At 44.5% G+C, this 57,671-nt stretch carries 48 protein-coding genes (2 of these 48 only partly in view); 26 read left to right on the top strand and 22 right to left on the bottom strand.

The genetic code is table 11. The features are described 5' to 3' along the window. Positions 1 to 517 carry the 5' portion of a 4-hydroxy-tetrahydrodipicolinate reductase gene (gene dapB, locus PCAR9_RS06750; RefSeq protein ID WP_179982940.1) on the bottom strand. It extends 287 nt beyond the left edge of the window, so 517 of the gene's 804 nt are visible here — the first part of the coding sequence; it begins with the start codon at positions 515 to 517; its stop codon lies beyond the left edge, outside the window. Between the two features lie 392 nt (positions 518 to 909). Here dapB and PCAR9_RS06745 point away from each other — a divergent pair, with 392 nt between their 5' ends. Further along, positions 910 to 1,605: a cytochrome b/b6 domain-containing protein gene (locus tag PCAR9_RS06745; RefSeq protein WP_179985169.1), complete on the top strand. Its 696-nt coding sequence runs from the start codon at positions 910 to 912 to the stop codon at positions 1,603 to 1,605. Positions 1,606 to 1,776: 171 nt separating this feature from the next. On the opposite strand, the gene PCAR9_RS06740 is transcribed toward PCAR9_RS06745, so the two are convergent. From PCAR9_RS06740 to grpE, 6 genes are all read right to left on the bottom strand, one after another. Further along, positions 1,777 to 3,681: a propionyl-CoA synthetase gene (locus PCAR9_RS06740; protein ID WP_179982939.1), complete on the bottom strand. Its 1,905-nt coding sequence runs from the start codon at positions 3,679 to 3,681 to the stop codon at positions 1,777 to 1,779. Between the two features lie 213 nt (positions 3,682 to 3,894). Next, positions 3,895 to 6,465 (bottom strand): bifunctional diguanylate cyclase/phosphodiesterase, encoded by a 2,571-nt coding sequence (locus tag PCAR9_RS06735; protein ID WP_179982938.1) that lies wholly within the window; start codon positions 6,463 to 6,465, stop codon positions 3,895 to 3,897. A 454-nt stretch (positions 6,466 to 6,919) separates the two neighbouring features. After that, positions 6,920 to 7,402 (bottom strand): c-type cytochrome, encoded by a 483-nt coding sequence (locus tag PCAR9_RS06730; protein ID WP_179982937.1) that lies wholly within the window; start codon positions 7,400 to 7,402, stop codon positions 6,920 to 6,922. Between the two features lie 500 nt (positions 7,403 to 7,902). Next, positions 7,903 to 9,036, bottom strand: coding sequence for a molecular chaperone DnaJ (gene dnaJ, locus PCAR9_RS06725; RefSeq protein ID WP_015066791.1), 1,134 nt, complete (start codon positions 9,034 to 9,036; stop codon positions 7,903 to 7,905). Positions 9,037 to 9,266: 230 nt separating this feature from the next. After that, the gene (gene dnaK, locus PCAR9_RS06720) at positions 9,267 to 11,195 is read right to left on the bottom strand and encodes a molecular chaperone DnaK (RefSeq protein WP_179982936.1); all 1,929 of its coding nucleotides are present in this window, start codon (positions 11,193 to 11,195) and stop codon (positions 9,267 to 9,269) included. Positions 11,196 to 11,312: 117 nt separating this feature from the next. Further along, on the bottom strand, positions 11,313 to 11,936 hold the full coding sequence (gene grpE, locus PCAR9_RS06715; protein WP_179982935.1) for a nucleotide exchange factor GrpE: 624 nt from the start codon (positions 11,934 to 11,936) through the stop codon (positions 11,313 to 11,315). A 259-nt stretch (positions 11,937 to 12,195) separates the two neighbouring features. Here grpE and PCAR9_RS06710 point away from each other — a divergent pair, with 259 nt between their 5' ends. After that, the gene (locus PCAR9_RS06710) at positions 12,196 to 15,606 is read left to right on the top strand and encodes a hybrid sensor histidine kinase/response regulator (RefSeq protein ID WP_179982934.1); all 3,411 of its coding nucleotides are present in this window, start codon (positions 12,196 to 12,198) and stop codon (positions 15,604 to 15,606) included. A 92-nt stretch (positions 15,607 to 15,698) separates the two neighbouring features. Here the strand turns inward: PCAR9_RS06710 and PCAR9_RS06705 are convergent, their stop codons facing one another. The 3 genes from PCAR9_RS06705 to PCAR9_RS06695 form a co-directional block, all read right to left on the bottom strand. Next, positions 15,699 to 16,592, bottom strand: coding sequence for an aspartyl protease family protein (locus tag PCAR9_RS06705; protein ID WP_179982933.1), 894 nt, complete (start codon positions 16,590 to 16,592; stop codon positions 15,699 to 15,701). A 113-nt stretch (positions 16,593 to 16,705) separates the two neighbouring features. Beyond that, complete coding sequence (locus PCAR9_RS06700) at positions 16,706 to 17,374, bottom strand: response regulator transcription factor (RefSeq protein ID WP_179982932.1); 669 nt, start codon at positions 17,372 to 17,374, stop codon at positions 16,706 to 16,708. A 201-nt stretch (positions 17,375 to 17,575) separates the two neighbouring features. Next, complete coding sequence (locus tag PCAR9_RS06695; RefSeq protein WP_179982931.1) at positions 17,576 to 19,954, bottom strand: TonB-dependent receptor; 2,379 nt, start codon at positions 19,952 to 19,954, stop codon at positions 17,576 to 17,578. Positions 19,955 to 20,270: 316 nt separating this feature from the next. Here PCAR9_RS06695 and PCAR9_RS06690 point away from each other — a divergent pair, with 316 nt between their 5' ends. The 4 genes from PCAR9_RS06690 to PCAR9_RS06675 all read left to right on the top strand — a co-directional run bounded on the left by PCAR9_RS06690 (position 20,271) and on the right by PCAR9_RS06675 (position 24,909). Beyond that, positions 20,271 to 21,566: a GntP family permease gene (locus tag PCAR9_RS06690; protein WP_179982930.1), complete on the top strand. Its 1,296-nt coding sequence runs from the start codon at positions 20,271 to 20,273 to the stop codon at positions 21,564 to 21,566. A 148-nt stretch (positions 21,567 to 21,714) separates the two neighbouring features. Next, positions 21,715 to 23,073, top strand: a complete 1,359-nt coding sequence (locus PCAR9_RS06685) for an E22 family MetX-like putative esterase (RefSeq protein ID WP_420000781.1) — start codon at positions 21,715 to 21,717, stop codon at positions 23,071 to 23,073. Beyond that, on the top strand, positions 23,073 to 24,149 hold the full coding sequence (locus PCAR9_RS06680; RefSeq protein WP_179982929.1) for an extracellular catalytic domain type 2 short-chain-length polyhydroxyalkanoate depolymerase: 1,077 nt from the start codon (positions 23,073 to 23,075) through the stop codon (positions 24,147 to 24,149). The genes PCAR9_RS06685 and PCAR9_RS06680 overlap by 1 nt, the downstream gene beginning before the upstream one ends. Beyond that, entirely contained in the window at positions 24,142 to 24,909 is a 768-nt protein-coding gene (locus PCAR9_RS06675; protein WP_179982928.1) for a 3-hydroxybutyrate dehydrogenase, read from the top strand. Before PCAR9_RS06680 ends, PCAR9_RS06675 begins: the two co-directional genes overlap by 8 nt. A gap of 108 nt (positions 24,910 to 25,017) precedes the next feature. Here PCAR9_RS06675 and PCAR9_RS06670 read toward each other — a convergent pair whose 3' ends face one another. Next, a complete protein-coding gene (locus tag PCAR9_RS06670) occupies positions 25,018 to 26,178 on the bottom strand; it encodes an iron-containing alcohol dehydrogenase (protein WP_179982927.1) in 1,161 nt (386 codons plus the stop codon). Positions 26,179 to 26,458: 280 nt separating this feature from the next. On the opposite strand from PCAR9_RS06670, the gene PCAR9_RS06665 reads away from it, so the two are divergent. From PCAR9_RS06665 to tmpT, 6 genes are all read left to right on the top strand, one after another. After that, a complete protein-coding gene (locus tag PCAR9_RS06665) occupies positions 26,459 to 28,816 on the top strand; it encodes a fatty acid cis/trans isomerase (RefSeq protein ID WP_179982926.1) in 2,358 nt (785 codons plus the stop codon). Positions 28,817 to 28,906: 90 nt separating this feature from the next. Continuing rightward, positions 28,907 to 29,782, top strand: a complete 876-nt coding sequence (nadK, locus tag PCAR9_RS06660; protein ID WP_014948959.1) for an NAD(+) kinase — start codon at positions 28,907 to 28,909, stop codon at positions 29,780 to 29,782. A 259-nt stretch (positions 29,783 to 30,041) separates the two neighbouring features. Continuing rightward, on the top strand, positions 30,042 to 30,551 hold the full coding sequence (gene dps / locus PCAR9_RS06655) for a DNA starvation/stationary phase protection protein Dps (RefSeq protein WP_110287868.1): 510 nt from the start codon (positions 30,042 to 30,044) through the stop codon (positions 30,549 to 30,551). 415 nt (positions 30,552 to 30,966) lie between these two features. Continuing rightward, positions 30,967 to 32,652: a DNA repair protein RecN gene (gene recN, locus PCAR9_RS06650; RefSeq protein ID WP_179982925.1), complete on the top strand. Its 1,686-nt coding sequence runs from the start codon at positions 30,967 to 30,969 to the stop codon at positions 32,650 to 32,652. 124 nt (positions 32,653 to 32,776) lie between these two features. Beyond that, entirely contained in the window at positions 32,777 to 33,133 is a 357-nt protein-coding gene (locus PCAR9_RS06645) for an outer membrane protein assembly factor BamE (protein ID WP_179982924.1), read from the top strand. Positions 33,134 to 33,237: 104 nt separating this feature from the next. Further along, positions 33,238 to 33,891 carry a thiopurine S-methyltransferase gene (tmpT, locus tag PCAR9_RS06640; protein WP_179982923.1) on the top strand — a complete coding sequence of 218 codons (654 nt, stop codon included), beginning with the start codon at positions 33,238 to 33,240 and terminating at the stop codon, positions 33,889 to 33,891. Positions 33,892 to 34,016: 125 nt separating this feature from the next. Here tmpT and PCAR9_RS06635 read toward each other — a convergent pair whose 3' ends face one another. After that, positions 34,017 to 35,303, bottom strand: a complete 1,287-nt coding sequence (locus PCAR9_RS06635; protein ID WP_179982922.1) for a DUF445 domain-containing protein — start codon at positions 35,301 to 35,303, stop codon at positions 34,017 to 34,019. Positions 35,304 to 35,315: 12 nt separating this feature from the next. Beyond that, entirely contained in the window at positions 35,316 to 35,810 is a 495-nt protein-coding gene (locus tag PCAR9_RS06630) for an arsenate reductase family protein (protein WP_179982921.1), read from the bottom strand. 615 nt (positions 35,811 to 36,425) lie between these two features. On the opposite strand from PCAR9_RS06630, the gene PCAR9_RS06625 reads away from it, so the two are divergent. Both PCAR9_RS06625 and PCAR9_RS06620 read left to right on the top strand, forming a co-directional pair. Next, positions 36,426 to 37,097 carry a hypothetical protein gene (locus tag PCAR9_RS06625; protein ID WP_179982920.1) on the top strand — a complete coding sequence of 224 codons (672 nt, stop codon included), beginning with the start codon at positions 36,426 to 36,428 and terminating at the stop codon, positions 37,095 to 37,097. 41 nt (positions 37,098 to 37,138) lie between these two features. Beyond that, on the top strand, positions 37,139 to 37,711 hold the full coding sequence (locus PCAR9_RS06620) for a sugar O-acetyltransferase (RefSeq protein WP_179982919.1): 573 nt from the start codon (positions 37,139 to 37,141) through the stop codon (positions 37,709 to 37,711). Between the two features lie 282 nt (positions 37,712 to 37,993). Here PCAR9_RS06620 and dkgB read toward each other — a convergent pair whose 3' ends face one another. The 6 genes from dkgB to PCAR9_RS06590 all read right to left on the bottom strand — a co-directional run bounded on the left by dkgB (position 37,994) and on the right by PCAR9_RS06590 (position 43,322). Continuing rightward, complete coding sequence (gene dkgB, locus PCAR9_RS06615; RefSeq protein WP_179982918.1) at positions 37,994 to 38,797, bottom strand: 2,5-didehydrogluconate reductase DkgB; 804 nt, start codon at positions 38,795 to 38,797, stop codon at positions 37,994 to 37,996. A 216-nt stretch (positions 38,798 to 39,013) separates the two neighbouring features. Next, positions 39,014 to 39,910, bottom strand: coding sequence for a 23S rRNA pseudouridine(2605) synthase RluB (rluB, locus tag PCAR9_RS06610; RefSeq protein WP_136781075.1), 897 nt, complete (start codon positions 39,908 to 39,910; stop codon positions 39,014 to 39,016). 40 nt (positions 39,911 to 39,950) lie between these two features. Beyond that, positions 39,951 to 40,544: an SMC-Scp complex subunit ScpB gene (gene scpB, locus PCAR9_RS06605; RefSeq protein WP_179982917.1), complete on the bottom strand. Its 594-nt coding sequence runs from the start codon at positions 40,542 to 40,544 to the stop codon at positions 39,951 to 39,953. Beyond that, positions 40,531 to 41,394: a segregation and condensation protein A gene (locus PCAR9_RS06600; RefSeq protein WP_179982916.1), complete on the bottom strand. Its 864-nt coding sequence runs from the start codon at positions 41,392 to 41,394 to the stop codon at positions 40,531 to 40,533. The genes scpB and PCAR9_RS06600 overlap by 14 nt, the downstream gene beginning before the upstream one ends. Before the next feature lie 210 nt (positions 41,395 to 41,604). Next, positions 41,605 to 42,225 carry an L-threonylcarbamoyladenylate synthase gene (locus PCAR9_RS06595; protein ID WP_014948946.1) on the bottom strand — a complete coding sequence of 207 codons (621 nt, stop codon included), beginning with the start codon at positions 42,223 to 42,225 and terminating at the stop codon, positions 41,605 to 41,607. Between the two features lie 239 nt (positions 42,226 to 42,464). Then, positions 42,465 to 43,322, bottom strand: a complete 858-nt coding sequence (locus tag PCAR9_RS06590; protein ID WP_179982915.1) for a PHP domain-containing protein — start codon at positions 43,320 to 43,322, stop codon at positions 42,465 to 42,467. Positions 43,323 to 43,600: 278 nt separating this feature from the next. On the opposite strand from PCAR9_RS06590, the gene PCAR9_RS06585 reads away from it, so the two are divergent. Genes PCAR9_RS06585 through PCAR9_RS06555 form a run of 7 tightly spaced genes read left to right on the top strand, consistent with a single transcriptional unit; the run spans position 43,601 to position 50,695 of the window. Continuing rightward, positions 43,601 to 45,325, top strand: coding sequence for an anthranilate synthase component 1 (locus tag PCAR9_RS06585; protein WP_179982914.1), 1,725 nt, complete (start codon positions 43,601 to 43,603; stop codon positions 45,323 to 45,325). Further along, complete coding sequence (locus PCAR9_RS06580; RefSeq protein ID WP_101563971.1) at positions 45,322 to 45,954, top strand: aminodeoxychorismate/anthranilate synthase component II; 633 nt, start codon at positions 45,322 to 45,324, stop codon at positions 45,952 to 45,954. The genes PCAR9_RS06585 and PCAR9_RS06580 overlap by 4 nt, the downstream gene beginning before the upstream one ends. After that, on the top strand, positions 45,947 to 46,978 hold the full coding sequence (trpD, locus tag PCAR9_RS06575; protein ID WP_179982913.1) for an anthranilate phosphoribosyltransferase: 1,032 nt from the start codon (positions 45,947 to 45,949) through the stop codon (positions 46,976 to 46,978). The genes PCAR9_RS06580 and trpD overlap by 8 nt, the downstream gene beginning before the upstream one ends. Further along, positions 46,971 to 48,380 (top strand): bifunctional indole-3-glycerol-phosphate synthase TrpC/phosphoribosylanthranilate isomerase TrpF, encoded by a 1,410-nt coding sequence (gene trpCF, locus PCAR9_RS06570; protein WP_179982912.1) that lies wholly within the window; start codon positions 46,971 to 46,973, stop codon positions 48,378 to 48,380. Before trpD ends, trpCF begins: the two co-directional genes overlap by 8 nt. Before the next feature lie 20 nt (positions 48,381 to 48,400). Then, positions 48,401 to 49,582: a tryptophan synthase subunit beta gene (trpB, locus tag PCAR9_RS06565; protein ID WP_014976090.1), complete on the top strand. Its 1,182-nt coding sequence runs from the start codon at positions 48,401 to 48,403 to the stop codon at positions 49,580 to 49,582. Next, positions 49,582 to 50,391 carry a tryptophan synthase subunit alpha gene (gene trpA / locus PCAR9_RS06560; RefSeq protein ID WP_179982911.1) on the top strand — a complete coding sequence of 270 codons (810 nt, stop codon included), beginning with the start codon at positions 49,582 to 49,584 and terminating at the stop codon, positions 50,389 to 50,391. The genes trpB and trpA overlap by 1 nt, the downstream gene beginning before the upstream one ends. A 4-nt stretch (positions 50,392 to 50,395) precedes the next feature. Continuing rightward, complete coding sequence (locus PCAR9_RS06555; protein ID WP_179982910.1) at positions 50,396 to 50,695, top strand: YciI family protein; 300 nt, start codon at positions 50,396 to 50,398, stop codon at positions 50,693 to 50,695. Between the two features lie 318 nt (positions 50,696 to 51,013). Here the strand turns inward: PCAR9_RS06555 and PCAR9_RS06550 are convergent, their stop codons facing one another. Further along, positions 51,014 to 51,478, bottom strand: coding sequence for a pyridoxamine 5'-phosphate oxidase family protein (locus PCAR9_RS06550; protein WP_179982909.1), 465 nt, complete (start codon positions 51,476 to 51,478; stop codon positions 51,014 to 51,016). Positions 51,479 to 52,106: 628 nt separating this feature from the next. On the opposite strand from PCAR9_RS06550, the gene PCAR9_RS06545 reads away from it, so the two are divergent. Genes PCAR9_RS06545 through PCAR9_RS06535 form a run of 3 tightly spaced genes read left to right on the top strand, consistent with a single transcriptional unit; the run spans position 52,107 to position 54,380 of the window. Continuing rightward, positions 52,107 to 52,376, top strand: coding sequence for a PepSY domain-containing protein (locus PCAR9_RS06545; RefSeq protein ID WP_179982908.1), 270 nt, complete (start codon positions 52,107 to 52,109; stop codon positions 52,374 to 52,376). Between the two features lies 1 nt (position 52,377). Next, the gene (locus tag PCAR9_RS06540) at positions 52,378 to 53,052 is read left to right on the top strand and encodes a response regulator transcription factor (protein WP_179982907.1); all 675 of its coding nucleotides are present in this window, start codon (positions 52,378 to 52,380) and stop codon (positions 53,050 to 53,052) included. Then, complete coding sequence (locus PCAR9_RS06535) at positions 53,049 to 54,380, top strand: ATP-binding protein (RefSeq protein WP_179982906.1); 1,332 nt, start codon at positions 53,049 to 53,051, stop codon at positions 54,378 to 54,380. The genes PCAR9_RS06540 and PCAR9_RS06535 overlap by 4 nt, the downstream gene beginning before the upstream one ends. 369 nt (positions 54,381 to 54,749) lie before the next feature. On the opposite strand, the gene PCAR9_RS06530 is transcribed toward PCAR9_RS06535, so the two are convergent. Beyond that, entirely contained in the window at positions 54,750 to 55,790 is a 1,041-nt protein-coding gene (locus tag PCAR9_RS06530; RefSeq protein WP_179982905.1) for an AI-2E family transporter, read from the bottom strand. Between the two features lie 73 nt (positions 55,791 to 55,863). Here PCAR9_RS06530 and folX point away from each other — a divergent pair, with 73 nt between their 5' ends. Together folX and PCAR9_RS06520 are read left to right on the top strand one after the other, a co-directional pair. Then, positions 55,864 to 56,232: a dihydroneopterin triphosphate 2'-epimerase gene (folX, locus tag PCAR9_RS06525; protein ID WP_118489729.1), complete on the top strand. Its 369-nt coding sequence runs from the start codon at positions 55,864 to 55,866 to the stop codon at positions 56,230 to 56,232. A gap of 22 nt (positions 56,233 to 56,254) precedes the next feature. Beyond that, positions 56,255 to 57,151, top strand: a complete 897-nt coding sequence (locus PCAR9_RS06520) for a TIGR01777 family oxidoreductase (protein ID WP_179982904.1) — start codon at positions 56,255 to 56,257, stop codon at positions 57,149 to 57,151. 284 nt (positions 57,152 to 57,435) lie between these two features. On the opposite strand, the gene PCAR9_RS06515 is transcribed toward PCAR9_RS06520, so the two are convergent. After that, positions 57,436 to 57,671 carry the final stretch of an ABC transporter permease gene (locus tag PCAR9_RS06515; protein ID WP_179982903.1) on the bottom strand. 2,287 nt of this gene lie beyond the right edge of the window, so the window shows 236 of its 2,523 coding nt (coding positions 2,288-2,523); its start codon lies off the right edge, out of view; its stop codon occupies positions 57,436 to 57,438.

Here is a 57,671-nt window from a genome sequence, read left to right as displayed (position 1 = left end):
TAGCCTCACCGATAGCCATGGCGGTGCCTGAAGGCGCATCTTGTTTAAATCTGTGGTGTGCTTCGGTAATTTCGATATCTGCCGTTTCTCCTAATACGCTGGCCGCTTGACGAACTAGCGAAAGCATTAAGTTCACGCCCACGCTGTAATTAGCAGCGAAAACAATAGGAATGTGCTTTGCCGCTTCATCTAACGCTGCTAACTGTGCATCGTTCAAACCGGTAGTACCGATTACGACAGGCATATTGTTTTCTACACACCACGCCAGGTTACTTTCAATCACCGACGGCAAAGTAAAGTCGATCATCACATCGGCGTCGTTGCCGCTCAAATTCGAAAGCGCAGTGCAGTCGACGTCTTTTTTACCAATACCGGCCAGCTCACCTACGTTTAGGCCAACCCAAGGCGAATCATCGCGTACTGTAGCAACGCTAAGTTCGGCATCTTCACTTAAATCCAACGCTTCGACTAATACGCGCCCCATACGCCCATTGGCGCCAAATAATCCTACTTTCATTTTATAACTTTACACTTTTATTAACCTTCAACTATCAAGCATTTTGCCAAATGCAGGTACTATTGCAATGTGAGATTCATATTAAATACGCATAATTAGAAACCAATCGCCCCCGCTCCCCTTTCGCTTAACTAATTTACTCGAAATACAATGTACAAAGATATTGGTTCAAACTTCATCTGGTCAGCAATAGGCTAATTAGTTGCGAGACATTGCTCGATAGCTTTTAAGATAAAACCTAATATTATGTAGTTGGGCTTTCTTGTGTTAACCGGCAAATTGGGCGACGCTATGGCTTAGATTTAATGACCTAGGTCTATTCAACTTTCTAAACACTTTTCGACGTGTACTTAAGCTAACCAGACCTACACAAAGCGTGAAATAAAATGAAGATGCAGAAAACCCTTGTTTGGGACCTACCCACCCGCCTTTTTCATTGGCTGATTGTCGCGAGCCTATTAGCCCAATATGCCACGGTTGAATGGCTAGAAAACAAAGTCCAGTGGCACTTCTATATAGGGTATTTCACCTTATTTCTTATCGTTTTCCGCCTAATTTGGGGAGTAGTTGGTACCCGACACGCTAGATTCAGTAACTTTGTTACTGGCCCTAAAAAGGTTTTTAGCTATGTAAAAACGCTTTTTAACAGACAGTCAGAGCCCGCTATTGGACATAACCCGCTAGGCGGCTGGTTTGTTATTGTTATGCTGGCGCTGTTGGCCATACAAGCCATCTCTGGGCTATTCATGACAGACGATATTTTCTTAGACGGCCCCTATCGACAGTTAGCCAGTGAAGAAACATTAGATTTGATGAACACTCTGCACCATCTTGCATTTGATGCGTTACTTTATGTCATCGCATTGCACATAGGCGCAGTTATTTTTTACAGCGTATATAAAAAACAAAAATTGGTTCCCGCTATGGTGCACGGTAGTAAAGATTCGCTGAAAGAGCCCAAAACCGCAGGTATCGCGGACTCTCGTCTGTTACGCGCACTTATTGTGGCGCTTATCGCTGCGGCGTTCGTTTATGTGGCAATTGAAGTGTATCCACCAGAACCACAAGTAAACGAATTTTACTATTGAGCTGCACGACAACCTTTTGTCACGCACTAACAGCTTAACGAATGGTAGCGCTATAACAGGCGCATTATTTCAATAATAAAGGGGCGAGAAGCCCCTTTATTGTCTAAAGAAAAAATCGTTAGAAAGTACGCTTAGCGTTGTCGCTTTTACCTATTTCCCGCTTAGTTTTCATCATATGGCAGCTGGTTCACGAACTAATCCTTTATCTCGCATTATCGATTCTATTTCTTCTACGCTTGACGGATCATCAATAGTTGAAGGGACGGCGACAGTTTCGTTGGCGGCGATCTGACGCAGTAGTTTTCGAAGTATTTTACCAGACCGGGTTTTCGGTAAACGATTCACGACTATTGCTCGCTTAAAACAGGCTACTGGGCCAATTTTATCGCGAACTCGCTGAATTAAGTCCTGCTCTAACGCTTTTTCATCCACACTCACACCATCTTTTAGAAGGACAAGCCCAACCGGTAGTTGTCCTTTCAACGCATCATTAATTCCTATCACACTGCACTCGGCAATATCTGGGTGCGCCGCAAGCACTTCTTCCATTTCACCGGTAGACAAACGGTGACCGGCAACATTAATAACATCATCGGTGCGCCCCATAATGAATACGTACCCGTCTTCATCCACATAACCGTTGTCACCAGTACTATAATACCCCTCAAATTCGCGTAAGTAGCCATCGACAAACCGTTGATGATCTTGCCATATCGTAGTTAAGCAGCCTGGGGGAAGTGGTAATTGAATGGCAATAGCGCCCTTTTCGCCTATTGCTTGAGGTGCATCGGGCCCTTTTAACACCTTAACGTTAAAGCCTGGTGTTGGCACACTGGACGAACCCGGTTTTGTCTTCATTGGTTCAAGCCCCATTGGATTCGAGCAAATAGGCCAGCCAGTCTCGGTTTGCCACCAATGATCGATAACGGGTACGCCCACCTTCTCACTTGTCCAATAGTACGTGGGCGGGTCGAGCCGTTCACCCGCCATAAACAAAGTACGTAAACTCGATGTGTCGTACTTTGATAAAAACGTCCCTTCGGGGTCGGCTTTCCTAATTGCTCGAAACGCGGTGGGTGCAGCAAAAAGTACATTTACCTTGTGAGTTTCTATCATCCGCCAAAACGCGCCAGCATCTGGCGTACCAACGGGCTTACCTTCGTATAATACAGTGGTTGCACCTTTTATAAGCGGTGCATAGACAATATAAGAGTGACCGACTACCCAGCCGACATCCGATGCAGCCCAGAATACGTCGTCTTCACTGGTATCGTATACGGCGCCCATTGAGTAGTGTAATGCGACTGCATGACCGCCGTTATCTCGAACAACGCCTTTGGGCTTTCCCGTTGTACCTGAAGTATAAAGAATATAAAGAGGGTCAGTTGCATCGACGGCGACGGGAGAGGCAGGCTCGCTATTTTCAGCTAAAGTATGCCAGTCGTAATCAGTATCTTTATTTAATTCAGCAGTTAATTGTTCTCGTTGAAACAATATGCATGCCTTAGGCTTGTGCTCTGATATATTTAGCGCCTCATCTACAAGGGGCTTATAGGGCAAAACTTTACTGCCCTCTATGCCGCAGGACGCTGTAACAATAGCCACTGGCTTCGCATCATCTATTCTTACAGCAAGCTCATTCGCTGCAAAACCGCCAAATACCACCGAGTGCACCGCTCCTAATCGAGCACATGCAAGCATTGCGATTGCCGCCTGAGGGATCATTGGCATATAGATAATAACGCGATCGCCTTTCTCAACACCTAGGCGAGACAAGCCTCCAGCAAACTGTGCCACATCAGTAAGTAGTTCGTTGTAGGTAAAATGCTGGGTAGTTTGCGTAACAGGTGAGTCGTAGATAAGTGCGGTTTTTTCACCACGGCCATTGTTAACGTGATGGTCCAGCGCTAGGTAACTGGTGTTGAGCTGCCCTCCTCTAAACCAGTCATAGTAGCCACTATCTGTTTTTTGGCATCCCTTCTCTGGGCTCTGAAACCACGCTATATTGCGAGCTTGTTCCAACCAAAAATCATCTGGATGTTGAGTAGAGGCAATGTATTCATTTTTATAAGTCATATCCATGTCCTGATTAGGGTTTAACTCTACCCTACTTCAGTTCAATCAGACCTGCTTATAAGACTTATGGCGTAGACCAGTTAACAATTTGATTTACATTAATTTAAAATTATAATTACACTTTTAAGTGCAGTATAATATTTTGAGTGAGCAACCAAATACGTATCGAGTTGAAAGTATTTGCTGTTTAATATCCCTCACTGATAACTAGTTCTAAGCGTGGCCAACCTTATTGCGCCAATCAGTTACGCTCATTGGCTTATCTAAATAATAGCCTTGGAATGCGCTACATCCACAAGCCTTTGCTTCGTTTAATTGCCCTGTGGTTTCTATGCCTTCTGCCACGGTATCGAGCTTCAACGCCCTTGCCATGTTGCAAATATTTGTAACAAACACGTTTTTTTCTTTTGAATCTTCTATTGCTTCAATAAAAACTTTATCGACTTTGAGCTCATTGATTGGAAGCGCTTGCAAAGAGTTAAGGTTTGAATCACCAATACCAAAATCATCAATAGATAAACTAAAACCTTGCTGCGCTAAATCCTTAACTCTACGCTGTATTATGTTGACGCCTTTTATCAATGCGCCTTCTGTCAATTCAAGCTTTAGACACGTGTGTGCCACCCTCCACCGATTCACTATTGCTACAAATTTGCTGACAAAGTCAGCGCGCGCTAAATGCTTCGCACTAATATTAATTGATAGCTTAGTGTCTATACTCTTCGCGCGGCATTCGCTTAATAATTTACAGGCTTCATTACAAACCCATAACCCAATATCCGCAATGAAATCGTTCTGCTCGGCAATAGGAATGAACTCTGCTGGCGTAACGACGCCAAGGTGAGGATGGTTCCATCTAAGCAACACTTCAGAGCTTACTAGATTTCCTCTACTACAATATTGAGGCTGAAGCTCTACGAATAACTCATTGTTACCAATAGCTCTATTTAAAGAATGTTTTATATAGTTATAGCGGTCTATATCGCTGCTATTAATATGTGAATAGACGTGCTCTTTCTCATCGTTTAAATAAACAATATCGTCATTTATTGCCTTTCTAGACATTAGCTCTTTTATTTTTTTATATGAAAAGTGCTTTGGTGGGATAGCACAGCTAACTGTCTTGGTTTCGATAACCAGTGAACTATTGTGTAAAGTGATAGGAACCAACACGTTATCTCTGAGATAGTGAACACATTGCTGGGCAGCATTTTTCGCCGAATGGTCATCCTTAAAGAAATCGTTTAAGTGAAGAATAAAATTGCCGCGGTCGTATTTAAATACCCTCACGTCAAGTTGCCTATTAACCTCAAAAGTACGAACAAAGCGACTAGCTAATATACGAAGGATATAGTCAACCGTGGGTTCTCCAAATGCGTCTTCATACTCTTTAACATTGACTATGCTAACTCGGAGAAAAACAGAAAGCGTCTCCTCAGACGATGCCAATGCAGCTTTATCTAAAAGGTATTGCTCGAAATGATAAAGGTTCGATAGACCAGTCAAAGCGTCAGTTAGCGCTAACTGTTTAAAGCGGTCTACTTCAAAATGCAAGTTTGAAACGCTTCGTATGCTTATAATGACCAAGTCTTGGTTATGTACCTTGGATGCTTTTAAGCTTACATCGCACGCTATTCTCTTGCCATTTTTATGACGTATGCATTCGTTTATGGTCTCGACCTCAGAGCAACGTGCAACTCCTTCGTCTAAATTTAACAAGTAGGATGGCACATCACTATTTTGAACCTTTGTCGCTAGAAGTTTAATATCTTGCCCTATTAACTCTTCCGGCTGAAACCCCAATACAGAAACAACTTGTTCGTTTGCCGACAGTATGGTGCCATTCTTATCAATGCTGAGAACCACGCTATCAACACCGTTTAAAATACTTGCTAGATAGTCTGTATAATTGTGTTGCGAATCAGATAGTCTCTGAGTTTCCGTTTCGTCCTGCACAACACCATATAAGCGAGTGAGTTTTAAACCCAAATTAGCTTGATGCTCAACTTGTAAAAATACGGTTAGCTTTATATTTTTAGTTCGCCCTTGTTTATCGGTAATAGTAAGATGCTTTGCAAAATGTCTTTGTTTTTTAATCGCTTTGAGAATTCGTTGCTTAAGGTTATCTCTGTCTTCAAATGAAATAACTTCGAGCACATCTTGTAGGTTAACGCTTTTGGAATGTAGCAGTCCCAGCAGGCTTTTCATGACTTGAGTTGAAGAAAACGCGCCGGTGAACCTGTCTATTTGCCACGCCCCCACTTTTGAAATAGCACTCACCTCTTCAAGGAGTGACAACTGCTCTGATAACTTATCTGAATAGGGATGCCGGGCAAGCTCATACAGGTAGTTTAATTCCACCTTCTGGCGCAGAATATCCACGTAGGTATGTTGATGTCCCATTAAGTTGCTATTTCTCACGAACGTAAGCACAACCCCCAACACGTTATTTTGCATGTCTTTCACCGATGCCACAACGACATACTGTTCACGAAAATGCTGAAGTGATTGGGGTAAGGTAAATTCTCTTACAGGTAATGGCGCGCTCATCGGTGTTAAAGGCAGCATGAGTAGCGTATGGGGCGGGAAAACGATGTGATGTGACTCGATTTCTGAGTGTTCACTATCGCTTGCAATAACGGTGGCGCGACCACTATTCGGGTTTACTGAAACCAACAATATACACGGTGAATCTATTTTACTCCTGCTTTCAGTCAATAACGCAGAAATACTATTTTGCGTTGTGCGCATTGTGGAAAGCATACGCTCACTGCGTAAATCCATCTAATCAGTTCCTCGAAAACAATAAAACTCGCATACAAAAGCGCCTCCTCCATTGCTTTAAACGGGTAGGTGGAGTGTTGTCTTACGCTTTAACGCTGCGTTATTTTCCAACAGTGACACGTTACCTTTTTTCAAAAATGCTTTTTTAAGTGCATTCGTAGGTAAGATACTTATTGTGAATATAGGTTATTATTACGTCCATATTTTATTTACATAACATAGACAAAATCTGTTCAAATTTCCAGCAAATTATAAATAGTGCATATGTAAATTCGATTAAACTGATGAGATGGAAGGGAATAGTGTGATAACTGGCGTCTGCTACTTGTCGCAGTTTTATAAAACAATAATTAGAATATTAGCAAGTATGAGCACGACTATTAAAAGATTGGGGGCTGGAAGAGGCAGTGCTGTTGAGTAGAGGTGGAACACTGACCTCAACAGCACCTAAAATTTAGTCTTTTTTATAGTCATCGTGGCAAGACTTACAGCTTGCACCGATTTTACCGATAGCTCCGCGATACGCGCTCTCATCACCTGCATCTACTGCAGCCTGTAGACCTTGTGCGGCCGTTTTAAGTGCCATCACTTTCTTTTCTACATCTGAGAAGTTTTCCCAAATTTCATCTTTCGCACCAGTCTCTACGTCAAATTTACGCGTATCGACAGCTAAATAGTCGCCCATCATGTCAGCAAGTTGCTCAAGACGTACAGCGTTGGTTTGCATTACGCTTTCATCGAATGGAAGCGCGCCTTTTGCCATACCACCCAACGGGCCCATGTTACTGCGAACTAATTGAAAAACCGCTTGGCGGTACTGAGTTGCTGCTTTAGCGTGTTTTTCAGAAGAAGCTTCCGTTACCTCAGCTAACGCTGAACCTGAAATCACTGCGCCAACGGTAGCTGCTACGATCATCGCTTTATTGAATAGTTTCATGCCTGTTCCCTTTTTTTAATTACCGGTTATCTACTTTTGCGTATGCAGATATTTTACCTTTTACTTATAAGCCTATCGTGACGAATAGTTCGTTTTAGCGCAAGAAATTTAACGGTGAACAAACGCTTTCAAGGGATTAGCCGCGCGTAACCTTGGTTTTAACAAATATTCGCCTAACAGAGGGACGAATGATAAAGGGGCACCCACTTACTTCACCTTTACAAAGTACAGGTTTGGACAGTCACTCGCCCTACTCTTATAAAGTACAGTTTCGGACAGACACTCATAACAGTTTCGGACAGTCACTCACCCTACTCTCATAAAGTACAGTTTCGGACAGTCACTCACCCTACTCTCATAAAGTACAGTTTCGGACAGTCACTCAAAGTTATTTCGTTTACAAGTGAAACTGTCGTAACAAGTTGCAGAGGTAGTAAATATATACTCAGATACAAAAAAGCCCTCTCAAGGAGGGCTTTGATACTTAAATAAGTGACGAACTAGTTAGTTAAGTCGTCAAAGAATTTCTTCACGCCATCGAAGAAACCTTGCGCCTTTGGACTGTGCTTGCTTGACGCCTTGCCCATCGACTCTTCTAGCTCTTGCAGTAGCTCTTTTTGACGTGATGATAGGTTAACTGGTGTTTCAACCACAACCTTACACATCAGATCACCCATAGCACCACTGCGTACAGATTTAACGCCTTTGCCGCGTAAACGGAACATACGGCCAGTCTGCGTTTCAGCACTAATTTTCAGCTTAACCTTACCGTCCAAGGTAGGGACTTCAAGTTCGCCACCAAGGGCTGCTGTTGTAAAGCTTAGCGGTACTTCGCAGTACAGGTTGTTGCCGTCGCGCTGGAAGATATCGTGTTCACGAACGTGTACTTGAACGTACAAGTCACCTGCTGGTGCACCATTCTCGCCCGCTTCACCTTCACCAGAAAGACGAATACGGTCTCCTGTGTCTACGCCTGCAGGAATCTTAACGTTAAGGGTCTTGGTCTTCTCTTTACGACCATGGCCATGACAGCTGTTACAAGGATCTTCAATAATCTTGCCCTTGCCTGAACATGTCGGACACGTTTGTTGTACAGCGAAGAAACCTTGGCGCATTTGAACCTGACCGTTGCCGTGACAGGTTGGACAGGTTTTAGGTGAAGAACCTTTTTTCGCACCTGAACCGTCGCACACGTCACACTCGACCAGCGTAGGTACGCGAATATCAACGCTCTTGCCACGAACCGCTTCTTCAAGGCTTAGCTCTAAGTTATAGCGAAGGTCTGAACCTTGGCGCGCGCGAGACTGACGTCCACCGCGACCACCGCCGCCAAAGATATCACCAAAAACATCGCCAAAGATATCGCCGAAGTCGGCACCACCACCGAAGCCGCCGCCACCACGGTTTGGATCAACACCTGCGTGGCCGTATTGGTCGTATGCTGCACGCTTCTGCGAATCTGACAGAATTTCATAGGCTTCCTGGATTTCTTTAAACTTATCTTCCAGGCCTTTATCGCCTTGCGTACGGTCAGGGTGATACTTCATCGCAAGCTTTTTGTACGCTTTTTTAATTTCACGTTCGCCCGCGCTTTTATCTACCCCGAGTACTTCGTAGTAGTCTCGTTTCGACATATCGTTTACATATCCTACTTTTTTTTTGTCGACAAGCTTGTAATGCTCGTCGAATATACAACTGACTGTTGTGAAAATAACCTGTTTAGGTTTTTAAGAACGCTAGGTCATTTAAACCAAGCTATTTACACCAAGTTATTTACACAACAAAGGCGCAACAAGAAATTCCTGATGCGCCTGAACTGCTTAAACGGCCCGTTACTTTGAACTAACGGGCCTGACACAACAGTTTACTTCTTGTCGTCGTCTTTCACTTCTTCAAATTCTGCGTCAACAACGTCGTCGTTTGCTTGACCAGAAGAAGCTTGCTGCTCAGCGCCTTCTGCGCCACCAGCAGCTGCTTGTTGAGCTTGCGCCGCTTCCATCAGCTTGCTAGACGCTTGAATAAGTTCTTGCGTTTTCGCTTCGATTTCTGCTTTGTCTTCGCCTTTAGACGCTGTCTCAAGAGCAGTAAGGGCTTCTTCAATTGGCGCTTTGTCTTCTGCACTTAGTGCATCGCCAACTTCTTCAAGCTGCTTACGTGTAGCGTGGATCATGCCATCAGCTTGGTTACGCGCTTGAATTAGCTCTTCAAACTTCGCATCGGCTTCTTTGTTCGCTTCTGCGTCTGCTACCATTTTTTCTACTTCTTCATCGCTTAGACCTGAAGAAGCTTTGATAGTGATCTTCTGCTCTTTACCAGTGTCTTTATCTTTCGCAGACACGTGTAGGATACCGTCGGCATCTAGGTCGAAGGTAACTTCGATTTGCGGTACACCGCGCGCTGCTGGGCGAATACCTTCAAGGTTGAACTGACCAAGAGACTTGTTGCCGCTTGATTGCTTACGCTCACCCTGTAGTACGTGTACTGTTACCGCAGACTGATTGTCTTCCGCTGTTGAGAAGGTTTGTGACTTCTTAGTTGGGATAGTCGTGTTCTTCTCGATAAGCGCAGTCATTACACCACCCATTGTCTCAATACCTAGAGACAGAGGCGTAACGTCAAGAAGTAGTACGTCTTTAACGTCACCAGAAAGTACACCACCTTGAATTGCTGCACCTACTGCAACTGCTTCATCAGGGTTAACGTCTTTACGTGGCTCTTTGCCAAAGAACTCACTTACATACTTCTGTACTAGCGGCATACGCGTTTGACCACCAACAAGGATGATGTCGTTGATGTCGCCTACCGATAGGTCTGAATCAGCTAGTGCTTGCTTAAGTGGATTAAGCGAGTTTTTCACTAGGTCTTCAACCAAAGACTCAAGTTTTGCACGAGTAAGCTTAATGGCTAAGTGCTTAGGACCTGTCGCATCAGCCGTGATGTAAGGCAGGTTAACTTCAGTCTGTTGTGAAGAAGAAAGTTCAATTTTCGCTTTTTCGCCTGCTTCTTTAAGACGCTGCATAGCTAGCGGGTCTTTACGAAGGTCGATGCCTTGATCTTTCTTGAACTCTTCAACTAAGTAGTTGATAACACGGTTATCGAAGTCTTCACCACCAAGGTGTGTGTCACCGTTAGTTGCTAGTACTTCAAACGTGTGCTCGCCATCTACTTCGTCAATTTCGATGATAGAGATATCGAAGGTACCACCACCTAAGTCGTATACCGCAACAACGTTATCGCCCTGCTTCTTGTCCATGCCGTAAGCAAGAGCAGCAGCAGTTGGCTCGTTGATAATACGCTTAACTTCAAGACCCGCGATACGACCGGCATCTTTAGTTGCTTGACGCTGAGAATCGTTAAAGTAAGCAGGAACAGTAATTACTGCACCAGTTACTTCTTCGCCAAGATAGTCTTCAGCGGTCTTCTTCATTTTCTTCAGTACTTCAGCAGAAACCTGAGGAGGCGCCATTTTTTCGCCTTTAGCTTCTACCCATGCGTCACCGTTATCAGCACCTACAATTTTGAAAGGCATGATGTCGATATCGCGCTGAACTTCTTTATCTTGGAAGCGACGACCAATTAGACGCTTAATAGCGAATAAAGTGTTTTCAGGGTTCGTTACCGCCTGACGCTTCGCTGATTGACCTACAAGCGTTTCACCATCGTTTGTGTAAGCGATGATTGAAGGGGTTGTACGATCGCCTTCCGCGTTTTCAATTACGCGAGGTTTGTCGCCGTCTAGAACTGCGACACATGAATTCGTTGTACCTAAGTCGATACCAATGATTCTACCCATTTCGTGTCTCCGAATAAGTTTCTTAATGCTGTACTTTTAGTGGGGTTATTCCCCGGCTTTTCAATAGATGCCAGTAAAAAAACTGACATTTTCGTGTGTTTGTCGCAAAAAAGCGTATTAGGCTTGCGTATCCACACCGTCGCTTGGCGCGCGCGATACCATTACCATGGCAGGGCGTAACAAACGGCCGTTAATTTGATAACCTTTTTGCATCACTGCCATTACTGTATTTGGCTCGTGGTCTGCACTTTCTTGCATCGACATCGCCTGATGCAAATCTGGGTTGAAGGTTTCACCCTGCGGATCAATAAGGCTTAATCCGAATTTCTCAATAGTGCTTAAGAAAGTTTTGTGGGTCATCTCCACACCTTCAAGAAGCGGCTTAACAGCTTCATTGTCGCCATCGGTCATTTCGATTGCGCGTTCTAGGTTGTCGATAACCGGAAGCAATTCACCCGCGAAGCGCTCAAGGGCAAATTTACGTGCCTTTTCTACTTCACCTTCAGCACGGCGACGCGCGTTGTCAGCATCTGCACGCGCGCGAAGCACACCATCTTGCTGGTCTTTGATCGTTGCTTGAGCTTCAGAAAGTGCGGTTTCTAGTTCATAAATGCGCTGTGCATTTTCATCTAGCTCTACGCCTTCTGCTTCTGGCGTTTCTACCTGCGCTTCTTCTGCGCCTAGTACAGTTTCATCAACTGAATTTTCTTGTTCTGCCTGCACGTCGCGATTATCGCTCATGCCTACCTCCAAACGTTTTTCTAAATTAGGCATCACCCAACCAAATTAATTTAGTGGGAATGAGTCTGTTGCGCTTAGTTATGGGGCTAGATTTAGGGTGATCAAGGGTATCCACAATATTTTTGTGGACGATTTTTAAAAAATCCTTGGAGATGCGCCATATGTAAATAACATGTTATTGTAAGTTCGTATAAACTGCACAGTTGCGAGTTTTAAAAATGCGTGGAATTACACGGACGAACTATCACACAGGCTACCAATGTTAAGTATCTGGACGGTTGGCACTATTGTTGGTATTTACCTTATCGCACTTTTCGCTTTGGCGTTTTGGGGCGATAAGCGTTTACGCGATAACCGACAGCACCCTGTACTGTACAGTCTTGGACTGGGCGTGCACTGTACATCTTGGGCATTTTTCGGTACCACCTCTCAGGCTGCACAATACGGCTGGGCAATCATCCCTACTTACTTAGGGATCATGCTGACTATGGCATTTGCGTTTCCTGTGGTGCTTCGTATAAGTAGAGTGTGCCAGCAGCATAATATCAGCTCCTTAGCTGACCTCATCTCGCTCAAATACCAGCACTCTCATTTAATTGCCGCACTTATCACTTTACTGTGTTTTTTTGGTGTTGTGCCCTATATAGCCCTTCAATTAGACGCTATTACAAAGTCTATTAACCTACTCACTGGCGAACCCCAAACCACCACGCCTTGGTTAAGCATTTACGTGGCCGGACTGCTTGCCATATTTGCTATAACCTTCGGCACGCGCACGCTAAATTTAACTGATAAGCACCCTGGCTTGCTGCTTACCATAGCATTTGAATCAATTATCAAGCTGGTTGCGCTGTGGGCTGTGGGTATTTTTGTTTGCTTCTTTCTATTCGATGGCGCGTTAGATTTAATATCTAATGCCGCATCAAATGACAGCGCCAGAAACGTTATTTATGCCGATAGCGCGCCTTGGGTTTATTTGTCACACGTAGCCCTTGGCGTTTGCTCTATGTTTGTATTGCCACGCCAATTTCACATGAACTTTGTTGAACAAAATGGTGAGGGTGAACTCAAAACCGCAAGGTGGCTATTTCCACTTTATTTATTTGGTATGACTATTTTTCTAATACCAATTGCACTTGCAGGAAAAATATTGTTGCCAGAGGCCACAAGCTCAGATGCTTATGTGCTAGCACTACCTCTACATGCTGAAAATATTGCCCTGTCATCCTTTGCTTTTATAGGCGGTCTTTCAGCCACCACAAGTATGGTAATTGTTGCAACGCTAGCCTTGGGCATAATGATATCAAACAATGTTGTAACACCGCTGTGGCTTAAAGCGCAGCTTAAGACTTCGCCCAATCGTTCAATGCAGTCAAACAAAATACTGTCTATACGCCGTATTACTGTAGTAGTCGTTTTAAGCATTGCACTCTGGTACCACCTTAATATAAGTCAGGCCGCGCCCTTAGTTAAAAGTGGCGTAATTGCCATTGCGCTGTTAGCACAGTGCATGCCCGTGTTGATGTTCGGAATCTATTGGCGGCGTAGCAGTAAAGCCGCCGCTATATCCGCTTTGCTAGTGGGCTCTACGTGCTGGGCGATATTTCTACTCTACCCTAGCCTGCTTTCTAGCTACTATTTTAATCCTGCTCCAACCGACCAAGTGCTAGGGCTGGGGTTTGCTTTTTCGTTATTGGCTAACTGCATGACATTTGTTGTTGTCGCGTTCATTTCTTCGCAGCACGAGTCAAACCAAACCGATGCCACACTGCAAAATAATTCGGCGCCCAATTTACTCGTCAAGGTGCGTGACTTAATAGCGCTTACCGAACGGGTACTCGAGAGCTCCACTCATTCCCAGCTTGTAACGCAACTCACGATTGATGTTGAGCGTGCTTCCAGCAGTGGTTATGCCAGCCAAGCACTTATCAACAGAGTCAATAAATTGCTCGCAGCTCAGGTGGGAGCACCGAGCGCTCGAATATTATTAGGCGCGATAGCAGATACAGGCAGTGATACCCTACCGGAATTAGTCGACTGGGTAGAAGAAGCCTCTCAGTCTTTTCAGTTCAATCACGAGGTACTTCAATCTTCGGTACAAAATATCGAACAGGGCATTAGTGTTCTTGATGACAAATTGCAGTTACTGGCATGGAATGACAGATACGTAGAGCTTTTTGCTTACCCAAAAGGCTTTTTGAAAGCAGGTATGCCAATTACCGACATACTGAGTTACAACGCAAAGCGAGGTTTGTTTAGCCCCTCCTCAATTGATAAACGAGTGAGCTACATGCTTGAAGGTACGCGCCATAAGCATATTCGCAAACAGCCTGATGGAAAAGTTATAGAGCTTAACGGTGCGCCCCTTCCTGGCGGCGGCTATGTAACGACTTATAGCGACATTACACAATACATAGCAATTCAAAAAGAGTTAGAAAGTGCAAAGGAGGATTTAGAGGCAAGGGTTGTTCAACGCACCGCAGAATTAGAAGAAGCAAAACTTCAGGCTGATAAGGCCAATGAAAGCAAGACTAAGTTTTTGGCAGCCGCAGGTCATGATCTGATGCAGCCTTTTAACGCCGCCACATTATTTGCCAGTATGCTAAGTAAAAGAACACAAGGCAGCGAACTGGCCGCACTGTCTGAGGGTGTGGTTAACTCACTAGATAACGCTCAGAGCCTACTTTCTATGTTGCTGGATATGACAAGATTAGATGCTGGCGTACTTACACCTCAAAACGCTGTATTTCCGATTGATGAAATTCTGTCGTCGCTGGTACAAGAGTTCAGTGTTATCGCAAAGCAAAAAGGGGTTACGCTGAGGTATGTAAAAACAAGTGTCATGGTGTATTCAGATAAAAACTTGCTGCGTCGTGTGCTGCAAAACTTATTGTCCAACGCGGTTCGTTACACACCTAAGGGCAGTATTTTAGTGGGCGTTAGGCGCATACAAACAGCAAATTCCGAAAAGGCAATAAGGCTTTGTGTTTACGATACCGGTTTAGGTATTGCCGCACACCAACAGCATGAAATTTTTAGTGAGTTCCACCAGCTGGACAACAACAAAAATGAAGGGATTGGATTAGGCTTAACTATTGTAGAGAAGATTTGCCGATTACTCGGCCATCAAGTAGGGCTAACCTCATTGCCCGGCAAAGGTAGCTGTTTTAGTGTTACAGTAACCCGCACAGCTCACGCTAGTGGTAATTCAAAACAAGCGCTGGAAACAAAGCGCTATAGCAAAGAATTGTTTTTGGAAAACACGCATTTTCTACTTGTCGAGAACGATGAGCAAGTGGCGGATGCAATGTGTGCACTCCTTGCCGATTGGGGTGCAAATACAACCCTAATAACCAGTGGCGCCGAAGCCTCTAATGTTTCTCACCAGCACTTTGACGTACTAATTGCTGACTACCATTTAAACTATGGAGAAAGCGGTTTTGATGTAGCGGCGATATTATCTGAAGAAAACGTGAGTTTCGCGCTGAAAGTATTGGTCACCGCTAATAGAAGCAACGAAATAAGAGAAGAAGCGGCAGCATTACAATTTAGCTACCTACCTAAGCCCTTAAAGCCAGCGGCGCTAAAGCGACTGCTTAAACAGTCACTCTCTCACCGACATGAAGACTCCGATAGTCCGAGAAATTACAATGCAAAGCGCTTAGGCTAATTTTGACTTCTTCAATAACTACTTCAAAAAAATAAGTTGATAAATGACTTATTGATTTTGCTTTTATTGCGTAGCCAAATGCGTAAACCTCGCTATTGAGGTACATTAATATGGAGCCGACCGTAGCGATAATCCAACGTAACAACAAAGTCTTTAAGCAAGTCGTAACCAATAAGTCCTACCACGCGTTTCCCACCTATACGGCTGCCGGTTCTTTTGTACTGACTTTCTAAGTTAGTGGTTTGCCCTTCTGCAGGGAAGCTTACTTTAACGTTGCTAATTTCAAACGGTCCAAACTTTACCATGTCTGAAGTGGCGAACTCGTTTACGCCTGAACTATTGGCCCCAAATGAGGTACTTGTGCCCTCCACTTTCTCTAGCAAGTCTGCTTTAGATGCAGCGCGGCGGTTAATTAATATTGTGCCAGCATTACCAGTATCTATACGAAGCCATAGCGGTACGCCGTTAATTTCAACTTGTGCAATGGGCATACCCGTGCCTTGCTGAGTAGTAGCCGGTACGTTAGCCACCTCCTTCATATTGACCGAGTCTCGCGTTACAAGGCGAATTTTTCTGTGCGGGTAGTCTAATTGAACAACAAAACTGTTGAAAAAACCTGCTCCTAGTAACATACCGTTAGAATGATGACCAAGGTTGGTTTCAACCAGCGAATCTAACTTAAATGTGGTTCCAAAAATTTTAACGTCCACATTGTTATAGGCTTTTCTTTTTTCAACGCCATAAACCCCCTTCACGTTTACTGGTCTGCCTTTATCGAACGCTAAATCATGCTTTCTTACAAAGGCGCGGTTGATACTATTTATCTGGGCGCCTGAATCCAGCATTACCCGCGATTCAATGCCGTCAATTGTAACGGGAAGAAATACATGACCGTTATCTAATGTGAAATCAACCCACTGTGTGGCTGCTCCAAAAACCTGGCAAGAAGAAAGTAGAAGAAAAATAAAAAGTGAAAAGCGCTTCATCAATATTCCTTTTGTTTTAGCATTGTTACTCCTAGTCCTTTACGCTAGCACAATTTTAGATGCAGTTCGATGCTAGGGGGCCAAAAGCAGCCCAAACAACATATAAGCTTTTACTAGCTCAAGTGCATTGCATTTTTAAACGCTATGCCAGCCTTGGTTCTATTGATAACGCCAAGTTTTCTTAACACCGCCGAGACATGTTGTTTAACGGTAGATTCTGAAATAGCGAGTTCGTAAGCAATCTGCTTATTAAGCAAGCCATCTGATACCATTCGTAGCACTTTTAGTTGGTGGGGGGTAAGTTGTTTTAATCTAACCGTAAAGTCATTGGGGTCTGATACGCTATCTGTGTTAGAGGCAGCTGAATTTTGTGACGGCACTGTGGGCATTTGAACTGAAGGCGGTATCCAAGTTTCCCCATCAAGTACCGTATATACCGCATCAATAATACATTCAACCGAGGCCGATTTGGGTATGAAGCCACTAGCACCTAGTGCAAACGATTTTGCCATGACGTCTGCTTCTTCTTGTGCGGTAATGACGACTACAAGTACATCAGGGTATAACGCATGCACTTCAGCCAAGCCATTTAATCCTTCATTACCTGGCATGGTGAGATCTAAAAAAAGCAGGTCTATGTCGTCATTTGATTTGAGACAAGCAAGGGTATCGGGGAAGGTCGAGGTTTCTACAAGCTCAATGTGCTCTACACTTTTTAGCGCGTGACACATAGCGGCCCTAAAAAGCGGATGATCATCAGCAATCAAAATTTTCACGGACATAATGCTATCAACTTGTAACTGCCTTGTTAATAATAATCATATCACGTCGGCTAATAAAGGTTAATGTTGTTAATGGAACTATTCACAAAACACACGTACTGGCCAACGTTCTCTTTGAAAAGACTAGATCAAAATTGAGTACGCCTAAGCATAAAAGCTTAGGCGTGATGAACAGCGTTTATTTTATCTAAGCTATACTGTTTAGAATCGATAACCCACCGTAAGGTGAACAGTACGCGGGTCACCGTAATAACCGATAAGTGTTGTATCGCCACCAAGACCTGGCCCAAAGTTACCCTCACTGTCTTGTGTGACAAAGTCATATCCGCCAACCAGATATTCTTCATCGGTTAAGTTTTTCACGTGTAACCCGGCATACCAGTCGCCTTCAACGCTTTCCCAGCGCGCGCTTAAATTCACCATACCATAAGCATCTTGTTTAATAAGATCGCTGGTTTCAAAAATAAGGTAATCATCACGATAGTAGTAGTTGGCATTGAAGGTAATATCCCCAAAGCTCGTCTCTAGCAAGTAGTTAGCATTAAAATTAAAGGTATTCTCAGGTGTACTCGCTAAGCCAATCAATGGAGGAATAGCATTGTTTTTCTTAATTTCAAAGTCAATAAAGCCATAAGCAACATCAAATTGCAGGTTATCGGTTGCTACCCACGTCATTTCTAACTCTGCACCTTTTGCGGCAGTTTCTGCTGCGTTGCGCAGACGCTGATCAAGTGCGGTAGGGTCAGATAAATCACCCTCTACACCAATGTATTGACGATCTTTGTGATCATATGAAAACAAAGTGACATTCATACGAAGCGCGTCGCTTAAATCGCTTTTTACACCCACTTCGAAGCTATCTACAACTTCAGGCTCAACACCAGGCTCATTAGTTTGAGCTCGAGGGTTAAAGGTGCCTGATTTGAAGCCTTGTGAATAGCTAGCGAAGAACATGGTATCGCGGTTCATTTGATATTCCACACCCACTCGCGGGGTAAAGCGAGACCAACTTTCTACCGCTGGGGCATCTAACACATCATCACCATCAGTGTCTGTCCCAAGTACTTGAGGCACTAACTGTCCGTCAGGGCGCACATAGCCGTCTATCCAGTCGGTGTAAGGATAAACATTAGCGAAGACCAAACCGTTGTTTACATAAGCCGTCTTCTCTTCGTCGGTGTAACGGGCACCAAGGGAAAGCGATAGTTTATCGGTAACGTCGTAGTTCATTTGCGCATAAGCGGCCCAACTCTCTGAGTTATTGCAGCCTGTCACCTCGCGAGTCAGGCCTGGTGCGCCCAGCGACTGCCCAAGTACACCTAAAATAGCATCAAAGTTGCCGCAGCTTTCACCATCGTAAAAATAAAGCCCTGACACTAGGCTAAACGCGTTTCCGATATAATTAGCTTGAATCTCGTGAGTATCGTTACTGTCGTCATACTCTGCCGGTACATCGAAAATAGGCAACGGTGTATTATCGAAATCAATGTTGGTAGGTGAATAACTCTCTCTGTGCGAACCAATATATTTAAGCTCTAAATCATCATTCACTTGGTATCTTGCCAACCAGTTATAGCCTTCTAGCTCGACTTTATTCCAGGTAGGTAAGCTGGTGTAAGAATCGTAAACCGAATCAGGTACGGGCGCATCCGTCAAAATACTGGGAATTAAACGATAGCCGCCCTTAGCATTTGATGTATCTTCGGTTTTATCCCAGCCAATACGGAAAAACAAATCTTCACTTGGGTGAACTTCAAGTGTCACGCGGGCTGCCCAAAGATCTTTGTTATAGTTTTCTTTGTCTTGGTTAGGCAACGCGCTTACTAGGTACTCGCCGAAGCCGTCGCGGTTTAAATTGGCATAACCCACGCCAAGGTATATGGTGTCTTCAATAAGTGGAATTTGACCGGTAATTTTGATATCTCGCTGGCTATAGCTACCTACGGTCGCCTCAACGTTCATTTGCGTATCGCCAGTCATTTCCTTAGTGACGTATTTAACCGCCCCACCAATAGTGTTCTTTCCGTAAAGCGTTCCCTGTGGTCCCCGCAACACTTCAATGCGCTGTACGTCTAGCAAATCAAGTACGGCTCCTTGTGGGCGAGCAATATAGACATCATCCACATAAATACCTACGCCTGGTTCATAGCCCCAAAGCGGGTCTTGCTGGCCAAGTCCGCGAATAAATGCCGTTAAGGTTGAGTTAGTTCCACGACTGGTTTGCAACGTTGTATTCGGTGAAAATTGCTGTACTTCGGTAAGTACACTAATCCCTTTTTCGCCTAGCTCAGCAGCGCCAACAGATGTAATAGCAACGGGCGTTTCCTGAAGCGACTCGACAGTTCTTCGTGCTGTTACTTCAATGCGTTCTAGCTTTCCTTTTTGCTCTTGTGCGTCAGCATTGGCCTGTTCATCCTGAGCGAATACTGGCGCTGTACTCAATACGCTAGCCACCGCAAGGGCACATAAGCTATGCATAGGGCGTTTTACTGAAGCTCTTTCGCCTTGTTCTGTTTTAACTGCGGCTGAATAAGGTTGGTAAGGTAATACCAAACTATTAATGTGTGTTGATTTAGACATAGTGAGTCCTTGTTATTCTAAGTTCTAGGGCCTGTTGGTCTTCGCTGTACTTCAAAACTTCAAAGATCAATAGGCTTACGTCACTGTCGGATGTATTGCCTACGGTCAAAACCACTTTAGTTAATTAATTGTTAATAGTATGTAGTACCATCGTACTATGGGATTTTGATAAAAGTAACGTCAAACTCTAGGTCTGTTATGAATGCTTTTTATCTGATTTGCATACACTTTGTGGTTTTAGTGTGTGGGCAAGTCTTTAATCGACTTAACTGTTTCGGATCATCTGCGGTCACAGATTTTTTAAGGAATATTAACTATGTTAAGTATGATTGGCTTAGTAGGCGGTCTGTTGTTGCTTATTGTTTTGACAATACGCGGGATGAACCTCTTTATTGCTGCACCTTTGTGTGCGCTTGTAGTTGCCATCACCAATAATATCGGCGTTTTTACTGGTGACGTGAATTTTGTTCAAACCTATATGAGCGGTTTCTCAGGCTTCATTGCTTCTTGGTTTTTTATGTTTTTACTTGGCGCATTATTCGGTAAATTCATGGAAGACACTGGGGCTGCAGACGCTGTTTCTCGCTGGATCATTACCAAAATTGGTTATAAGCGCGCTGTGTTAGCTGTTGTGCTAGCTTGCGCTATTTTGACCTACGGCGGTGTCAGCGTGTTCGTTGTGGCGTTTTCCGTCTATCCAATGGCGGTAAGCTTGTTTAAAGATGCCAACTTGCCACGCCGTTTTATTCCGGCAGCCATGGCGTTTGGGTCGGTAACATTTACTATGACGTCGGCGGGCTCTCCTGAAATTCAAAACTGGATACCTATAAAGTATTTAGGCACCTCACCTTTTGCTGCATGGGAAGTCAGCCTTATCGTCGCCATTTTCATGGCATGTTTTGGCTACTGGTGGCTGGCCAAAATGATTAAAAAAGCGGTAAACAACGGCGAGAAGTTTGAGGCCAGAGCAAGCGACCCTGAAGTGCGAGACCGAGCGTTACCCCACCCGCTTACCGGCATCGTGCCCTTGGTGGTTGTACTAGTCATTTCATTTTTATTCCATGAAGAGCTTGCTCAACTTGCCCTTATTCTTGCGTTAGGCGGCGGCGTACTGTGTTTGCTGGCTATTAATTACAAGCATTTTCACAGTTTGCCAGTTGCCATAAATGCGGGCACGACTGGTGCGTTAATTGCCATAGGTAACACTGCCGCTGTTGTAGGGTTTGGGTCTATTGCAAAAAACACCGAAGCGTTTCAAACAACGGTAGCGCTTATGACCCAAATTCCCGGTAACGAACTGATTGGCGCCGCCATTGCAGTAAGCGTAATTGCAGGGTTAACTGGCAGCGCATCAGGCGGACAAGCTATCGCACTGCCCTTAGTGGGCCCGCATTATCTTGACCAGGGCGTTGAACCAGAACAGCTGCACAGAATTGTATCTATATCTTCAGGTGCACTGGATTCCTTACCCCATAATGGCTACGTAGTGACCACCATACGGGCCATCTGCAACGAAACCCATCAGGCAGCGTATTGGGCCGTGGGTGCACTGACTGTAGTGGTACCCATGATTGGATTAGCAATGGCAATTGGTTTGTTTAGCTTTATGTAGCATGGGCTTAGCTAATAAAAACGAAACTGCGCAAGGGTAAGCGCTGATAGAGCCAGAGCCAAAGCCAAAGCCAAAGCCAAAGCCACTTTACATACAGGCTCTGTTGAAGGAAGTCAGCGCTGTTAAAAAGGATTGAGGGTTAAAGAAAATGAACTGGAAAATTAGGTGTACTCCAAAACTAATGATGATAGGAAGCGAGCATAATAACCGGCGGTTAAAAGAGCCATGCGTATTGGCGGTACAAAAATATGTGACTTCACTTAAGCTGGTAGCCCTACACTTTGCTAGGAAGTCACGCGCCCTGCTCGGGTTGCTTGCGTCGCTTCTCGTAACGTTTCATTGTCAGGTAACGGCGAGTGAGATTGAGCAAAAAGAATCGCTGATAGTAGAAAAGCAGATATTTGAAATGCCTTACTTTACAACCTTTGGTGGCAAACAGATTAAAAATGTAAAAGTAGGTTGGGAGGCATACGGAACTCTAGACGACACCAAAAGTAATGTAATTCTTATAACTCATTATTTTTCAGGCTCTTCTCATGCGGCGGGAAAATATAACGAAAACGATTCAGCGGGAGGATACTGGGATAGTATTATAGGCCCCGGGAAAGCCATTGATACAGATCGCTTTTATGTAATTAGCGTTGACACACTGGTCAACTTGAATGCTTACGACCCAAAGATAATAACCACAGGCCCAGCATCAATTAATCCAGACACGGGAAAACCTTATGGACTGGACTTTCCCGTTGTCACCATACGTGACTTTGTAAATGTTCAAAAAGCACTTCTTGAAAGCTTAGGTATTAGCAAACTGTACGCAGTTATTGGACCTTCTATGGGCTCTATGCAGGCTATAGATTGGGCGAGCGCTTACCCCGACTGGGTTGAACGTATGATTTCAGTTATCGGAGCAGGTCAAAGCGACGCCTGGACCACCGCAGCACTAGAGCACTGGGCAACGCCAATAACGCTTGATAAAAACTGGAACAATGGTAATTACACAAAACAGAAAGCGCCCCTTGATGGCCTAGCTGCATCGCTTATGCTCATTACGCAAAACGCTCTTACACCCTCGTTTTTTAATGAACAGGGCAACACATTGGATTTTAAAAATGTTGAATCGGCGCCGCTTAATGATATACGCCAGTCACACAGTATTGTAAGCTGGCTTCGCGAACGAGCAGAAGCTCGCGCTCAAAAAATGGATGCCAACCACCTTTTATACCTAGTACGCGCTTGCCAGCTTTTTGTTGCCGGGCATAAAGGCAGCCTAAAACAAGGGTTGGCGTCTATCGAAGCAGAAACACTGTTTATTCCAGCCAAAACTGATTTGCTTCTTATGCCTTACTTATCGCAAGGTGCACACCAAGCGCTTATTTCAACTGATATCGACAGCACATTAGTTACGCTAGATGGCAAATTAGGGCATTTAGAAGGAGTGACTAACATATCCGCTCAAGCCGAGGCCATTCGCCAATTTTTAGAAAATGATAAGGCAGCATTGTAATGATGAAACCTAAACCCTTTTTACGCCGCGCAATGTGGCTTTCTTTATTAAGCGTTAGCGCGCTTAGCTTTAGTTCGCCAAGTTTCAGCGCAGATGCATCAGCGCAGGGTGATGTTCCTTCGCTTACCCTCGATTTAGAGAATGTCACCGTTTCTGGCTTGTCCTCAGGCGGTTACATGGCAACACAATTTCAACTAGCACATAGCGACTGGGTGAAAGGCGTTGGTGTCATTGCTGGCGGCCCCTACTTTTGTGCAAAAGGTGATATAACCACCGCCCTCGCACAATGCGTGAACAGGGTAGAGGGAGAGATAGACCTTGAAGCGTTAAACAAAAAAGCCGCGCAGTATGAAGCTGAAGGAAAAATCGCCTCGCTTTCAAATATGAAAGACGCAAAAGTCTGGCTCTTCCACGGCACACAAGACACAAGAGTAATTGCACAAGTAAGCGATTTGTTATTTGAGCAATACAAATTGTGGACAGACACGCCAAATATTACCTACGTTAACGATAAACCCATGGCGCACCTGTTTCCCACAGAAAATAACGGCGTGAACTGCATGAAATCAGAAAGCCCCTTCATTGGAAACTGCGACTACGATGCGGCAGGCGCCATGCTTTCCCACCTTTTTGAAGAGCTTTCAACTCCTGACGAGGAACTGTCAGGAAAACTGCATTCAGTAGATCAGCAAAACGCGGCCGGTAGCGACGCCAAAACACTAGCAAGCGAGGGCTTTGTTTATGTTCCGGCAAGCTGCGCACAGGGCGAGCCCTGCAGAGCCCATATTAGCTTTCATGGCTGTAATCAGTATGCCGATGCCGTAGGCGATGCCTACACCACCGAAACAGGGCTAAATGAATGGGCTGATGACAACAATATTGTTGTGCTGTACCCACAAGCGAAAAAGTCGCTGTTTATGCCGTTAAATCCACAGGGCTGCTGGGATTGGTGGGGGTATGCGTCTAGCGATTATGCGAACAGAGACGGCGCGCAAATAAGGGCGGTGAAAAAGCTGTTGTTTTCATTAAATAGTGAACCTTCATCAATTAACGTCCCAGGGAGTATCAATGAATAAGCGCACCATATTTATCACAGGCGGCGCAAGCGGCATTGGCTTTGGCATTGCCGAGTCAATGCTGAAACAAGGCCATCAAGTGATCATCGCTGATATAAATGAGCAGGCGGCGAGAGACGCTGTGACCAAGCTTGCACATTTAGACAGTTCGGCGAGTGCCGTTGCTGTAGATGTCTGCAATGCAGAGCAAGTTGCCGCACTGCCAGAGGCATTAGGAAATCTTACCGTCGATGTATTAATCAACAACGCAGGTATACAGCACGTTTCTCGTATAGAGGACTTCCCTGCAGATAAGTGGCAGCAGCTAATAAACATAATGCTGGTTGGCCCTGCTCTGTTAACCCAAGCTTTTTTGCCGGCAATGCGACAGCAAAACTACGGACGTATTATTAATGTAGGCTCTATCCACTCTTTGGTTGCCTCGCCATATAAGTCTGCTTATGTAGCAGCAAAGCATGGGCTATTGGGGTTTGCAAAAACCATTGCGCTTGAAACGGGTGACTGTGATGTGACAATTAACACCCTCTGCCCTGCGTATGTTAAAACCCCTTTGGTAGAACAACAAATTACAGCACAGGCGAAAGAGAATAACCTCACCGAGGAAGAGGTAATAACAAAAATCATGTTAGAACCCATGCCCAAAAAACAATTCGTAAGCGTTAAGGAACTTGCAGATACCGCGAGTTTCTTAATGTCGCCTAGTGCTCGCAATATTACTGGGCAAACCATGGTGCTCGACGGGGGTTGGACGGCCAGGTAGTTGATTGTGGTTATAACACTTTACTATTGGTGGTTGTAGTGTGTTTCTCTCCGTGTTGAAAAGACTGCATGGCGCAGTCTTTTTTCGTTTTATCATCTAGCAAAAAGACTATTCCCAAAGTGAGACATAGATGGCGACCATTTCTTCAATAGTGGGTACGCGGGGGTTATTGCCGGGAGAGCCAGATGCCAAAGCTTGCTCAGCCATTGTTGAGGTCGAAGCAAAAAACGTTTCTTTATCAATTCCGAACTCGGCTGGCGTGGGCACTTGTAAATCGGCATTAAGTGCTTTTAACTCATTGATAAGCTTTTGATTCGCCACATCATCTGAGTCACTTTGCGTAGCGACCCCCATCGCGCGGGCACATTGTGCATAGCGCACTGGTGAACTTGGAATTGAAAAGGCGGTAACCGCAGGCAATAACATGGCATTCGATAAACCGTGAGGGACATGAAACGCAGCGCCGATAGGTCGACTCATACCATGAACAAGGGCCACTGATGCGTTTGAAAAAGCAATACCCGCAAGCGTTGAGCCCAGCATCATTGATTCTCTAGCCGTTTCATTTGTTGGATCTGCAAATACAGTACGTAGTTTAGGCGCAATTAACGCCATAGCCGATAGTGCCTGGGCGTCGCTGTATAGATTGGCTTTGCGGCTTACAAACGCTTCAATAGCGTGGGTGAGTGCATCAATGCCAGTATCGGCGGTAACGCGTGCAGGCAAGCTTTGGGTTAACGAATAATCGACGAGTGCTGCCGTTGGCATAAACCCTAGACCAACACACAACATTTTCTCTGTGGTGTTTTCGTCAGTAATAATAGTGAATCGCGTTGCTTCAGAGCCAGTGCCCGCCGTTGTGGGAATAGCGATAATAGGCACTCCCGGCTCATCGACAACTCGAGGGAATTTGTAGTCTCGCATTTCGCCGCCGTATTTACCCAAAATGGCTATGGCTTTTGCGCTATCGATAGGGCTTCCACCACCTAAGGCGATAATGCTGTCATAATCGTTGGCTTTAAATGCATCCACACCTCGGTTAATCGAATTTACTGTTGGCTCTGGCACCGTATCTGAAAACACATCTGCGTTAATTTCAGCCTCTTTTAGCGCTTGCACTATGGCAGCGCTGTATCCCAATTCAACCATCATCTTATCGGTAACCAATAACGGTTTGCGACAGTTAAGGCCTTTAAGCGTTTCAGCCACCCGACGACTCGCGCCCTTCCCTATATGCATCACTCTAGGCAAAATAATTTGATAAGACATGCTTCCCTCCTTTGATTGCTTTTCTCCAGCATACCTTCCGACATGCCTAAAGCAATGAATGTGTAAAAATAATGTTATTTTTTCACTCTTTGTTTCATCTTAAGGTGTAAAACGAGAGCGCACTACTGCCTGCGCAACTTATTAATGAGTAAATACTTCGCCGAAGAAGGATTGAGTGAGGGTAAATACTAGAGCGAAGTGACGAGCTTTCAGCATTTATACCATCACCTTAAATGAAATGAGTGATAGACTGGTCGAGACTCTCTTCTGGACTAACACTATGAAAAAATTCGGTATCACTTCATTGCTTATCGCGATTATCGCTTTAGCGGTCTGGCAATGGCCGAAACCTGATGCACCTTTACTTTCCTCAAGTGATGCCATGCCCGTCATGGAAAGTTTGCCCGACGATTTCTTTACCAGACAAGTAAACCCCGTTTTAACGCAACGCTGCGTGGTATGCCACGCCTGTTACGATGCGCCATGCCAACTAAAAATGTCTTCCCCAGAAGGTATAGCAAGAGGTGCTAATAAAGAAAAGGTGTATGAAGGCACGCGACTCACTGCAGCACAACCAAATAGAATGTTTCTCGACGCTCACGGCGTTAATGGATGGCGCGAGCGTGGCTTTTTCGATGTATTGCCAACAAAAGACGATACTAACGCCTCGCCAACCCAATCCTCGGTGCTAGCGCAAATGCTTTTGCTAAAAAAACAGCACCCTCTGCCCAATACTACCCATTTAGATGAGAGCTTGGATATAAGTTTGAGCAGACAAAACCAGTGCCCAACCATAGATGAAATGAGGGAATATATAGCTGACCAGCCTCTAGGGGGCATGCCCTACGCCCTACCGGCGCTGTCAGATTCTGAACATACTACGCTTATTCAATGGTTAACCCATGGTGCACCTTTACCTTCGCCCAAAATGCTCTCACAAGAACTTAATGAGAAAGCAACTGACTTAGAAGCGTGGCTAAATGGCGATAGTAACAAGATGCAGCTTTCCGCACGTTATATTTACGAGCACTTGTTTACGTCTCACCTCTACTTCGAAGGTATCTCAGAAAAAGGAAAAACGCCTCAGTTTTTTAATCTAGTGCGCTCGCGAACCCCACCAGGGCAAGCGTTAGATATTATTGCCACTCGCCGCCCCTTCGACGACCCCAAGGTCGAGCGCGTCTATTATCGCTTGCAGCCTGTGCATTCCACAATCGTGAGCAAAACCCACCAAGCATACGCTATTAATCAGAACCTTTTAGATAAATGGCAATCTTGGTTTGTCGAAGCTGAATTTTCTGTCGAAACCTTGCCTTCGTACGAACCCGAAATAGCAGCCAATCCATTAACGGCTTTTACTTTGCTGCCTGTAAAAAGCCGTTACCGATTTATGCTTGAGCGCGCTCAAAACACCATTATGGGTTATATCAAAGGGCCGGTGTGCCGAGGACAAGTCGCGCTAAACGTAATTAATGACCGATTTTGGGTGTTCTTTGTCGACCCAGACATTGCAGCTTCTGAAAAAGTGAATGCGTTTTACGCTTCGCAAAAGAAAAACCTTCACCTTCCTGCTGAAAAAGACAGCTCTGCGCTAGCGATAAATTGGGCAAGGTATGCAAAACGCCAAGGCGACTATATGCGTGCAAGAGCGGCTTTTCTAAATAGCGAGTTTGAAAACGGAGAGCACCTAAACGTATCAAGTATTTGGGATGGTGACGGCAACAATACCAATGCCAGCTTAACCGTATTCCGCCACTTCGATAATGCCACTGTAGCGAAAGGAATGGTGGGGAAGCCTACTAAAACAGCTTGGATTATTGACTACGCCTTATTAGAACGTATTCACTACTTACTGGTAGCCGGCTTTGATGTTTACGGTAACTATGGGCACCAGCTAATGACCCGTTTATATATGGACTTCTTGCGTATGGAAGGCGAGTCGAACTTCCTCAACCTGCTCCCCCCGCCATCTCGTCAGGAACTCTTAGACAAATGGTATCAAAAGGCTAGCCCCGAACTCACTGACTATCTAGAGGGCGATTTTAATAGTTTCGAACAGCCTACGGGCATAACATTTGAAACAGAACGCCCGCAAAAAGAACTCTACCAGTTGCTATCGAAGCACTTAGCTAAAGTTCAGCCGCAAGTCTCAACATATAATAAACGCTTGTTATCCACCGAGCAGTACGAAGTGCTAGCGAGTTTAAACTCGATCCCTGCCCAGCAAGCCACGCTGATGCCTGAAACGACCATAATTGTGGTAAAAGATGACCAAAACTCAGATAACATTGATGTATTTACTGCCCTTAGGAACAGTGCCCACTACAATGTGAACAGTCTGTTCGAAGAAGAGGAAAATCGCGAGCCATCTAAAGACTCAATTACTCTGGTGCATGGACTTTTGGGTAGCTATCCTGATGCGTTTTGGTATATCAACGCTTCTGACGTCACTGCGTCGATAGAAAAGCTGAAGACAATTAAGAGTGAAGCTGATTACCAAGCTTTGCTCGACAATGTCGCTATGCGCCGAACAAACCCTAATTTTTGGGCTTTTAGCGACAAATTGATTCAGTGGTCTAGCGAGCACTACCCTATTGAAGGCGGCCTGCTCGATTATAATCGATTAGAAGATCGCTAAACCTGGCACTCTGCAACGTTTTACGCTTTTCTTTTGCAAAATACCTGTGCTAATGTCCGACCATTGGAAATGAAAGGACATTAGCATTCCATGCCCTATCAAACCGTTGCTTTAATTGGAAAACCTCAACACGCTGCAACCCATGACAGCTTAAATATTCTTGCCGAATATTTATTAGCCAAAGGCTGCAAACTACTAGTTGAGGAAAGTATTGCTGAAGAGCTTGAAACTGAAAACTTCAAAAGCTGTAACCTTGTTACTATTGGTAAAGAGGCTGATCTTGCCGTTGTAGTAGGTGGTGACGGCAGCATGCTTGGTGCCGCGCGTGTACTGGCGCGTTTTGACATCCATGTCGTAGGCGTAAACCGCGGTAATCTTGGCTTTTTAACAGATATCCACCCTGATGATATCGTTCAACAGCTTGACCTTATCTTCAATGGTGAGTGCGTGGTTGAAGAGCGCTTCTTACTTGAAGTCGAAGTTTACCGGCACGAAAAGCTTAAAAGTAACAACTCTGCTGTAAACGAAGTGGTGCTGCACCACGGCAAAGTTGCTCATATGATGGAATTTGAAATTTATATCGATGAGCAATTCGTATTCAGTCAGCGTAGCGACGGGTTGATTGTCGCCACACCTACAGGCTCGACTGCATACTCCCTATCTGCCGGCGGCCCTATCATTATGCCAAAGCTTGATGCACTAACGCTGGTGCCTATGTTTCCTCACACACTGAGCAGTCGCCCCATTGTTGTTGATGCAGACAGTCAGGTATCGATGAAAGTATCAAAAGTAAACAGTGATTCCTTGCAGGTAAGTTGCGATAGTCACATTGTACTACCCGTACTGCCCGGCGATGAAATCCGCATTAACAAGAGCGTAGACAAGCTTCACCTTGTTCATCCCAAGGGTTACAGCTATTTCAACGTACTTCGCAAAAAGCTAGGTTGGGGCAGTAAGCTTTACTAGCCTCATTCACTATTCATCTTTTCTAATGTGCATTTATTACATTAGCCTGTAGCATTTTCTTAATTGCTACAGGCTTGAAAAATAAAGATTTTTTAATCTTCCCATATTTCTCTATTAAAAACGTGTACTTATAGAATTCTCAGAATTCGGCATACCCGTTGCACCTATCAAAGTAAGTTGTTGGCACAGGGCTAGTAAGATTTTGCCCCTTATGATGTTTTACATCGTGCTGATTTATTTACATTCAATAGGAGATATCATGAGTAACACCAATATCAAATTTACAGCCCCAGGAATGGATAACGATGCTGCTGCCAAAACAATTAAGGTATTGGATCAGCGATTGGTTGCACTATTAGATTTACAGTTAACCTTAAAGCACATTCACTGGAACGTGGTAGGCCCAAATTTTATTGGCGTGCATGAAATGCTAGACCCTCAGGTAGATGCAGTACGCGAAATGACCGACACCATTGCCGAACGAATTGCAACGTTAGGCGGCGTACCGAAAGGCACACCGAAAGCCATTGTTGAAGGTCGCAGCTGGAGCGATTATGAACTAGGGAAAGGTTTAGTACTTGACCACCTTAAGGCACTAGACGCTGTTTATGACGGCGTAAATGGTGACCATAGAAAAGCGCTAGAGCTTCTTGGTGAAATTGACCCAGTATCGGAAGATATGATCACTGGTCAGCTGGCAGACTTAGAACAGTTTCAGTGGTTCGTGCGCGCACACATTGAATCTGGAAGCGGTGAGTTGCAGCAATAAGCTTTTCTATTGAATTTTAGATAGTTATCTGACGATTTATAATTCAATTAAAATTGGAATTTTAAAGGAGAGCTTTGGCTCTCCTTTTTGCTGTTTGGTTTTAAAAAACCGTTACAGCAGTCAACGTATTGGCTTACAAACCTTCTTTACAGACAGGCTTTAGGCTATCGAATTTTACGTAGATTAGTACTGTATAAATTTTTGTAAAACACGCGTTCTCATTAATTTCGTTTATGCTGGTTACTTATAACCTCAAATAACCATTCGAAGTTATAACATTGATTTCTCAAACTTTATTAGCTTCCTTCTTAATTTTAGCGTAATTTTTTCACGACTTAACTTTACACAGCCAAAATACTGTATATATTATCAGTTACTGTATATATCATCATGTTCAACTTTTTCGAGTGTGGTTATGTTAGCGCATCTTTCTATTTCTAATTTTGCTGTTGTAAAACAATTATCGGTTCAACTGGAAAACGGGCTTACTGCAATAACCGGAGAAACCGGCGCAGGTAAATCAATTGCTATTGATGCGTTAAGCTTGTGCTTAGGCGAACGTGCCGACGCAAATGCTGTGCGTAAAGGAAGTACGAAAGCTGAAATCATCGCACACTTTTCTTTGAGCAGTAACGCATTAGCTAAAGCATTTCTCGATGAACATGAACTTACCTCAGACGAGGATGAAAACAGCTGCTTTATTCGCAGAGTTATTTCTAAAGAAGGTCGTTCAAAAGCGTTTATCAACGGTATTCCCGCTTCGCTTCAGCAGTTAAAAGGCTTAGGCCAGTATTTGTTAGCCATTCACGGTCAAAACACACACCTGCAACTGTTGAAAGAAGATCATCAAAGAGACCTGGTTGACGGTTACGCTAAACATGATGAATTGTTAGCGCAAGTTACGGAAACTCATTCAATCTGGCGTGATAAGCAACGCACACTAAAGACACTTCAAGCGCAAGCACAGCAACGAGAAGATAGAATTCAGCTGTTAACCTATCAGGTTCAAGAGCTTGATGAGTTCGCTATTGAAGAGGGCGAGTTCGAAGAGTTGGAAATAGAGCACAAGCGCTTGAGCAATGGTCAAAGTCTTTTAGAACAAGCGCAGACTAGCGTGTACAACTTATATGAAAATGATGAGGGCAACGCTTTATCAGTGATTCAAAGCAGCATTGAGCGCTTGGGCGAATTAGAAGCCCATGACGCAAGCCTAACGCCTATGATAGCGTTACTAAATGACGCAGCAATTCAAGTAGAAGAAGCTGCGGGAGAGCTGCGTAGCTACTGCGATCAGTTAGAGATTGACCCGCTTCGTCTACAGCAAGTTGAAGCGCGCTATGCTAAAGCGATGGATCTGGCACGTAAACACAGCGTTATGCCAGAAGGGCTATATCAACACCATCAGGAACTCGCCGCCGAATTCAATTCACTATCTGAACAAGAAACGCTGTTAGGCACACTTGAAGGCGAAGTAGAAAAAGCGCGAGCAACATACCTAATCGCGACCAAAGGGTTGTCTGAAAGCAGACAACGTGCTGCAGGTAAATTAAGTAAAGATATTGAGCTTCAGATTCGTCAAATGAATATGCCTCATGCAAAAGTCGATATTCAAATTCAGTACGATGAGCTTAAGAAGCCTGTTAGCACAGGTCTTGATACTGTCGAGTTCAAAGTGTCTACAAACCCTGGTCAGGATGCAGACAAGTTAGAAAAAGTGGTGTCAGGTGGTGAATTATCAAGGATAGGGCTAGCTATCCAGGTAATTGCGAGTGACAATCACGCAACTCCTACCATGATTTTCGATGAGGTCGATACAGGTATTAGTGGGCCAACTGCATCTATCGTTGGCGGTCTGTTGCGCAAACTGGGCAAGCAATCTCAAGTAATGTGTGTAACGCATTTACCACAAGTAGCTGCGCAGGCGCATAACCAGCTGTTCGTAACTAAGCTCACTGATGGGGAAAGCACAGAAACTCAAATGCTACCGCTTACCAAGCAAGACCGTATTGATGAGTTAGCGAGATTGCTAGCCGGTGACAAAGTAACCAAATCGGCCTTAGCAAACGCAAAAGAACTGCTAAAAAGCGCAGCATCGAACTAAAATGCAGTTGATTGGTCATAGTTGTCAATGTAGCATGCCTTCGCGCTTGCAATAAAACAGCCTCGAAATTCGCCTTCGCGAAATTCGCTGGCACTAACAAAGGCAATACTGGACAAATTAACGCATGAAGTTGCAACACCTATTAGTAATTCTTGGTATCACACTTACATCAACCGCTTGCTCGAACTGGATATATCGTATCGACGTTCCCCAGGGAAACTTCCTTGATCAAAGAGACGTTGAAAAGCTGCGTGTTGGAATGACAAAAGAACAAGTTATTTATGTATTAGGCAACCCTGTTGTTCAAGACTCGTTCGATGATGACACTTGGTACTACGTTTACGATATGAAACGCGGTATGGAAAAGCGCGGAAAAGATTTTCAGAAGCAAATGGTAATAAACTTTGTAGATGACAAAGTCACCACGGTTGAAGGCGACTTCGAGTTATCTGAAGACTTCAACACACCGCTTGATAACTAATTATATTTATAAAGGTAGCGTTTCACGCTACCTTTATAGTTTCTAGTACCCTAAATAACAACACCTGTTTTTCGAGTTACATCATTTACCTGATTGAGGCATACATGGAACACAGTTTTTGGCACAGTAAATGGCAAAATAACGAAATCGGATTTCATGAGCCCGAAGGCAATGCGCTTCTTGTAAAATATTCGTCTTTTCTGCTTGGTAGCGAGAACTCGAGCGCTGCTTTGAAACGCATATTTGTTCCGCTATGTGGTAAAACCCGTGACATCGGCTGGCTACTTTCCCAAGGTTGTGAGGTGGTAGGTGCTGAACTGAGCGAAGTGGCTATCATACAGCTATTTGAAGAGCTGGGAGCCGAGCCTACCGTTACCCCAACGGCAAAGGGTAAGGTTTACACCAAAGACGGCTTAACCATACACGTGGGCGATATTTTTAAACTTACGTCAAGCGACATAGGTGACGTTACCGGTGTTTACGACAGAGCAGCTTTAGTTGCACTGCCCAGTCCGCTTCGCGAGCAATACGCTGCACACTTAATTACCATTACTCAATGCGCGCCTCAGCTAATCATTTCGTTCGAGTATGACCAGAATGAAATGGCCGGCCCTCCATTTAGCGTAAACGAAAAAACCGTTGATGCACTTTACGCTGGCGCCTACGACATTAATAGGTTAGAGCGCTCAGTGCTTGAAGGCGGCTTAAAAGGTAAAGTAGACGCTGATAATTTGGTATTTGCCCTAACAGCTAAGTAGGTTTTATCGCAGCCTTTTGTTACATGCATATAGTGTTTGAGCCAATACCACTACTTCGAATTTGGATGGCTAATTCAGTAGCGCCCTACTCCATGCATTGCCAGTAGTGTTGCAAAGGTCTGCGTCTATAGCCCTAATAGCGCCTCCACTCCAAACAATACTGCACCTATTAGACCACCGACAATAGTGCCGTTAATACGCACTTTTTGTAGGTCGCGACCAATATTTAGTTCTACCTGCTCTGCCATCTCGCGTTCGTCCCAGCTATTGATGGTGTTGCGGATATGGCGGGTTAGAAATTCAGCCAACTCAGGCGCCATATATTTAGCCGCTTCTCCAATGTGTTTATTAAACGCTTTTGCTAACTCACTGTCTTGCGTTAACGTTGTGCCCAAGTCTTTTAGCAAACCCGACACTTTAGTTTCTGCTTTGCCATTTTGTTCTTCAAGGGACGTTAAGAGCCATTGATGAAATTTGGCCCATGATTGCTGAACATAGGTATTTAATGCTGGGTCATTAATGATTTTTTCGCGATAGCTGTTTACCTTTTTCTCCATTAACGGGCTGTGCTGTAGCTCATATAAAAACTCATGCACCTGTTCGTCGAAAGCATGTCGAATAGGATGGTGCTCATCCTCGTATATATCCTCTAAAATACTTGAAACGGCTTTAACAGCAATCAGCGCACCCTGCTCGCTTAGCCAGCTGGACGGCAAGAGCTTTTCGATGCGGCTGTACTCAGTTTTTAACCAGACGACCAGCGTATCTGCTATATAAATTTGAGTTTCGGGCTCTGCGAGCAGCTTAGCTAGTTTCCCTAATACCCTATCGAGCACGATTTGGTGCTGGCGTTCTTTCGTCACGGCACCTAACGAGGTTGCCATAAGCTGCCTAAGATCAAGTTGGTTAATACCCTTCTGCGCTGTTTTAGCAATAAACGCTTTGACGGGTTTGTCATCAAGTACACGTAACACGCCGGCAAAGGCGTCACAAATAAAGCGACTTAAGCGAGTAGCGTTTCTTTCCTGTGACAACCATCTTCCAGCGCCCTTCGCAGGGTCGCTGTCTCGAATTAGTTTTTCTATCGCTTCGGGGTGAAAGAATTTCTCTTTAACGAATAAAGACAAGTTATTAGCAATAACCGACTTATTACTTGCCACGATATTGGTATGGGGAATAGGGTACTGGGCTGGTATTGGTTTAAACAGCGCAGTTACAGCAAACCAGTCAGCAAGGCCACCGATGAGTGCCGCCTCGCTCGCCATCTTTATAAGCCCTAACCACCATGTACCCTGTAAGTTTGGGTAAAACTTGGGTAGTAATACCGTAAAGACAAATACACCTGCGGCAAAAACTAAACAGGCCAATGCGAGCCTTTTGGACCTGTTTAGCTGTGCATATTTGTCCGTCATAAACTACTCCGTTTAAATTACTCGTTCACCGTCTTGGTCAATTAATGGTGTACCGTCTTCTTTAGCAAAAGGGCCTTTTGGCCATACCGGTAAAATATCCAATACAGCTTCACTAGGCCGACATAGTTTTACTGTTTCTTTCGCGTTATCAGCAACAGCATTATCTTCATTTGGGTCGGAAGATAATGAAGCTGTTTTTTCATATTTATGTTTAGGAATGCAAACAATAGGCCTATTTACCAGGATAGGATGCTTCAACATAAGTTCGAAGATAGCTTCGTTGCTGACCGACTCATCAAGCAACCCTAACTCAGCCGCTGGCGACTTTGTTGTCCTAAGCGCCTGTCGAGGCGTCAAGCCTGCTGCATGCAATAAATAGCTTAGCTGTTCACGCTCCCACCCTACACTCAAATACTCAATAACTTCCACGTCATATCCCGCCGCTCTAATCACTGCAAGTACATTTCTAGACGTTCCACATTCTGGATTATGATAAACCTTTATCATCGTTACTCACCTCAACAAAAAATGAAAACTATAAATACCAACATACTGTTTAAGATCGAGGACAGCCCCCCTAATCAGCCTAGATATCCAGCCTGTACTTCGTGGACACACACTCGCTTTTCTACAGACTAATCACTTCGCACCTGTACTGGGCGGACACACACTCGCTCTTCTGCGAACTAATCACTTCGCACCTGTACTGGGCGGACACACACTCACAATATCTCTAACTTGATACTTAGCAGAAGAGTATTTAGATAACCAGCTTTGTTGGAGCTTTACCACTAAATTAGAGCGTCCAGCTCGTTTCTTAAAGCTAAATAAGTGTCTGTCCACTTCTATGCTTAAGTGCATGTTAATTCGTATGGTCAAATTCGCTATATATTGGCGCTTAAAACTACAAAACGTTTCATCACGCCACTACGCTTGCTAACCTTTTAACAAAAAAACACTAACCCCATGATTTAAATGACTTTTTAAGAGTGGCACGATACGTGATAAGTATGAAGCAAAGGTTATAAACACATAACACGACATATCAAAATTTGTGTTTAGTACCAACATCATTAAAGCGTGCTATCTAAAGTATATAAAAACCATTAAGGATATAAGAATATGAAAAAGTCGATAATTGCCAGTACTGCTATGTTGCTCTCCGCCACTCTACTAAGTGGCTGCGTCATTCATGTCGGCAACGCAAACGCTTTGGAAGGTAGTGATTTCAGTTCAATTCTGGGTAATATCGACATTGCCGAAGGAAAGCATGCTGGCGATATATCTTCTGTAAACGGCAATGTGGAAATTAGCGATCACGCTGCCGCAGATGAAGTTAGCATCGTTAATGGGAACCTAGAAATGGGTAGCCATGTGACTGTCCGAAACATTGATATTGTAAATGGCGATGTTAGCGCAAATTCGAATCTGAGTGTGGTTAAGGGGATCGAGACGGTAAATGGAAATGTTACGCTTCCTACACAAAGCACAATTGGTGCTAGTGTTGAAACCGTGAACGGTGATATCACCGCTGTTGATACAACCATTGAGAAACACATCAAAACCTTAAATGGTGATATTACTTTGACGGGTTCATCTCATGTTGCGGGTGACATTGTTTATAAAGAAAGTGAAAGCTCTTGGGGTAATAAATCAGACAACAAACCTACCCTGTCAATTAGTGCGTCAGTGACTGTAGACGGTAGCATTATATTGCACCGCCCTGTCAATCTAGACATTGAAAGTGACGAGTTAAAGCAAAAAGTCGTTGTAAGCTACGGCGGTGCAAAGTAACGTAGCCGCTTTAACAACACAGCTTAATGTTTCGGAAATACATGACTGAACATGAAAAAATGCTCGCTGGCGATTTATATTACCCGTCAGATAAAACCTTAACGGCATTGCGTAAGCAGTGCCGTATTCAATTAGACGAGCTTAATGCAACTTGCCAAAGCGATTACAAAAAACGTACTAGATTGCTAAAACAGTTGTTTGGCAGCACAGGGAAAAGGCTGTACATCGAATCTTCGTTTAAATGCGATTACGGCGAAAATATCCATGTTGGCGAAAACTTTTATGCCAATTTTAATTGTGTCATTTTGGATGCAGCAAAGGTGACTATTGGTGACAACTGTATGATAGCTCCCCAGGTAGGGCTTTACACAGCCACCCACCCCATAGACCCCGCGCAAAGAGCAACAGGTATAGAGTTCGCCAAGCCTATTACCCTTGGCAATAACTGCTGGATTGGTGGGATGGCGGTGATAAACCCTGGTGTGACATTGGGTGATAATGTGGTTGTGGCTTCTGGCGCGGTAGTAACCAAATCTTTTGGGGATAACCTAGTCATAGGCGGTAACCCAGCCAAAGTAATCAAAGAGATTGAGCCAGTCGACCAAAGTGTTTAACGATTTAGCCGATGCTTTTATAAATGAAGCTTTTGTAGAAGGCCTCTTTTTGGAACAAAGCTTTCTGAAAAAGGCCTTTTTCAACGAACTCTCCATTCACCCCAATCACTGAATCAATTTTATTCGCTGAAACAAGAAGTGTTAAAAGGCCGCGGTTGTAACCAATAAAGCGGCCTTAAATCGATGTCGAATACAACTGAACAAGATGAGGCTAGTAAACTCATCGCTAGCCCTATTCACCTTATTATATACACCCTAACAAAATATCAACTCTGCTAAGCCCTAATCCCAGTCGGGCGCGAAATCAGGGCTTACTATGCGCTCGCCGTTATCGAGGTCATCAATAAGAACAAGCTCTTCTTCACTAAGCTTTACGCCACCGTAAGCCAAGTTCTCCGCTAAATGTACTTCACTGGTTGATGAGGGAATTGCGTAAATGTGGCGTTTTTCCATCCACGCCAATACCACTTGCGCCGGCGTCGCATTATGGTTTTGAGCGATACTCAACAGAGTTTCATCCTTCATTACTTTCCCGACAGCAAACGGCATGTATGCAGTGGCTCTGACGCCTTTTTCCTTGCCAGCTTCTACAACTTTTTTATTTTGCATGAAAGGATGAATTTCAATTTGGTTCGTGTAAATCTCGCCTTCACCTAAAATTTCTTCAGCCTTGTTTAGCAAATCAATAGTGAAATTAGATACACCTATATGACGCGTCAGCCCAAGCGCTTTCGCTTTGGCAAGATTGCCTAAATAACTTTCTAGTGAAATGTCATTACCTGGATATGGCCAATGAATGAGAAGTAAATCCACATACTCTAGCTTTAGCTTTTCTAAGCTTTCGTGAACGCTGGGTATAAAGTGATCGTCGCCTAAAGATTCGTACCACACTTTAGTGGTGACGAATAATTCGCTTCTATCTAGCCCACTTGTCTTTATGGCATCGCCAACTTCAGCTTCGTTATCATAGATTTGCGCGGTATCAATGTGCCTAAACCCTACTTTTAGGGCTTTACTTACTGATTCACGGGCCTCTTCACCTTTTAATCGAAACGTTCCCATTCCTAGTTGAGGCATGTCTTTCATAACAATCTCCTATTCCGTGTGACTTTTAACTACCTGATATAGCTGATTAGTAATTTCCTACGCTTTCGTTTGATAAGAAGATCGCAATACGCTTGTGGATTAGTAGGGTTAATTTACCAACTCTGGTTGTTATTAAGCTTGTGTTTGATGCCAGCATAAAAAAGGCCGCTAGCATTTGCTCGCGGCCTTGAGTATTTACATAGATATAGTTAGATACTATTTACGTTTACCTGGACGTCCAGCACGTTTATTCAAGCCTTGTTGCTTGCGTACTTTGTGCTTTTTAACCGAGCGACGCATGCGGCTTAAACGAGCGTGGTCAAGTTTACCCTGGCGTACATTAACCATAGTTTGCGTTTCATCTGGCAGTTGAACATGGCTACGAAGGGCATTCACATCTTCTAAACCTAGCTCTACCCACGCTCCTTGCGGTAGGCGCTTTTGTAGTTCGATTGGGCCATATTTAACACGTATCAAACGGCTGACTTGAACACCTTGTGACTCCCAAAGACGACGAACTTCTCGGTTACGCCCTTCTTTCAAGGTCACGTTGTACCAGCGGTTCATGCTTTCATCTTCAGCATGCTGAGGCGTAGGCGCACCTGAAATTGTCAGGAACTTTGCTTCGCCGTCTTCCAGCTCTACACCTTTTTGAAGGGTATGTAGTGTTTTGCCTGTTACCTCACCGAATACACGTACTGCGTACTCGCGTTCTACTTCACATTTTGGGTGCATTAGGCGGTTGGCTAGTTCACCATCGTTGGTGAATAACAGCAGGCCACTGGTGTTCATGTCTAGACGACCAACGGTGATCCAGCGCCCTAATCGAATAGCGGGTAGACGGTCAAATACCGTATCGCGACCTTCAGGGTCGTGACGGCTACACAATTCACCTTCGGGTTTGTTGTACATCAAAACACGGCAAATTGGCTGTTCTGTTTGACGAGATAGCAAATGACCATCAACACGAATTTGTGCAGTGTGATCGACTCTATCACCTAATGTTGCTTTGGTGCCATCGACCGATACTCGGCCTTCTTCAATCCAACGTTCCATTTCTCGTCGCGAGCCTAGCCCTTGGTTAGCCAGTACTTTTTGCAACTTTTCAGTCATGGGATTTCACTCTTTAATTGCTTGTTTACGGTCGCACGGTCTATTCAGACGGTGCCTCATTTAACACCTTAAGCGGCGAGTCTGACGCAATACTTCCAGCCATGTTTTCGAAAGCGTCAGCATTGGGCAAATCGCTCAACGACGTCATCGAAAAATAGTCCAAAAAGCCTTTGGTAGTTGCATAAAGCGCTGGTCGCCCAGGCACTTCTTTGTGACCTACTACCTTTACCCAGTCTCGTTCTGTGAGTGTCTTTATAATATTACTGCTTACCGCTACGCCCCTTACCTGCTCTATTTCTCCGCGGGTTATAGGTTGACGATAGGCAATGAGTGCCAAGGTTTCGAGCATTGCTCTAGAATACTTTGGCGCATTTTCCTGCCACAATTTGCTTAACCACGGGCTTAACGCATCTAACGATTGAAAGCGATAGCCACTTGCTACTTCCACCAGTTGAATGCCTCTTGGCTGATAGTCTAACTTTAGTTCGTTAATCACCTTACTCAAGGTTCTATCAGCGACGGTAAACTCATTGAGTACCGTTTCTTTTAAATGCTGCTTTGAAATAGGTTTATCAGCAACAAATATTGCTGCCTCTACCAATTGTTTAAGCTGCGCCGTGTTAATTTTCTTCATGGGCACCTAATTTTACATGAATTTTTGCATAAGGACCTGCCTGAATGCATAAAATTAGCTGTTCTTTTACTAATTCTAAAATTGCTAAGAAGCAAACCACTACCCCAGCTTTACCTTCTTCAACCGTAAATAGGCGTTCAAGTGGCGTATATTCTGTTGTTGTGAGTAACGACAAGATGAGCGACATGCGCTCTCGCGTGCTCAGTGCTTCCCGTGCAATGGTATGGTGTTCAAACGCTTCAGCGCGCTTCATGGCCGCACTGAACGCCAATACAATTTCAGCTAAAGACACATCGGGCTCAATGCGAATTGGCGCCACATTCTCACTTAGTTCAACGTGAGTGGTGAAAATATCCCGTTCAAGTCTAGGCTGTATATCTAAATCTTCCGCCGCTTGCTTTACTAGCTCGTATTCTTTTAATCGGCGAATAAGCTCTGCGCGAGGGTCTTCTTCTTCGTCAGAATCGTCGCTGCGTTTAGGTAGTAGAAGCCTGGACTTAATTTCTGCCAATATGGCTGCCATCAGCAAGTACTCTGCTGCTAGCTCTAACTTTAGCGACATCATGGCATCCACATATTCCATATACTGCTTGGTTACGTCAGCTATGGGTAATGTGGTGATATCAAACTTTTGTTTTCTAATCAGATAAAGCAGTAAGTCGAGCGGCCCTTCGAAGGTTTCTAATATGACCTCTAGCGCATCGGGGGGAATGAAAAGATCTTCAGGCTTTTCAATTAGCGCTTCACCATTAATAAACGCAAGTGGCAACGGCTGCTGAACAGGTGTCGAAAGCCCCTTCTCAACAGAGGCGTCATTATCGTTATTATTGTCTTCAACAAGCTCTGACACAGTTCCACAACCGTTTTTACGCGCTAACAAAGCGGCGATTATTGATATTATTATTTACGCGTTCATGCAAGGGCCTGTAGTGCTTCGCTGCAAACCGAAGCGCTACAGGCCTTAGAAACTTAGCTTACGGTTTCCTACTATAACTCCCACCTGCAACTAGCAAAAGAAGCTATTTAAAACTATCTTTTCAAAAAGTCAGCCTAACGAAAGTTACTCAAAGGGAGACGGATCGCCCGTGCCATGTCGCACAATTACTGGTGTGTCTTCCGACAAATCAACCACGGTAGTGGGCTGCTCACCAATGTAACCACCATGGATGATAAGCCCAACTTGCTTTTCCAAATTATCACGGATGACATCTGGGTCTGATTCAGCCATGGTATTGCCTGGCAAAATCAAAGACGTAGACATCAATGGTTCGCCCAGCTCTTCCAATAATGCAAGTGCAATGGCGTTATCGGGCACGCGAATTCCAATGGTTTTACGTTTAGGGTTTTGCAAACGCTTTGGTACTTCGCGGGTCGCTTTCAACACGAAGGTGTAACGCCCTGGTGTGTTGTTCTTAATTTGCCTGAACGCCGTGTTGTCTACCTTTGCGTAAATTGATAGCTCAGACATGTCTCGACACATTAAGGTAAAGTTGTGATCTTTATCGATTTGACGAATACGACACAACTGCTCAAGCGCCTTTTTGTCTTCCATTTGGCAGCCTATGGCATAGCCTGAGTCTGTCGGATACACCACCACTGCACCCTCTCGAATTAACTCACAAGCCTGGCTAATAAGACGTTTTTGCGGGTTATCTGGGTGAACGTAGAAAAATTGACTCATAAATACTTCCTTTTCTTAAACGCGCAGAACGATACTACTTTGCCAACGGAGTAAGTGTCTGTCCACTTGTTGAGCTTGCTGGTTAAGCTCGTTGGTAAAACTCGCTGGTTAAATTAGCTTTTGGGCTTTTTACTAACCAACTCTAGACATATTGATTAGCTATAGCGCTCATCAACCGTACGTGAACCATTTGCCTTACCTTGCCCATTTATACCCAGAGCTTAGCAAATTAGATTTTCTTAACCTTCAGCCATTTGCCCTTCAAACTGCTGCCAATTATGCCACACCGGCGTGAGCTTACTGCTAATGCCCAAGTTTTTACCTAATTCAGTCCAGCGAGAAGGAAAATGAAAATCTGAGCCCGCTGATGCTAACAACTGATGGGTTTGTGCAAGTTCATTAATAAGCTCTTGCTTCGTTTTATTAATGCCAGGAAACGCGGTTTCAATGGCGTCGCCACCGGCTTGTTCAAACAGCGCCACCAAGCGCCGTAGCCACTTTGCTGTCATGTCATAATGGGCTGGATGAGCCAATACAGCTTGACCGCCTGCATCGTGGATCCACTCAATAGCCGTTTCGATGCTTGGCCACTCTGCTTTAACTGCAGCTCGTTTGCCTTTGCCTAGATACTTTTTAAACGCGGCGTCCATACTTGGCACACCGTAATCGTTTACCAATACGCGCGCAAAGTGTGCCCGTGTCACCTGGCCAACGCCCGCTAGCGCTTTAGCACGCGCTAGAACACCTTCAAACCCACACTTTTCCAGCTTATCAGCAATTTTTGCAGCCCGAGCTTCACGAGTTTCCGATTGACCTTGTAGCCGTTTAAGAAACGTTGGGCAGTGTCTGTCCACATTTAATCCAACTATATGGATATCGAAACTGTGCCAAGTGGTGGAAATTTCAACACCATCAATAATAGTTAAGGCACGTTTTTGCTTTGATTGAGTAGCGTGTGCTTCTTCCAAACCGGCTACAGTATCGTGGTCGGTAACGGCAAGCGCGTCCACCTGCATAGTGTGCGCGCGAAGGATTAATTCTTCTGGTGTTAAGTGGCCATCAGAGAATTTTGTATGACTATGTAGATCTATTTTCAATGTCTTATGCAAATTTTAGGTTGACACAAAGGGCAATTTGTTTTCTTCTATACACATAAAGTATACGTACTAACGGCTTCAAATCCTATTGAAGTTTGGAAAAACAACGAGTAATTCATGCATTCATACAATATTTCAACAGCAATGACAGTTGCAGCTTGGTGGTGGCACTCCCTAACTTAACGGGCGGTGTGCACTGTAGTGCGTGAATGAATACACATAAAGGCCCGTTTATACGGGCCTTTTTTTTATCTTTTTGCAGTTGGAGAGTAGCAAAAATGAGTTTAGCGGAACTGGGGATTTCCCCAGGTAAGGTAGAGACAATTGAGCAAGTGGGTCACTATGTCGATGATCCACTTGCCGCGTTTGCCCACCTTTGTGGCAATAAAAACAACGCACTGCTTTTAGAGTCGGCAGAAATTGATTCTAAAGACGACTTACAAAGCTTATTAATGGTTGACGCAGCACTGCGCATGGAATGTCGAGGCAACCGTGTAGAAGTGAAAGCATTGACCGGCAACGGCGCTTCAGTATTACCTTTATTTGTAGACCACGCCCCTGACGGTCTACACATTAAAGAAAGGACAGACACTTCAATTACCATGGTATGTGATGAAGCCGACGGCGAGCTTGACGAAGACAGCCGCTTAAAGGCCGCCAGCGTAATGGACGCGCTTCGCATTGTTATCAATAAGATAACGCCAATTCGCCAGCATCCCCACGCTATATTTTTAGGCGGGGTATTTGCCTACGACATGCTAGCAGGCTTTGAAAAGCTACCTGATGTTGCAGAAGGTGAAAATGACTGTCCAGACTTTGTGTTTTACCTGGCAGAAACTTTAATTACCGTTGATCACCAAACCCGCGAAACCCACTTAATTGGCAGTGTGTTTAGCGGTCAAGACGTGGCTCAGCAATACTTTGCCATTGCACAACGCTTAGAAGCAATTCATCAGCAGCTACACGATATGCCTGCCAAGCCTGTGTTAGTAGGTGCAAATACAGCAAAGATTACCGATGTAGAAAGTGAAGCACAAAGTGGACAGTCACTCGTTTCCGACTCAGAAAATCAAAACGGACAGTCACTTTCTTCTTTTGACCCAAGCGTTGAAGTTAGTGTTGATTTAAGTGATGAACAGTTTTGCAACCATGTGCTGGACTTAAAACAGCACATTTTAGCCGGCGACATTTTTCAGGTTGTGCCCTCGCGCACATTCTCTCTCCCCTGCCCATCGCCGCTACTTGCTTACGCTAAACTTAAAGAATCAAACCCAAGCCCTTACATGTTTTACATGCAAGATGCCGCTTTCAGCATATTTGGTGCCTCTCCTGAATCAGCCCTTAAATACGAAAGAGAAAGTAATCAGGTAGAGATCTACCCGATTGCCGGTACCCGTCCACGTGGCAAGCGCCCTGATGGCAGTATCGACAGAGATTTAGACAGCCGTATTGAATTAAACCTGCGCGAAGACACCAAAGAAAAGTCTGAGCACATTATGCTGGTTGACCTTGCCCGAAACGATGTGGCAAAGGTGAGTCGCCCAGGCACGCGCTATGTGAAAGACTTGCTAAAGGTTGACCGTTACTCTCACGTGATGCACTTGGTATCGCGCGTGGTTGGCCAGCTACGTGACGACTTAGATCCACTGCACGCTTATCAAGCCTGCATGAATATGGGCACCCTAGTCGGCGCACCAAAAGTAAGCGCAGCGACGTTAATTCGCGAAGTAGAGAAAAAACGCCGCGGCAGTTATGGCGGCGCGGTTGGCTATTTGAATGGTCAAGGCGACATGGACACTTGTATAGTCATTCGCTCAGCGTTTGTGAAAAACGGCACGGCTTATATTCAAGCGGGTGCAGGTGTAGTATATGACTCGGTTCCACAAGCTGAAGCTGATGAAACCCGCGCTAAGGCACAAGCGGTAATTGGTGCAGTAAAAGCAGCGCTACAAGAAGAAGCTGAAAGTATCAACGTTGCATTAAATGAAGGAGGCAACGCATGAATCAGCAAGTGACCACCCTATTTTTGCTCGACAATGTAGACTCATTTACCTACAACCTTGTGGACGAACTGCGCACCTTAAACCTAGATATAAAGGTGTATCGCAACACGGTTTCAGCAAATGCCTTGTTTGAAAGAATGCAGGAACAAGCAACGAAAGGCCCTGTGCTTCTTATGTTGTCACCAGGTCCAGGCGCACCAAGTGAAGCCGGCTGTATGCCTGAGCTACTTAAAAAGGTACACGGCGTGTTCCCCGTAATTGGTATTTGCTTAGGCCATCAAGCCATTGTTGAGCATTACGGCGGCACCGTAGGCCGCGCCAGCCAAGTTATGCACGGCAAATCTTCTGCCATTACTCATTCTGAAGATGCCATGTTCAAAGGCTTACAGCAGCCCTTACATGTCGCACGCTACCACTCTTTAGTGGCACATTCATTGCCTGAAAACCTTACTGTTTGCGCATCTACAATAAACGATGACGGCAGTGAGGCCGTAATGGCAGTTTACAACAGCGAAGATCGCATGTTGGGTTTCCAATTTCACCCAGAATCTATTTTAACAGCCCACGGAAGTTTGCTGTTAAAGCAAAGTATTGACTATCTAACGTTACAGGGAGCGAACCATGCTTAACGCAGGCCCTCTACTAGAACAAATTATGTTGCGAGAATCACTGTCGCAAACCGAGGCATACAGCTTGTTTAACAGCATCATGCACGGTGAGCAAAGCGAGGTGATGATTGCTTCAGTGCTGACTGCGCTGAAAATGAAAAAAGAATCACCCAGCGAAATTGCAGGTGCGGCGAGTGCCATGGTTGCCAATGCACTGCCCTTTCCCACACCGTCTTATGAGTTTGCAGATATCGTTGGTACAGGCGGTGATGGCCACAACACCATTAATATTTCCAGTGCAGCCGGTGTAGTTGCCGCATCTTGTGGTGTGAAGGTGGCGAAACACGGTAATCGCAGTGTATCGAGTAAGTCTGGCTCTGCTGATTTGTTTCGCCAGTTTGGTCTTAATTTAGAGATAAGCCCAGAAACTTCCCGCAAGTGCTTAGATGAAGCAAATTTCACATTTCTTTTTGCACCGGTTTATCACGCCGGTATGCGCCACGCAGCCCCCGTGCGCGCTGCGATGAAGACCAGAACCTTGTTTAATATACTGGGGCCGCTGGCAAACCCGGCGGGTCCAACTCATGGCGTTTTCGGCGTATACTCTCCTGAACTGCTTGAACCTTACGCAAAAACCCTTATGCTGCTTGGCCAACACCGCGCAATGATTGTGCATGGCGATGGCTTGGATGAACTGGCGCTTCACGGCGAATCAATGATTTACGACCTTGAGCATGGCGATATTCGCAAGCTTACCGTTACCGCCGAAGACTTCGGTTTACCTCATTATCCTCTTTCTGCGATTGAAGGCGGTGAACCTGAAGAAAACAGACAATTTGTTGAAGCAGCGCTAAACGGCGAAGGTAAAGAGGCGCACCGTGCCGCTATCGCTATGAACTGCGGGGCACTGTTGAAAGTAACCGGCAAAGCCTCAACCTTCAAAGAAGGGGCTGAAATGGCGATGAACGCTATGACCGAAGGGTTACCCATGCAGTTATTAACGAAGGTTGCCAAAATTACTCAGGAGGTAAGCACGAATGGCTAATGTGCTTGAGAAAATTGTTGCAGACAAACGAGAAGAAGTGGCCGCACGCAAAGAAGCACTACCGCTAGAAAGCTTCAAGGCGAATCTAGTTCCTTCTGAAAAGAGTTTATTTGCCGCACTTAGTGACCCAAACGCAGGCTTTATCTTCGAATGCAAAAAAGCATCGCCTTCAAAAGGCCTTATTCGAGAGCATTTCGATTTAGACGAGATCTTAGCGGCTTACACGCCTTATGCTGCCGGTATTTCTGTGCTGACAGACGAGAAGTACTTCCAAGGTAAATTTGAGTACTTAGCTTATGTTACTGAGCGTGTTGCTCAGCCTGTGCTTAACAAAGATTTCTTCGTTGATACCTATCAAGTGTTTTTAGCCCGTCACTATAATGCCGACGCAGTGCTATTAATGCTTAGTGTGCTAAATGATGACGAATATCGCGAGTTGGCAAGCGTTGCCAATGCTCTGTCATTAGACATTCTTACCGAAGTAAGTAATGAAGAAGAAATGGAGCGCGCTATTGCCCTTGAAGCTAACATCATTGGTATCAACAATCGCAACTTACGCGACCTTTCTACCGATTTAGCGACCACAGAACGCCTTGTGCCCATGCTTGATAAAGCCACGCACGACTACGTGGTTATTTCAGAGTCGGGCATTTACACACACCAAGACGTGCTTCGTTTAGCGCCTGTATCCCAAGGCTTTTTGGTGGGCAGTGCGTTAATGGCCGAGGCTGACCTGCCGCGCGCAGTAAAAACGTTAGTGAATGGTGCAGTTAAAGTGTGTGGGCTTACCAGCCCCCAACAAGCACAAATGGCATTCGATAAAGGCGCAAGCTTTGGCGGGCTTATCTTCGCTGAAAAATCGCCACGCTGTGTGAGCGAAGCACAGGCTTTGACCATAACACAAAGCGTTGACGGTGCTTTTGTTGGGGTGTTCGTTAATCACGACATTGATAAAGTGGCATCACTCGCCGCCTCACTTAACCTTTTTGCTGTACAACTTCATGGCAGCGAAGATGACACTTACATTTCAGCGCTTGCTGCCAAGCTTCCAGAAGGTTGTGAAATTTGGAAAGTCGAAGGTGTTAATGCAACCTCTTCTGACGCTCTACCAGACGCAGTGGACAGACACTTAAATAACAGTCTTATCAGCCGCGTTCTTCTGGATTGCCAAGTAGGTGATGCAAAAGGCGGTACAGGCGAAGCCTTCAACTGGCAGTTATTAAACGATATCGAAGCGAAGCATAAGTTAGTGCTTGCTGGCGGTATCAACGCCCAGAATGTTGCAGAAGCTATTGCAACCGGCAGTGGTGCTATTGATGTGAATTCAGGCGTAGAAACCGCCCCAGGCGTGAAAAGCGAAGAAAAACTCGACGCGCTTTTTGCTGTTTGCCGCCGTTACTAATTTAAATACAGGACAACGTAATGAACCAGTTAGATACAAAATTTGGCGAATTTGGTGGCATGTACGTGCCCGAGCTACTTATTCCAGCACTAGACCAACTGGAAAAAGCATTTTTAGATGCCAAGGACGACCCGACATTTAACGAAGAGTTTTTATCTCTGTTAAAAGACTACGCCGGTCGCCCAACGTCAATGACGTTAACTCGCAATCTGGTAAGTAACCCAAAGGTGAAGTTATACCTAAAGCGTGAAGACCTACTTCACGGTGGTGCACACAAAACTAACCAGGTGTTGGGCCAAGCACTACTTACCAAGCGAATGGGTAAAAAAGAAGTTATTGCCGAAACCGGCGCAGGTCAGCACGGTGTTGCAACCGCGTTAGCATGTGCATTGTTGGGGCTAAAAGCACGTATTTATATGGGTGCGAAAGACGTTGAACGTCAAGCGCCAAACGTGTTCCGAATGAAGCTTATGGGCGCAGAGGTTATTCCTGTAAACGCAGGCTCAGGTACGCTTAAAGATGCCGTAAACGAAGCCATGCGCGACTGGTCGGCAAACTATGATAAAGCGCACTATTTGTTAGGCACAGCCGCGGGCCCACACCCGTTCCCGACCATTGTTCGTGAATATCACCGTATGATTGGTGAAGAAACTCGTGCACAAATTATGGAAAAAGAAGGCCGCTTGCCTGATGCCGTAGTGGCATGTGTAGGTGGAGGCTCAAATGCCATTGGTATGTTTGCAGACTTCATTGACGAGCCTTCTGTACGCTTAGTGGGCGTTGAGCCTGCGGGCAAAGGCGTGCACACCAAAGAGCACGGTGCAACTATCGTTACGGGCACAAAAGGTATTCTTCACGGCGCATACACCTTCATTATGCAAGACAAAGAAGGCCAGATTGAAGAGAGCTACTCAGTATCGGCTGGTCTCGACTACCCTGCTGTTGGCCCTCAACATGCTTATCTTCACGATATTGGCCGAGCGGAATACGTGGCCGCCACCGACGAAGAAGCGCTGAACGCATTCCAATTGCTGGCAAGAAAGGAAGGTATTATTCCTGCCCTTGAATCGTCGCATGCTTTAGCACATGCGCTTAACATGGCTGATGAAGCGGAAGAAGAAACCATCATCGTGGTTAATTTATCAGGGCGTGGCGATAAAGACTTAGCGCACGTTATCAACATTTTAGGGGACGATTTATAATGGATAGATATGCACAAATGTTTGCGGGCCTTGATGAGAAAAACCAGGGCGCATTCGTACCTTTCGTAATGGTGGGTGACCCTGATTTAGCGCAATCTGAAGCTATTATTTGCCAGCTAGTAGAAAGCGGTGCTGACGCACTTGAGTTAGGTATACCTTACTCTGACCCCATCGCTGATGGCCCGACTATTCAAGCGTCAGCCATACGCGCTTTGGAGAGTAAAGTAACGGTAGCGGATTGCTTGGGCGTAATTTCACGCGTTCGCGCAAAATATCCTAATGTGCCTATCGGCTTGCTTCTGTACAGCAACTTAGTAATGGCCCAAGGCATCGAAAATTTTTACAATAAAGCGCAAGAGGCAGGCGTTGACTCAATTTTGGTCGCTGACGTTCCTATTCGCGAAGCGGCACCTTTTCAAAAAGCAGCCGAAGCCACTGGCATTTCACAAATTCTGATTGCACCACCTAATGCTACTGACGAAACCATGGAAAAAATCGGGGAATACTCGAAAGGCTATACATACCTGTTAGGCCGTGCGGGCGTTACTGGCGCAGAAACGGCTGCTAACGTACCTGCTTCAGAGCTTATTGAGCGATTGAATAAACACAAAGCAGCACCAGCCTTGTTAGGCTTTGGTATTTCTACACCGGAGCAGGTTAAATCTGCTATTGACGCAGGTGCCGCTGGCGCAATTTCAGGCTCGGCGACAGTGAATATTATCGCTGCCAATTTATCGGACAGTCACAAAATGCTAAGCGAGCTCGGCAGCTTTGTTGAGAGCATGAAAGCTGCTACGGCAAAAGGATAAGCGTATGCTATATATGATTTGTGCTACCGATGTAGTGGACAGTCTAGAAAAACGCCTTGCGGCACGCCCTGCTCACCTTGAGCGTTTGAATGCGTTAAAAGATGCGGGCCGTTTAGTCATGGCTGGCCCCTTCCCTGCTGTAGATAGCTCAGACCCAGGTCCGGCCGGATTTACTGGTTCGCTAGTAGTAGCAGAGTTTGATTCACTAGAGGACGCCCAAGCATGGGCAGACGCCGACCCCTACATTGAGGCTGGTGTTTATGAAAACGTTGTTGTTAAACCTTACAAAAAAGTTTTGCCTTAGTTTTTAGCTAAACGCTAAGTCGTAAGTAAACAACGAATAGCGAAAGCCCCTGAAAACCGGGTTACTCCGAGTTTTCAGGGGCTTTTTTATTTTCTTTGATTTAGCCAATAGTGCCAATAGTGGACAGACACTTACTTTGAAAGCTAACTTTGGACAGTCACTCGTAGCTATGCCACGCTCGATAGTGGACAGTCACTTAGTAGTTAGCCACCAACTAGCTTAAAGCTAATAATAAATTGTGGACAGACACTTTTTTGACTGAGCAGTTTTCTTAGCTTTTCAAAGCTGCGTCATGCCACTGTCTCGAAACATGGGGGGTTACAGGTCTACCTTTTCATGTTCACCCATTTCTCCCGGCTTCACCGTTTTTCCCGTCATCATTTTGAACATCCCTTTGAGTGAAGGATCGGCATCCCACACTTCCGCATCTATAAGCTCAAAACGAAGCATTAATAGTGAAGGGTCCTCTTTACCTTTCTCAAACCATGCTTCTACAAGATTAGACCAATATTTATCAATCACCTCTTTACGTGATTCAACGGTGAGATTGCCTCGAATGCACGCAAACACATCGTGCCCCTTAGATGCAAAGTGAACCATTGCTTTTCCGCCTTTAGCGATACGGTTGTCGCGACTCGTGTAGAACCAAAACTCGCTATCAGCTTCTTTGTCAAGTTGAGCATACATTGGCTCAGCATGCATATCCTCACCGACCAGACTTACCATTACCTTTGGACTATCTGACATTGCTTTCCACATTGTTTTCTTAATATCGCTAGACATAGCTCCTCCTTGTTGAAAATAAGTGTCTGTCCGACGTTACTATTGAATTGAGCAGTTGAACTAAACACCTTATTTTCATTTTATTGACTCATCTAAAGCCTATGCATCGCACATGACATGCCAAAAAAACAATATCGCCGAATTCCCTTGCAAAATAAGCTATTAAGAAACGTCAGCCTTTTCACCCAACGCGAGGCAGGTACAGGTTTGGACAGACACTCATATATTCCCATGGTCTGTAAGAACTATGTAAAGGGAACTGTGGATAGTCACTCGACAACATCGTAGATATTGCTCACGTAGTTACAAATCAACAAAGCGGACAGACACATTTTCAAAGTAAGAGTAAAGATTACTCAATATGTCATAGTAGCGAGAGCGCTAGACTATATTCGTAACATGAGGCCTTTAAATAGATTGTGGACAGACACTCTAATTTTGACTTGCGTCATCATTGCAATTAAGTGTCTGTCCACAATATTTGCTCTTTCGTAGATGCCATTTACTTAAGGCTTATATACAGCTTTTGCTCTGCAAGGTAGACTAAACCTAGTTCAGAATGGGTTCAGTTAACCAAGTTATACTTATCTGTAGTTTGACCTGTGTAGGAAAATAATTGTGAGGTTGTATGGCATTATCGCTTCGTGTTGCAGTAGTTTGTTTAGTGTTAGCATTGTCTAACACTACGCCAGCATTGGCGTTGCAAGATTCTGGTGGCGATATATCAAAAAGCGAAGCTGCGGAGCGTGCACGCTCGGCTGTAAATGGCCGCGTTTTGAAAGTTGAACAGACCTCAAAAAACTACCGGGTAAAAGTACTTAAAAAGTCAGGGCGAGTAGTATCAGTAGACGTAGACAAACGCTCAGGCAAGGTAAAAACAAATAAAGATAAGGACTAACATGCGTATCCTCGTAGCCGAAGACGATAGCAGATTATTAACCCAACTTGACGCGCTTCTTCAGCAAAATGGCTATAGCGTAGACCTCGCTGATAATGGTGAGCACGCGCTTTTTCTCATTAAAGAATATAGCTATGACCTGGCTATTGTCGACATCGGCATGCCGAAGTTAGACGGATTTGAGGTTATACGAAAAGCCCGTCAAGCTGATATTTCTTGCCCTATACTTATCTTAACAGCTAGAGATAGATGGCAAGAGAAAGTAGAAGGCCTTGATGCCGGAGCCGACGACTACCTCACCAAACCCTTTCATAATGAAGAATTACTTGCTCGAACAAAAGCGCTAATTCGACGCGCTTCAGGTCAAGCAAACCCTACCATTCAGTTCGGTCCTATTTCGCTAGATACAGTAAGCGAAGAGCTATCGCTAAACGGTGAGGCCCTAGATTTAACCGCGTATGAATACAAAGTGATGGAGTACCTTATGCTTAATCCGCAAAAGGTCATATCTAAAACGGAGTTAACCGAACATATTTACGATCAAGATTTCGATTTAGACAGCAATGTCATTGAAGTTTTTGTAGGAAGACTGCGCAAAAAATTAGACCCATCAGGTGAATTGAAGCCAATCGAAACACTTCGGGGTAGAGGTTACAGGATAAATAGAAGTCTATGAGGCAGTTGTCGCTTTGTTTACGAAGTATTTTTCTAGCGATAGTTCTACTTGCACTTTTTGCACCTTTCACTGTTGTCATTTTGGACGAAGCTTATACCGATAGCCTTACACAAGCTAAAATGAGCGAACTTAGGTTGATGAACTTAGGGCTGTTATCAGCTTTTGAGTTAGATGGCGACATGCCTTATATGCCTGAAATTTTGTACGAAGAACAGCTTAATCTTCCTGGCTCTGGCTATCTTGGCGTTATCGTATTTCGAGATGAAGTGATTTGGCAATCAGCTTCTGCCCTTGAGTATACCTTTACTCCTCCTGCAATAGACGTCGCTGTAGGCAACGAGTTGTTTTTGGAATCCTATACACCCACATTTGAGGAAAAGTCCCAATTTTTTGTATATGCCTTTACTGCCGAGTTTGCATCAAGCAGAGATTTCGAGCCAGTAAGGTTTTATATATTCAATAACAAAGCACTGTTCGAAGCTGAGCGGAATACTTTTTTGAGCACAACGTGGCAATGGATAGTCACCCTCTGCATTGCGCTTTTAGTTTTTATTATCATAGGCATAAGCTTAGTGCTTCAACCTGTTAGAAAGCTAATTGACGAGATTTCACAAACTTCTAGCGGCAATAGACGCGAGTTAGAATCGCGATACCCAGTCGAATTCGATTCTTTGAAAGAGTCTATTAACGGATTGCTTCAAACTGAAGCAGCGCAAAGAGCAAGATACAAAAACAGCTTAGGTGACCTAGCACATAGCTTGAAAACACCACTTGCAGTAGCTTCGGGGAATAGTAATTTACCAACCGAAGTAAAGGAATCGCTTCAGCAAATTGACAGAATTATTAAACGCCAACTGAAAAGAGCGAGTGCAGGAAAATCTGGTTGGCAACAAGCTATTAATGTTTTACCAGTATTACACAAACTTGCCGATGCTATGGACAAAGTTTATCAAGACAAAGCCCTAACCATTGAATTCGATATGGATGACAATATCCAGTTCAAAGGGGACGAAACAGATTTTATGGAGCTTTGCGGTAATCTGTTAGACAACGCATGCAAAGCGGCTCAGGATAGAATTGTTATATCTGCAGAAACTAGTGAAGGTTGGCTCACAATAAATGTTGAAGACGACGGGCCAGGTATTCCTGACGACAAAAAAGTACTTTTACTAGAGCGAGGAACTCGTCTTGACACCTACACCGAAGGCCACGGAATTGGAATGGCCTTAGCCACAGACCTAGTTTCAATCTACGAAGGTAGAATGCTTATCAAAGACAGCGCGCTTGGCGGCGCTCGTATCGTTATTCAATTTCCAAATCACGATTAGTGGTGTAAAAGCCTACAGGCTAACTGATAAACCAGTGAACCTTTAATGGTTGAAAGCGGGCTCGAAAGCGGACACACACTTAATTTTTCTCAAAAAGCCTGATATCGAAGCCTGATATCGAGCCTGATATCGAGCCTGATATCGGACAGACACTTTTTAAATTTATCGTTTAGCCATGCGGCATTAAGGTTGCTAAAAACATTTGAGTGTCTGTCCCTTTTACAGTTTTCTCTTTAAAGCTTTATGGACCAGTAGCGTAACGGACAGTCACTTTTTTTAAAAAAGGGCCTGTCCTCTAAAGAAAGTACTTTGCACAAGTCCAAGCAAGTGTCTGTCCACTATCTATTGATGCGCTGAATTAACCCTGTTTTACGAAATAGGTTTTTCACCTTCACTTGATAACAACACAGCAAGCCACTTACTTTCTTCGCGAGATTCAAGCGCTATTTTTACTACCATGGTTAGCGGTACCGATAGAAGCATTCCAACAGTTCCCAGTAACCAACCCCAAAATATCAATGATAGGAATACCACTAGTGTAGAGAGTCCCATGCCCTTACCCATTAATCTAGGCTCGACCATATTACCCATGATGGTATTTACAAGCACAAAACCGAGTGCAGCGAAGCCTGCTGAGGCAGGACCAAGTTGAACAAATGCGATTAAAACTGCTGGTACTGCCGCAATAATAGAACCGATGTTTGGAATGAAATTGAGCATGAAAGCCAAGACGGCCCATAACATGAAATGATCTACCCCGAGCACGTAAAGCCAAACGCCAATTATCAAGCCTGTGCCCAAACTAACCACTGTTTTTATTGCTAAATAGCTATTTACAGAACGTATAAATTTATCAATGTGCTTAAGCTTCATACCAGGATCTGCAAGTGCAATATGGAAACGGCGAGGAATACTATCTGCCTCAAAAAGCATGAAAATGACAGTTAAAAGTATCAGGAATAAGTTAGAGAGCACACCGCCCATTCCGCTTATAAAATTTGTAGCCACAGACATAGCCGTTGCAGGATCAAGGTGAGAAGCGATCAGCTCCCTATTTATATGAATGTTGAACTCAGCCAATTTGGATACAACCCAGGCAAACTCTGTATCAAGCTTACTTCTATATTCTGGCAAGTTTTCTCTAAACTCGGTCATAGACTGGCCTACTAAGCCAGCTAAAAGAAAACCAAAAACAACAATAAGCAGTATAACAAAGGTGATTGAGAGCCATTTGGGGACGCCGAATTTAGAGGTCCAGCGTATGATTGGACTACACGCGATCGCTATAAAAATAGAAAGAAAAAACGGTACCATGATTGTGCTGGCGGCTTTGATACCGGCCATCACTACCACTAAACACGCTAAAACGATAAGAATCTTTGCTGTTGGCGAGCGTAGTTCCATTGACATTGTGTGCTACATTCCTAACTGAAACGACAATACTTTACAACGACTTATAAACAACTACAAACAAGAGACTTCAATGAACTTTAATCTTGCCACTATTAAAATTAAAAACTTAAGACTACGCACATACATTGGCATCAATGAAGATGAGATAAAAAACAAGCAGGACGTTGTTGTTAACGTGAAAATTGATTATGACGCTGAAAAGGCGACAAACACTGACGATATGAGTGACGCGCTAAACTATAAAACGATTACAAAGGCAATTATCAAACTCGTCGAGGACAACCGTTTTTCCCTTTTAGAAAAGCTAACCGCAGATGTGCTCAGTATTGCGTCGGAACATTCTTCGGTACGTTACGCCGAGGTTGAAGTTGATAAACCCCACGCTCTTAGATTTTCCGATTCAGTGTCGCTGACGCTGTCTTGTAATAAGTCGGGATAGGTAATACGTCAAGGAGCCAACTGTGAATATTCTTTTGACTGGTGGTACGGGGCTGATTGGCAGTGAATTTATTCGCCAATTTTCAGATAAACATTCATTCACTGTGATTTCTCGCGATATTGCAAAGGCAAAGGATAAATTAGGTGATAGCGTTGATGTTATAGAAAACATTGCTTCGATAAAAACCTTCGAGAACTTCGATGCTGTTATAAATTTAGCCGGTGAACCTATCGCCGACAAACGTTGGACAGACACTCAAAAGAAAAGGATTTGCGATAGCCGTTGGGATATTACTGCTGAATTAGTATCTAAAATAAACAGCTGTGAAACACCACCGTCAGTTTTCCTATCGGGTTCTGCAATTGGTTACTACGGCAGCCAAGGTGACAGACTTGTAACCGAAGAGACTTCTCCTCGCGATGAGTTCACCCATGATTTATGTGCAAAATGGGAAGCTATTGCTCAAGGCGCAGATCAAACGAAAACTCGTGTGGTTACGCTTCGTACTGGCGTGGTGCTTACCGAGAAAGGCGGAGCACTTGGTAAAATGGCACTACCGTTCAAATTAGGGGCCGGAGGAACACTAGGTACCGGAACTCAGTACTTGGCTTGGATCCACCTACGAGACATGGTTCGTGCTATCTCTTTTTTGTTAGAAGATAGCGCTTGTACCGGTGCGTTCAATTTAACTGCTCCGGAACCTGTTACAAACAAGGTGTTTTCTAAAACGCTTGCGAAAGCGATGGGTCGCCCTTGCCTCTTTAACTTACCTAGCTTCGTTATGAAAATAGCAATGGGCGAGTCATCAAAGATGATATTAGAAGGACAGCGGGTCATTCCTCAAAAGCTTACCGCTGCTGGCTTCAAATTTGAGCTTCCTTCCGTTGAAGAGGCGTTGAACGAGATATACAGCGACTGATTTTATAGCCCTCAAGGATTGTGGACAGACACTCAACTTGAAAAGAGTGTGTCTGTCCGCAATTGATTATTTCTAGGCTAAGCTGACTTCCTCATCCAGCATCCACATGCCCTCCAATTCCACAATCGTGTGACTGTGTTAAGAATTTTCGTGCTTGCGTAAGCAAAAGCGGACAGTACCCTCGTGTAGTTGAGTGACTGTCCACTTCACTCTCGAGTGTCTGTCCACTCGTTTTACTTTCGACTTTACTTAACTAAGTGCCTGTCCAAACCATAAATGTAGACTCAGACCATATTCCTTAGCATCTGACCGGTATTAAGTGTAAGCAGTCGATAGCAACCAAACGCTCCTAATATGCCTACAACAATGGCGCCGACGCTTGGCGCTATTGCCCAGTATTCTGGGTGTAAGCTTGCTTCCATTTGAAACACCGAGGTTTGAAGTAAGTAAAGGCTCAACTCATTGGCCATTGCTGCCATAAAGCCTGCTACTACACCAATGATAACAAACTCAAAAATAA

The sequence above is a fragment of the Alteromonas macleodii genome (assembly GCF_903772925.1).
In the GTDB taxonomy this organism is placed as follows: domain Bacteria; phylum Pseudomonadota; class Gammaproteobacteria; order Enterobacterales; family Alteromonadaceae; genus Alteromonas; species Alteromonas macleodii_A.
This window is presented reverse-complemented; position numbering and strand designations above follow the sequence as displayed.

Bases quoted from the DNA above. Each gene is read 5' to 3' on its own strand.
- PCAR9_RS06635 (WP_179982922.1), bottom strand. From the start codon at position 35,303: ATGACGGACAAATATGCACAGCTAAACAGGTCCAAAAGGCTCGCATTG.
- PCAR9_RS06595 (WP_014948946.1), bottom strand. From the start codon at position 42,225: ATGAGTCAATTTTTCTACGTTCACCCAGATAACCCGCAAAAACGTCTT.
- folX (WP_118489729.1), top strand. From the start codon at position 55,864: ATGAACTTTAATCTTGCCACTATTAAAATTAAAAACTTAAGACTACGC.
- PCAR9_RS06545 (WP_179982908.1), top strand. From the start codon at position 52,107: ATGGCATTATCGCTTCGTGTTGCAGTAGTTTGTTTAGTGTTAGCATTG.
- PCAR9_RS06680 (WP_179982929.1), top strand. From the start codon at position 23,073: ATGATGAAACCTAAACCCTTTTTACGCCGCGCAATGTGGCTTTCTTTA.
- PCAR9_RS06745 (WP_179985169.1), top strand. From the start codon at position 910: ATGCAGAAAACCCTTGTTTGGGACCTACCCACCCGCCTTTTTCATTGG.
- PCAR9_RS06550 (WP_179982909.1), bottom strand. From the start codon at position 51,478: ATGTCTAGCGATATTAAGAAAACAATGTGGAAAGCAATGTCAGATAGT.
- PCAR9_RS06555 (WP_179982910.1), top strand. From the start codon at position 50,396: ATGCTATATATGATTTGTGCTACCGATGTAGTGGACAGTCTAGAAAAA.
- dnaJ (WP_015066791.1), bottom strand. From the start codon at position 9,036: ATGTCGAAACGAGACTACTACGAAGTACTCGGGGTAGATAAAAGCGCG.
- PCAR9_RS06530 (WP_179982905.1), bottom strand. From the start codon at position 55,790: ATGTCAATGGAACTACGCTCGCCAACAGCAAAGATTCTTATCGTTTTA.
- PCAR9_RS06690 (WP_179982930.1), top strand. From the start codon at position 20,271: ATGTTAAGTATGATTGGCTTAGTAGGCGGTCTGTTGTTGCTTATTGTT.
- PCAR9_RS06675 (WP_179982928.1), top strand. From the start codon at position 24,142: ATGAATAAGCGCACCATATTTATCACAGGCGGCGCAAGCGGCATTGGC.
- PCAR9_RS06585 (WP_179982914.1), top strand. From the start codon at position 43,601: ATGAGTTTAGCGGAACTGGGGATTTCCCCAGGTAAGGTAGAGACAATT.
- PCAR9_RS06625 (WP_179982920.1), top strand. From the start codon at position 36,426: ATGAAAAAGTCGATAATTGCCAGTACTGCTATGTTGCTCTCCGCCACT.
- trpA (WP_179982911.1), top strand. From the start codon at position 49,582: ATGGATAGATATGCACAAATGTTTGCGGGCCTTGATGAGAAAAACCAG.
- PCAR9_RS06710 (WP_179982934.1), top strand. From the start codon at position 12,196: ATGTTAAGTATCTGGACGGTTGGCACTATTGTTGGTATTTACCTTATC.
- PCAR9_RS06730 (WP_179982937.1), bottom strand. From the start codon at position 7,402: ATGAAACTATTCAATAAAGCGATGATCGTAGCAGCTACCGTTGGCGCA.
- dnaK (WP_179982936.1), bottom strand. From the start codon at position 11,195: ATGGGTAGAATCATTGGTATCGACTTAGGTACAACGAATTCATGTGTC.
- PCAR9_RS06665 (WP_179982926.1), top strand. From the start codon at position 26,459: ATGAAAAAATTCGGTATCACTTCATTGCTTATCGCGATTATCGCTTTA.
- rluB (WP_136781075.1), bottom strand. From the start codon at position 39,910: ATGACTGAAAAGTTGCAAAAAGTACTGGCTAACCAAGGGCTAGGCTCG.
- trpB (WP_014976090.1), top strand. From the start codon at position 48,401: ATGAACCAGTTAGATACAAAATTTGGCGAATTTGGTGGCATGTACGTG.
- PCAR9_RS06695 (WP_179982931.1), bottom strand. From the start codon at position 19,954: ATGTCTAAATCAACACACATTAATAGTTTGGTATTACCTTACCAACCT.
- PCAR9_RS06740 (WP_179982939.1), bottom strand. From the start codon at position 3,681: ATGACTTATAAAAATGAATACATTGCCTCTACTCAACATCCAGATGAT.
- PCAR9_RS06700 (WP_179982932.1), bottom strand. From the start codon at position 17,374: ATGTCCGTGAAAATTTTGATTGCTGATGATCATCCGCTTTTTAGGGCC.
- dps (WP_110287868.1), top strand. From the start codon at position 30,042: ATGAGTAACACCAATATCAAATTTACAGCCCCAGGAATGGATAACGAT.
- PCAR9_RS06540 (WP_179982907.1), top strand. From the start codon at position 52,378: ATGCGTATCCTCGTAGCCGAAGACGATAGCAGATTATTAACCCAACTT.
- recN (WP_179982925.1), top strand. From the start codon at position 30,967: ATGTTAGCGCATCTTTCTATTTCTAATTTTGCTGTTGTAAAACAATTA.
- nadK (WP_014948959.1), top strand. From the start codon at position 28,907: ATGCCCTATCAAACCGTTGCTTTAATTGGAAAACCTCAACACGCTGCA.
- grpE (WP_179982935.1), bottom strand. From the start codon at position 11,936: ATGAGCGATAATCGCGACGTGCAGGCAGAACAAGAAAATTCAGTTGAT.
- tmpT (WP_179982923.1), top strand. From the start codon at position 33,238: ATGGAACACAGTTTTTGGCACAGTAAATGGCAAAATAACGAAATCGGA.
- PCAR9_RS06735 (WP_179982938.1), bottom strand. From the start codon at position 6,465: ATGGATTTACGCAGTGAGCGTATGCTTTCCACAATGCGCACAACGCAA.
- trpD (WP_179982913.1), top strand. From the start codon at position 45,947: ATGCTTAACGCAGGCCCTCTACTAGAACAAATTATGTTGCGAGAATCA.
- PCAR9_RS06685 (WP_420000781.1), top strand. From the start codon at position 21,715: ATGAACTGGAAAATTAGGTGTACTCCAAAACTAATGATGATAGGAAGC.
- PCAR9_RS06580 (WP_101563971.1), top strand. From the start codon at position 45,322: ATGAATCAGCAAGTGACCACCCTATTTTTGCTCGACAATGTAGACTCA.
- dkgB (WP_179982918.1), bottom strand. From the start codon at position 38,797: ATGAAAGACATGCCTCAACTAGGAATGGGAACGTTTCGATTAAAAGGT.
- PCAR9_RS06630 (WP_179982921.1), bottom strand. From the start codon at position 35,810: ATGATAAAGGTTTATCATAATCCAGAATGTGGAACGTCTAGAAATGTA.
- PCAR9_RS06645 (WP_179982924.1), top strand. From the start codon at position 32,777: ATGAAGTTGCAACACCTATTAGTAATTCTTGGTATCACACTTACATCA.
- scpB (WP_179982917.1), bottom strand. From the start codon at position 40,544: ATGAAGAAAATTAACACGGCGCAGCTTAAACAATTGGTAGAGGCAGCA.
- PCAR9_RS06670 (WP_179982927.1), bottom strand. From the start codon at position 26,178: ATGTCTTATCAAATTATTTTGCCTAGAGTGATGCATATAGGGAAGGGC.
- PCAR9_RS06705 (WP_179982933.1), bottom strand. From the start codon at position 16,592: ATGAAGCGCTTTTCACTTTTTATTTTTCTTCTACTTTCTTCTTGCCAG.
- PCAR9_RS06535 (WP_179982906.1), top strand. From the start codon at position 53,049: ATGAGGCAGTTGTCGCTTTGTTTACGAAGTATTTTTCTAGCGATAGTT.
- trpCF (WP_179982912.1), top strand. From the start codon at position 46,971: ATGGCTAATGTGCTTGAGAAAATTGTTGCAGACAAACGAGAAGAAGTG.
- PCAR9_RS06620 (WP_179982919.1), top strand. From the start codon at position 37,139: ATGACTGAACATGAAAAAATGCTCGCTGGCGATTTATATTACCCGTCA.